Source organism: Paenibacillus sp. 32O-W (assembly GCF_007679495.1).
Classification (GTDB): Bacteria; Bacillota; Bacilli; order Paenibacillales; family NBRC-103111; genus Paenibacillus_L; species Paenibacillus_L residui.
Genome location: NZ_VEGP01000039.1, coordinates 1 through 51,778, shown reverse-complemented (window position 1 = coordinate 51,778; position 51,778 = coordinate 1). Strand labels below are relative to the sequence as shown.

Genomic DNA, 51,778 nt, shown 5'->3' with positions numbered 1-51,778 from the left:
TGGCGACGTGGTTGGCGTCTTTCCAAGCAGGGTTCACACCTGCTACCTCACTCGACCTAGGCTTGGTCGCTCCAAAAATGCATGCTTTTTTCCCGTTAATGGCCTCGGACGCAGGTTTGAAATTGAAATTCGTGCACTTTCGCAGGCTTTTCCTTCTGACAACCGGATTTCGTTGAAAAAAACTGCACTTTCGCAGGAATTTAAGTCACTGAAGCACTAAGAGAAATTAGGAGGGACTATTGCCAAATCAAGTCATAAGCGTCCTAGGCCCCATTCCGGTAGTTTTAGTTCGCGTAGTTATTTTGAACGGCCTTTATCAAAGCTGTCCATAGAGAGAATCGGAGATCAAGCGAGAGAAAGGACACTTTTCGGGGTAAGTAAGCAGTAACCGGAGAGGAAGGGGAGCTGTACGAGAAATCAAAAAGTATATCAGACAGACAGACGTTGAGATAGTTAGGTAGAGATAGTTAGTTAGAGTTAGTCAGTTAGAGTTAGTCAGTTAGAGTTAGTCAGTTAGAGTTAGTCAGTTAGAGTTAGTCAGTTAGAGATGCTTAGTTAAAGATAGTCAGGTGGGAATAGTTAGTTGATAGTTAGTTGATAGTCAGTTGAAGAGCATCAGTTTGGGATAGCCAGTTGAAGATAGTCGGTTAGGGATTGTCAGCTAGAGATTGTCTGTTGAAGTTAGTCTGTTGGAGTGCGTCAGGCGGAGATATAATTTGAAGGTAGTTAGTTGGTGAAAAATAGAGTCAATTTAAGATAAATTAAAAAGGGGAGCGAGATGAGAAGAATTACGTGGAAGGTTTAGGATAGGATAACGAGTATCCATTCGAAGACCGTGAATTCAACAGCTTTCTCCAAATGGATACCTTACCTATACCATAGCAGCTTTTGGTCGAAAGGATTAATCTGTTATCCTCTCCATTGTACGACATCCCGGTAAGGAATCTTGCCGCCGAAAATATCGAGGGCGCTGCCGATCGTCAAATCAATTTTCCCCTGTCCCAGTTCCTTAACCAGATTCAGGTCCGAGTATTGAGAAGCCCCTCCCGCATAGGTCGTCGGAATAGTGACCCATTCCCCCAGCTTCTCGACGAGCTCCGTTTCGATTCCGCGGCATAGCCCTTCCACATCGACGGCATGAATCAAAAACTCGTCGCAGTAAGCCGACAGCTCGTCCAGATTATGTTTGGTGATTTCATAAGAAGTGAACTTCTGCCAACGATCCGTGACTACATAGTAAGTGTCGCCGCGTTTTCGGCAGCTTAGATCCAGTACCAGCCTTTCCTTGCCAATAAGCTTCACAAGTCCGGACAACCGCTCGAAGTCGATTTGCCCGTTCTGGAACACATAAGAGGTTACTATAACGTGGCTAGCTCCCGCTTCGATATATTTCTTCGCATTGTCCGCGTTGATGCCGCCGCCCAGCTGCAGCCCTCCCGGATAAGCCTGCAGCGCGGACAAAGCCGCTTCTTCATTGCCGGGTCCCAGCATGATGACATGCCCTCCGGTAAGGCCATCCTTCGCGTACAGACGCGCATAATCGGCCGCGGACATCTCGGCTTCAAAATTGGTGACCAGGGAGTCACTACTATCATCATTAAGGCTGGAGCCGACAATCTGCTTTACTTTTCCATCGTGAAGATCGATACAAGGTCTGAACTTCATCCGGTACATCCTTTCACCTAGAAGTATTCTTATCTTATTCGTGCAAGCGCGCATCCCGCATGCCGTTACTATTGCTATTGTTTTGCTATTGCTATTGCTTTTGCTATTGCTATTGCTTTATCATATCAGATTTTACACCTTTATATAATATCAAATCCTTCCCCGATTTCATCCCCAGCCAAGAGTTCCGGGCTTTGATTAGGGCACCAAGGATTAACGGCTATCACCGTCCTTTGGAAAGGCCCGTTTACCGATGAAATATAAAAAAAGCTCCTAACGGAGCCACTTCGAAGACGAATAACCCGGTTTTAAAGGTAGCTTTTTATGCCAATTAGAAAGTTTGTTCCACTTTAATGCTTTAATGAACTTAAACTTTCTAATGTGGTAAGAACAGATATAAGGTGAAACTTATACTTTCTTATTTTTTCAAAAAGAACAGCCCCCGAACAGCATAGAGGACTGAACTATCGATAGCTATTCGCACCTTCATTCCAATATGGGCGGGATACGGGCGTTGACCCTCTGCTCGAAAGAATAGGCAATGCGAATCAGCGTCGACTCGCTGTAGGCCGTGCCGGTGAAGGCCACGCCGAAGGGCTTGCCGGTCTCCGTAAAGCCGGCCGGAACGATTATCGACGGATAGCCCGACACCGCAGGAGAATCCGTCACTCCCGGGCAGAACAGGGCATCCAGTGAATACTCCTGCAGCAAACGATCAATTCCCTCCTCCCGTGACCTCCTCCAATCCTGCAGCCGGTCGCGGATATATTGTGCTTCCGTAAGGGTGCCCGAGGTGTCATGCTCTGCGCGCAGAAGCAGCGATTGGCCGTATTTCAGAGCCTCCTCGGCATGATAGTTGTTGAATTCAATGATATCCCTCAGGCTCTTGACCGGCAATCTCGGGTCGAGCGCCGCCAGATATCGGTTGAGAGCCGACTTGAATTCGTATAGCAGCACACAGGAATGATCCGCTATGTGAGGAAGATCGATATGTTCGACGATTTCGGCCCCGGCTTCCTCCATCCTTCTTATGCATTGGTCAATCAGTGCCTTCTCTTCCGCCGTAAACTCTTCCTCATACCCTCGATTGATGCAGATTCGCGCTCCGGCAAGACCGGACGGGTCGAGACAAGACCTGTAATCGGAAGGTTCTCTGCCCCGGCTTGCCCAAGTCTCAGGATCCTCCGGATCTATCCCCGTCATCGCTTCCAGAAGGATCGCCGCATCCTCCACCGTCCTGGCCAAGTGGCCTGCGGTGTCCTGGGTATAGGTGATAGGACATATCCCTGTCCGGCTAATTAAACCAAGTGTCGGCTTAATCCCGACAATGCTGTTGCAGCAAGCGGGATCCAGAATCGATCCCGATGTCTCCGTGCCGACGGCTACCGTACACAGATTCGCCGCCACGGCAACCGCCGAACCGGTACTGGACCCTCCCGGGTCGAATTTTCCGGGGCCATAGGGATTCAGTACCTGCCCGCCCCGGGAACTGTACCCGCTGGGCATGACATCGGACATGAAATTGGCCAGCTCCGTCATATTTGCTTTGCCGATAATGACGGCGCCCTGTTCCCGCAGCCTCTTGACCAGGAATGCATCCTCCGGAGCGAACGAGTCCGCAAGGGCGAGTGTACCGGCGCTTGTATGCATTTTGTCCGCCGTGTTGATATTATCCTTCAGCAGAACAGGGATACCGTGAAGCGGACCTCTGATCCGGCCCTCTGCCCTTTCCAGATCCAAGGCTTCCGCAATGTACAGGGCGTCCGGGTTCAGCTCCAGCACCGAATTAAGTGAAGAACCGGCTTTATCGAATTCCGCTATCCGTTCGAGGTACATAAGGGTAAGCCGTCTGGAAGTCAACTCCCCTGACGCGAACGCTTGCCGGATTTCTTGAATGGTCGCTTCTTGCAAATGAAAACCCATTAGGATCCCCGCCTTTCCATGTTAAGGTTACTTTATAGTGTGTTTCCCTATTCATCGCGTTTCTCTTGTATATTCTACGCATAGCGGCCCTACCCCTTTTTTTAACGTGGCGATCCGGGAGCCACACTGCCTTACATCGGGATCATCGCAGCATTCACTCTCGGGCTAGTCCTCATGGCCAGCCTCACTTTCCGTTGGGATGCCGGGCAGCCGCTTTTTTCCAGAAGCCGCAGATCCTGACAGGCATTTATTTTTCGACCAAATAGTCAACATTGACTATACATCATTAACTATTCTCCCCTTTCTGCTGTTAGAGCAGGGAGGGGCTTTTTGACAGATCGCAGCAATCATGGGAGTCCGGCCACCCGCCATGCAGCGCTGCAACGCCCGCGGGAGCAGCGCGCGCGTTGCAGGTTGATTTCATCGCAAAATACGACTTCCGGGCAAGCCCTCCATCCATTAATATCCCTATATTTCCAAACTGCTCCCCCTTCAGCATTCATAGATCAGCTAGAATCTCCTCTTGCAGAGGATACACTTTCTCCCACGACAGACTAGCCGACTTGCGAGACAGGGATGCCCGCCTAAAGATGGGTTCGGATAGCTTCATAAAGCCGGTCACAAAGCTCCCCGGCCGTCCATTCCTCCATCTTCGGGAAGATGGCGTTAAGGCTTTCATCCCCTTCTTCGTGTATAGCAGCGATTAATTCCACCATCTGACCGATAGAAAGCAGCGGTATACATTCCTTTTTTTCAACTAACAGGGCCCGCCATTTCTTGTCTATCGTCTCTACAAAAAAGGTTCCTCCCGCATTCAAACTGTCTATTCCCGTAATGACTCCTTCCTTGGAGCGATACAGAACCCGGTCTCCGTTATCCGGGGTCCATAGCTGCCGTACCCTCCCCCTCTGCTCTTCACTTAATTGAAGGACTTGCTCCACCGTGATTCTCTGCTTCATAACCGGCTGACTCTCCCTTCGCCCCGTTATGTTTACTCCTATCATCTATATGGGCATCGACAGGCATTAAGACTTCGTAAAGGGCAATAGGACATGCTGATCCGCCTGCGGTCAGGCCTGCCGAACTTTATTTAAAATGATGGCTGAGTTATTTTTATAATTCTGTGGCCTTTTCCTCCTCTGCGAAGTCTAATTATGTGTAAGGTCGAAGGAGGTTAATCCATGTCAGGAGCTCATGACAAAAAAAACCTTGGTTATCCGGATAATCAAGGGAAGCAGGAAACTTTAGAACTTATCTACCATCAATTTCATTCCAAAATTCGCAAATATCTCTCTATGAAGGTTGAATCCGATAGGGCGGACGATTTAACACAGCAGGTATTTTTGAAAGCTACGGAGAAGTGGCCTTCTTTCCGAAAGGAATGCAGCCTATTTACTTGGCTTTTCAAAATCGCCCAAAACACGCTAAAGTCCATCTCTGAAGCCATTCGGCAGGGAAGCGTCCCTTCCTTTCAGGAATTGAATAATGACTCGTGGGATTTTGAAACGATGAAGGGATTTCAATTCTCTTATAAAATTATCGAATTCATCTCGAAGGAATACGGATTGATTAAACTGAATCAACTCATTAGGAATCCGGCCGGTTACCGGGAAATCTTTCACTGCACAGAATCGGAATTTCATAACCGATGGGTACACTATTTAAAGCAGCAACTGTCCCCTTAGTACTTGTAAAAAAGATCCTAACGAAGTCTTTTCAAAGATGTCAAAAACACTAGTCCGCATGAAATGACGGGCTAGTGTTTTTTTGTAGGGTGGTCGCTGCCGCCTAATCCCCTATGCTTCATGATTCGATATGTATATCCGGTCATTCTCGTCAAACTCTTCCTTCGTGATCCCAAACAACAAATTGTCATAGTAACGGCCGTTCATATAGATGACCCTTCTCCTTAATCCTTCTTCCCTAAAGCCAAGTTTCCTGTGCAGCTTAATCGATGGCTCATTAATGTCTACGCAACTGGAGTTGCATTTTTGCAGCCTTAATTCATGGAATCCGTACCTTAAAATAATTCTAACCGCTTCTGAAGCATATCCTTGATTTCTGTACGCCCGGTTCGTTCCCAATCCAAAGCTGAAGGTGCCGTTCTTGTAGTCAATGGTATTCAGGTTGATCAGACCTGCGAGTTGGTTGGAATAAGTTTCTATCGCGAACATCTTTCTATAATCATCTTTAAAATGGTCGTATTTCTCCGACATTTCGCGCACATTGAAATCGTCCACCGGAAGCTGAATTCCCCACTCCATCAGCCTTATGCCGTCGCTGTCGGAGCTTTCCCTTCTCCAGTCCTCCCAATCGCTCGGCTGGGTAGGTCTAAGCCTGACCTTATAGCCTTGCCAAAAGTAACCGGTCACGGCAATCCCTCTTTCTTATGCATTTTCTCTAGTCCAGCTAAACCACAACGGAACAAGTGCCTGTGTTTCTTCCATTTTCAACTGCTTTAATATAGCCTTCGAAGTAGAACGGAATATGATCCTCTTTGCCATTGACTAATCTTCCCTTAACTTTGTCAAAAGCATAGATGGATACGGAAAACGACGGTTCGCCTGTAACCAGAACGGGCTGCTCTTTTTCTTTCATCCAATAGTATTTACCGCCGAAATTTCTTCTTGCTACCTCGAAAATATAGCATCCAACCATGGAAGACACGGAATTGAGAGTGTCCTCATCCAACTCATAATCACATACTTCTTCTAAAATTTGTTCTACTCCATGCAAGCTTTCCACACTATAATCAAAGTGACCTTTATCCGAAAAGTTGTTAGTAAAGCTTTCCGCAGTAGCCATAATATCATCTAACAAACTTGTTCCCATTCCTTGTCCTCCTATATTCTAAGCACTTACCATGCACAATTGGCTCGCCGGAGCACACTTTATGGGTCCTCATAAAAATTACAATCATATAGAATGCGCACTATCCATTAAGCGTTCTGAAAGCTGAAAATCATCTTATATCCGTCAAAAGTCGTCCCCACCGTTTCTTCGTATTGACCCTTGGTATAGTTAGATACCGTCTTTCGCCAAAACTTTTGACCTGCAATATTTTTTTCCGATGGATTCGTAAATAACTGCCAGCTTCCTCTGAATTTTTCAAACACTTGGACGGCAGCCTGTTCCGCCATACCCTTCCCTCTGGCTTCCTCTTTAGTCGTCAGCTTGACTTCAATTTTCATAGGACCCCTCTTATTAATCATAATAATCCTGTCCCCGGAAACCGTTAAAGGCAGACACGAGGCCGCACAGGCGGAGCCGGGCATCATCCACTCGATCTCTGCCGTAGGCGTCTAGGAAGCGTTCGGAATACCGGCCGCTTTGCAAATTAAATTGCAAAGACCAGAGCGCCCAGAAAAGATCATAGTGCCGATCACCGCTCCCTCCATAGCCAACATCCACATATCCGCTGAATTCAAACTCGTTTAATATCACATTAGGCAGGGAGTAATCGCCATGAATGACAACCCTGTCGTCACTTATGGAGTGATCTTCGAGCAAAAGCAGCTCCCTGTAGGCCTCGTCCCTGCTTTCATAGCCCATATAGCGAAGGAGACTCCGGTCTGCTTTCCCGTCCCGGTAATTTTCTTTGGCACGCTCGACCATCCTCTCCAAACCGTTATCCCGCGGGCAATCTTCTACCCCCATTGTATGTAATCGGACAAGACTTTCGGCAAAAACCTCACATAGCCGTTCCGGCTGCCCGAGATATTCCTCATCTGCGGCATCCTTCCCTTTAACCTGTTCAGTAACCAGATAATCGTGCCGGTCATCCTGAACATAGAGAAGCACCTTGGCACATAGACCAAGGCCGCTTAAATATCTCGTCATCACAGCCTCATGATGTAGCTCTCCCTTAGGTGTTATTTTCAGATATAAAACATCCTCCTGGTCCATTCGATAGACGGAGGCTCTTGATTTCTCCTTAATAACGGACACCTTGGAATCTACTGATAGATAGTGCCGTAACTCAACAGGCATCCTGTCGAACGTATGCAGCAAGTTTGGCATCCTCTCATCTCCTCTTGCTTTCTTCCATGCAAATTGAGGCTCATGGGATCAGACTGCAGTTTCTGAAAACGCTAACCATTCTTTACACAGGCATGGTATACTTCGACGGTCTGCTTCACAATGGCGGCATGTTCACGTTCGTGTTCAACGAAGCGGCGCAGCATTTTCCGGGGAGTCCATATCTCTCTGGGCTTCTCTGCCTGAAATTCCCCTTGTCTCAGCTCTGCAGGCAAAGACAGCAGTGTATCAACCGCCCGCTCCATCACCCAGCGCATGCTCTCCCACGTTTCCTCCGGCCAAGGCTCGGGAAGGATTTCGGCAACCTTGTCCCAGCCCAGAACCCGGGTCAAATACCAGCCATGACAATTCCTGACGTGGTGCAAATTTTGTCGGATCGTTCTTTTTCCAGAGGGCGGCTGCCAATCCAAAGCCGTCTCCGGCAGCCCCTCCACCGTCTCCAGCAGCTCTCTTCTGGCATAACCGAGACGGCGAACGACCGTGGCGATATCTTGGTCCGTGACAGGAGTATAATCCGCTTCGAACATACCGACGGCCGCTCCGGAAATTCGAAAATCAGAGATTTCATACTGCTCTCCTAATTGAACCGTCATTTCATTAATGTCCACAGGCAGAGTTACAGGTTCGCCATGACGGCTCAGCCATTGCTGGAATTTAACAATTTCGGACGCGGCTTTATCCAGCACATCTTGCGGGGTGTCCGCCAGCCAAATGCATCCCGTTTCCGAAAGGCAGTGGCCCATCCAGGGTCCGCCCCTCCTCCCATCCATATCGATTCGGAAATGATTCATTCTCCCGGCACCCTCCTTCACTCAACGACCTTGAAATCAATTTCCGCCTTTATCCGATATTCTTCATTGTCCTGACCAACCTTGTCCAATTCTATCCAAAATTCGGCAACACCGTCAACTACATAGTACCCGGCAGGAAACCCGCTGTCCCACAATTTCTTTATGAAGGCGATGTATTGGGGATCATCCTCTTGACTATATCCGCCGCTCTTCGAGTAGTCCTCACGAATGGGCTCCCCCTGCTTGAGAGTTGTGCTGACAAGCGGCTGCGGCATACTGTATTCAATGCTGTAGCCCCGGGTTTTCTCCGTCATCGGAAAATAGAATGGCGATGCCGCGTGATAAATCGTGACCTCTTTCTTATCGCCTACGTATTCCAGCTCCGCGTACAGAACGACCGGTTCCTCCCCGCGATATTCCGATTTTTCCGTAACAAGACGATAGACGAAATCCCCTTCCTTCACCTCGTCCTTCTGCCGATTGAGCTCTTCATAAGGATTCGGGGCCGACGACGGCCTGTGCTCTGTTTCTTCCGAAGACCGACACCCCGTTATGACCAGAAGCACAATAACAAATCCTGACAAAAATAGTCTTGTCATCCAACATCACCTCACCTATTACAACGTAACTTTTCCTCGATAGGTTGCGGTGTAAATATAAGCTGGCGGCGGGTCCTACTCCGGAGCTTATCCTAAACGCGGTATGCTCGCCATTTTATACTCTCAAAGATGTGAGCTATTTTTTGAAATCCAAAGCCTTTGAAGAAGGGCAGCGCCATATTTGGAAATATTTAATGGAAGAATTTGATCTTCCGGCTCTGGGCACCCAATATCAAGCGCCTGTATTTTATATTCATGGCGAACGGGATTGGCAAACGCCCTATTCATTGGCGAAACAATTTTTCCTCCATATTGAAGCGCCGCTCAAGCGGTTTTGCTCCGTTCCGGACGCCGGACATGTGACGATGCTGGATCAGAAGGAGAAATTTAACGACGTGATATTGGATATCTTGGAACAAATCTAATCCCTGTAAGCTTTCAGCACGATAACCGCATTATGCCCGCCGAATCCGAAGGAATTGGACAGGCCGACCGTGAGATCGGCCTTCCGTGCCGCATTGGGGACGTAATCCAAATCGCAATCCGGATCTCGGGATTCCTGATTAATGGTAGGAGGGATAATCCCCTCCTGCAGAGTCTTCACCAGGGCTACGGCCGCAGCGCCCCCGGCTGCCCCCAGCATATGGCCGAGCATCGATTTGTTCGCCGTTACCGGAACGCGGGAAGCTTGTTCACCCAGCAGCTTGCGAATCGCCATCGTTTCCGCCTTGTCTCCCACTTCCGTGCTGGTAGCGTGTGCGCTGATGACATCCACCTCTTCCGGACTTATTCCCGCCTCCCGAATCGCCTGCTTCATGGCCCGGTAAGCTCCCCGGCCTTCCGGATCGGAGGCTACGATATGATAGGCATCCGAGGTGGCTCCATATCCGATGACCTCGGCATAAATTCGAGCCCCCCGACGCAGCGCATGCTCCAGGGACTCGAGGACAAGCACCCCCGCTCCTTCGGCGATCACAAATCCGTCGCGTTCGGCGTCGAACGGGCGGCTGGCTCGCGCCGGTTCGTCGTTCCGCCGGGACAACGCTGTGGCATTGGCAAAGCTCGCCAAGGAGATTTCCGTAACCGCCGCCTCCGTACCCCCGGCAATGATGACATCGGCCCCGCCGCCGCGGATCAGTCGGAAGGCCTCCCCGATCGCCGTATTGCCGATGGAGCAGGCTGTGACGGGAGATAATGCCGGGCCCAATGCCCCGTACTTGATACTGATCTGAGCAGCCGCCATATTGGCTATCATCATGGGCACCAACGTCGGGCTGATCCGCTCCGGCCCACGTTCCAGCAGCAGCGCATCCTGCTCCATTAAGGTCTGAAGTCCGCCGATTCCGGACCCTACATATACTCCAAGCCGCTCCGGATCAAGCTGCTCCGGCGAAAGAGAGGCATCATTCCAGGCCTGCTCGGCGGCAGCCAAGGCATATTGGCAGAAGCGGTCCAGCCGGCGCGCTTCCCTGCGGCCAAACCGCGCATCCGCATCAAACCCCCGGACCAGCCCGGCAATTTTAACCTTATGCCCGGTCGTATCAAAAGTATCAATGACGCTTATCCCCGATTCGCCCCGGATGAGACGGGACCAGTACGTATCCACATCATTCCCGAGCGGCGAAATGATTCCCATTCCCGTAATGACCACTCTGTTCATCGTGTTTCCCCTCCAACGTTAGATTTGCTGATTAAATTACTAATATCTTTCCACAGCCTTTATCCTATTACAAGTTATAGATTATCCTAGTATAATAACTACTATAATATTGGGATGGCCTAGGAAAGGAGGACGATTCGTGAATCGTCAGACAAGACTGCAAGCCCTGTCCGCATTTCTTAAATCACAGCGTGCCAAGATCCTTCCGCAAGCCGCAGGCCTTCCTGCGGGTACCCGCAGAAGAACTCCCGGCCTTAGAAGAGAAGAGGTCGCTCAATTGGCCGGAGTCAGCACGACCTGGTATACCTGGCTGGAGCAGGGCCGCGATATTAAAGTGTCGGCATCGGTGCTGGACTGCATTGCGGCCGCTCTGCAATTGACCGTGGATGAACGCAAATATCTGTTTGCGCTAGCCTTGGAGACGGGACCGGGGGCTTCCGCCCGGTTGAAGGAAGAACTGCCTCAAATCAATGCGTCACTGAGACGAATTTTGCAGGAGCTGCGCTTCTGTCCGACCATTATTTCCGACCGGCGGTGCCAGATTGTCGGCTGGAATCCGGCCGCTTCCCATGTCTTTCTGGATTTTGAACAAATAGCTCCGGAAGAACGGAATATGATCCGATTGTTATTCACCAGGAAAGAATTCAGGAGACTGGCCGTCAATTGGGTGCATTTTGTGAGAGGCTTTCTGGCAATATTCCGCGCCTACTACGGTCAATATGTGGAGGATGAATGGTACGAACAATTTCTGGAGGAAATGAGGGGAGTCCATCCCGATTTCGACGGGTTATGGAGACAGAGCGAGGTGAGCTCGGCCCCGGAAGTAGTGATTGAATTCCGGCATGCGAAAGCGGGCAAGATGCTGTTCCATCTCACCTCTTTGCAGGTTCAGGGCAATGCCGATTTGCGCTGCAGCATCTATACGCCCGATCCTGAATCTCCGACAGAATACAAGCTGAAGAAACTGATGGATAGTCAATGAAAATTTTAGAAGCCCTCCGCTTCCATTTTGAGTCGTTCGAGCCCGTGTCCGAATCGGATAACAAAGTGTTGCAGAAATCTCAACAGCGAACAAAATGTTCCTTTGGTCGAAAGCGGAATCGGCGGGCAGGACCGTAAAAGTCGCCCGGGCCGAACGGCTGGACAGGGTCCGCGGCAAGAAGACCGGCCTTTTCCAACGGCACCACATGCCCTGGCAAAGCCAATGCTGCAACTATCTGTTGAGGAAAAATCAACAAATTTGCTAAAATTGCAATCATTTTTGATGAGACAAGATGACTTTTCGACACATTCCCATATGATGTATTAAAAAAAGCTCCCAACGAAGCATCTTCGAAGATGAATAACCCGGTTTTAGAGGTAGCTTTTTATGCCAACAGGAATCTTTGTTTACATCATATTAACGCTGTAAAGAACTTCAAGATTCCTATGTGGAAAAAAAACTTAAAGGAGTTTGTTGAAATGACATCATGGCTTATCATTGCGGCTTTAACCTTTTCGTCAAGCATTGATAATTTGGGTGTGGGACTGTCTTATGGCATACGCAATATTCGGATCAGCCTGCTGTCGAACCTGCTGATTGCCGTCATTTGTTTTCTCTTCAGCGTATGCGGCATTTATTTCGGACTGTGGATATCCCAAATTCTGCCCGGGATTCTTCCCGTAGTCCTCGGATCCTTCATCCTGGTCGTTATTGGAATCCGGATCATGCTGTTGGCCGTCCCCCGGAAAAATCAAAGCTCCAAGCACAAAGCGGAGGCCAAGGACCACGCCGCAGCCGTCCCTTCCCAAAGCATCGGCTTGGTTGAATCCATAGTGCTGGGCGTTGCCCTCTCCGCCAATGCCTTGACCAACGGAGTCGGCGCAGGCCTGCTCGGCTTCTCTCCGATTCTTATTTCTATATTGGCCGCAGTGGGCAGCTTCGTGACGGTCTGGGCCGGAGTCGCTTTTGGCGTAAAGCTGACTCACGTTCGCATCGGCCGGTTTACGATAGGACAGTTTGGAACGCTGATCAGCGGTTTTCTGCTGCTGCTGGTGGCATTCACCGCTCTTTTCAACTGACTAAGGGAGCTCTGGCTTACTGGGCTAAGCCGGCCTCTCACTCTGCTCATCATCCGTACCCCCCACGTGATTTCTATTGCCGACGATCTAACTGTATTTTATACAGGTAGATTCAAGGGAATGATAGAAAGTGATTAAAGTAAATGGAAAAACTACACTTAGAATCGGGGTTTTTGGCTGAAATCGCCCTTTTTCCACTAACTAGCTGTAGTTTTTCCAGTTAGTTTCCGGCTATCGCCCTTGATAGAGCAAACTAACTGTAGGAAATCCAGTTAGTTCCGGCTATCACCCTAGTTTTTCCAGTTAGTTTCCGGCTATCGCCCTTGATGGAGCAAACTAACTGTAGGAAATCCAGTTAGTTTCCATCTACCGCCCTTGATCACCCTAGTTTTTTCCAGTTAGACCCCCATGTCTCGGACCGCGGCAACAGCAGATGATAAAAATAGACGGATTTTCAAGGCCGGACGTCCATGCCGCGTTCGCGGCATACACGCCTTATACCAAAAAAAACAGGCTTCCGCCATAAGCGAAGCCTGTTTTTTTGAATGTACTTTTTCATATCTTCTCTAATCTTTATCGAGGCAGTTCAATCGGAAGCTCCAGGTTCAGCGGAAGATAATCATCGACCCGATTCATCCCGATGTCATAGACATCTTGCTTGGGAGAAATGATGAGCGCTTCGTAGAAGTCGTCATCCAGTTCTCTGGCATACCCCGCATCGATCGGATTGCCGGCGGCACTCCATTTCCTCAGCTCGGGGTCATCCCATATAGCGACTTCCGCCGCGCTGAACCGAATGCCTAACCCGCTGCCGCCGGACGGCTCCTTCTTGATTTTCAAATGCAAATAGACGTCTTCATAATAGGCATCCGTTATGGTCAATGTTTTCCCCTTGAAAGAGACCTCCTTCGGGAAGGAATCGTTTGGAGAAATCGTAAACCTGGCGCTCGGCTCCCTTTCGGTCAGCAGGACTCCATTCAAATGAAGGGTAAGGCTCGTGACCGACTCGTCGAAATACGGTGAGGATGTGAAGACCAGCAGGTTTCCGTCCCCTCCCTGCCTATTTCTGGTGATATCGTGCGGGCTGTCATAGGACAGCGGATAAATGCCGCCTTTATTATCGGTCAGATACGGTTCGGACCTGCCAAATGCCAGGTAATAATTCGAGAAGTCCGGAATTTTCACATCGAGATACGTATCGGTCGGCGTAATCTTGATCCTCTCCAGCACAAGCTCCTGCAGATCCGGATCGTCGTTCACAGCGATCGGTTGATTCAGCGGAATGATCCGGTCCTCCAGCCAGTCCGTATGTCTAAAAGGAACCTTGATCTCCAAAGTATCCACCAAATTGGAGCGATTTCCCAAAACACCGATATGAAAAGCAAGCTCCTCCGGCTTCCGGTCCAGAAACTTCTTAACGTCCTCCGGCTTCAAATCTATCGTATTGAAAATAATCTGCGTCGGCTCCTTCGCCTCATCGTCGGACGGAATCACCACGCCGCCTCCTCTGCTCTGGTCAGAAAGATCGGGAGCGGTGACGAAATAGGAATAAGCGTTCTCATCCACAGCATAAGTGCCGTCTTCTCTGGCGGAAGAATGTTCTGTAAGATTGTTCGACTTGATAAACACTTTATAAGTAAGCTTGTCATTGCTTAAATACACGTCGGTGATGCTGACGGTTATATCGTCGAACTGCTTCACGACCGGTTCGAACGGGCTGTAATGATGGGCTTTCGCATTCCGGACTCCATCTTCCCCGGGAATGAGATCCAGCCATTTCGCCGCAATGGAAAACCCGGGGATATCTTTGATCCATTCGGCAAAGGTCGGCGAAGCGTGCATGGCCCCCAGTGAGGTAACCACCAATATCGCACAGGCGGCGGCCGCTTTGGGAAGCACCCTCCTTCTGGTCCGATGTGCCCGCGGTGCCCATTCCTTGCTTCTCTGCTCGTACTTCGCGGGAACTTCTTTGGCAAATTGAAGGAGAGAGTCAGGAACCGGAACTTCATCTATAGAATTTTGCAATTGTTGCTTAAATTGCTGTTCTTCCTTCCTGTCTAACATCCGATCACCTGCTTGGGATTTAATGGTGTGGCCAGGCGGCTCAGCTTCAATCTCGCATTATGCAGCCGTGATTTGACAGTCCCTTTCTTGATGCCCAGGGCATCCGCTATTTCGTCTATAGACAGCTCCTGGTAATAGTACAAGACGATGACGGAGCGGTGGTGAATATCCAAGGACATGATCGTATTCCACAGCTCGGACCCCAGTTCCTTCTGCAGAACCTCCTCCATTGGAGATGCCTGTTCGTCAGGAAGCTGGACCTCGTCAATATCTCCCGATCGGCTGGCCAGCCTGGACCTTTGCCTGGCCAGATCAAGGGAACGGCATGCCGCCAAATGATTGAACCAGCTTGTAAAATTTCTTATCTTCTTTCCATTCATAATGGCTTGATAAGCTTCCATAAGAGCATTTTGCATAGCATCCTCCGCCAAATGGCTGGAACGCAAAATAGCGGACGCCGTCCGGTAAGCACGCCCCAACAGCGGCTCTACCAGCTGGAAGAAGGCCTCCTTATCTCCATCGCGGCATTGCCCTACCAATCGCTCTATATTATCCATTTGCTTCACCTTCCAATTAGACCTGCTCTATATAGGCGAACCAAACGAAAGATCGGTTCATTCATTTTTCAAGTTTGGCTATATTTTTGCAAAATTTGAATCAAAGCTTCGGCAGTCATATAAGGCTCCCCCGCATTAATTCGGTATACAAGCTTATCTGTGGAGGAATTAATCCCTTCCCGGGTTGTAAAAAAGATGGGAATCCCGGCCTCCTCGGCTAATTCTACCGTCAAATCGGTATATTCGCCATAGGGAAAAGCTAACAGAGGCGTCTGCTCCCCGAGCTCATCGGCAATCCGCCGGTTCATAAACTCCAGATCACTCTTAATCCTTCGCTTGAACTCGTCATCGGTTTCCAACCTCTCTTTCTGTTCCAGGAACAGTTTATGAGTTAATGCCGATTCCGCCCGATCGGTTCCCGTATTCGCCGTACGATGCAGGTTGTAGGTGTGGCTGTAAATTCCCATCCCATTCTGTTTCAGCTCCTTCATCTGTTCCCAAGTTAGATGGGGCTCCGCGTCCGGATAATAAGTGTCCGAATAAATTCCGATAATGAAATTGCTCGCCGTCACTCCGTGTTTTTGCAGAATGGGATATGCGTGAGTATAGAAATTTTCGTACCCGTCATCGAAAGTAATGACGACGGCATTGGCGGGGATCGGTTTCTGATTCAGGATGAACTCTACAAAATCCTCCATGGAGATAATCCGGTAGCCGTTATCTCTCATAGCCAGCAAATGAGCCTCAAACTGATCGGAACGGATCGTTGAGACTTCGTCCGCCGCTCCCCCTTCACCGGAATCGACCACATCATGATACAGCAGGACGATGGCCTGGTTTTCATACCAAATCGGGCCGACTTGCCGCATGGTCTCCGCCCTGCTCGCACAGGCTGTCACCGATAGTAAGACTAAAGTCAAGATCAGGATAACTATTCTTCGCATAATGGCCCCCTATAGATTTCTGGCTGTCAGAGTTTGATAATCTATAGGCGAACAGCACCCTCTGTCGGTTCAAAGCTTTAATAGGAATAAACGCATCCCGCCCCCATATCTTGTGAAAATAATCACGAATCCACGGGCGGTTTCGTAAAAATTCTCTCGCTGTGCTCCTTCACATTTTCCTTCGTCGTATAATGGCCAAGCTGTGGCGGGACGTAAACCGTTTCGTCTTGGAACATATAAGCCAGCATCATCCGGCCGACGCTGTTTCTATAATGCATGGAGTCGTAGAAATTTCTGGGGTCGGAGCTGATCGGCGTATAGCCCGAGAAATCCCAGAAGTCCGTTACTTCGGCGAGTGCGATCCAGTACTTCTTTAAATCCTCCAAAGAGTAGCTTGCCATCTCGGTATCGGAGGCGGCACCGGCCACGAAGGTGAAGCTGATCCCTCTTGCCTCGCAGTATTCCTTCATCCGCCTTAATGCCTTCACATTTTGATGCATGGCAGAGGCGTCAAGCCTCCCTATGGGAAGGGCATAATCGGGATGATTGGCCAGGAAGTCTTCGATGCTCCCCAGCTCTTCCGCATCCCTCTTCACTTTGTTATAAACTCCGTCCTCGGGCTTGATTTGGGTAAACTCGTCCGGATCTACGGCCCTTCTGGCCAAGCCCTCCAGCTTGGAGAGGCTGTATTTCGGATGAAGCGTTAAATAACGGAAATAAAATCCGGCGAGCGATTGTCCGGATACTTTGGCATGCAGGTTCTTCTTCGGATCGAAGCTCTCGGAATTGACGTTATAGTGGCTGATTTCCTGCAAGCTCATATGAAGAACGATGTGCTTGACTTCGTAATGCTCCACGAGATAATAGAGGGTTTTCTCATAATCGTGGAAGTCCCCTCCGTACATCAGCATGCTGTAAAATTTCGCATCCCCGTAGTATTGATTCAGCAGTGCCGGGTCCAGCGAGCTTGATTTCGAGCCCCCGATAATATAAGAATCATAACGTTCATGATACTGATCCAGGTAGGCAATCTTGGCGATACGGGGATTATTCACCATATTATAAGAATGCCATCTCAACAGCTTGTCCCCGAACACGCCAAACGGGTCCACAGCATAATTGAAGAGACCGAGCAAGACGGCGGCAGCCAGCATAGCGCCGCTGAAGAGAACTGCCCACTTACGGAATGTCATGATCCCCACCTCAAAATTGGAAGTATAGAAAATCGGATACCTCTGTCATATGGAACAAAGCGAGCGTAAACAAAACCGCCGCCCAGACCGCATGCTTACGGCTCGGAACGAAGTTTTCCGTCATTTCTCTCGTATTTTTGGCAAACAAGGCGATGCCTATGGCTATGATCAGCAGAAGGATGGGATACAAGTTAAAGGCGGCAAAAGAAGCCAGCCGCATCCCCCCATCCGCAGCGTCCAAAATGTCCCGGAAGGAAAACAGCTTGCGGAAGATTTCCATGCTCTGAGTCAACCCGGTCGAGACGAATAATATTCTCGTTCCCACAACCCCGGCGAAGGTCAGCCCCCAGGCCAGCAGAAAAGGAAGGCGCAGCTTATTTCGGGTCATACAATGGGCGGCGCAAACGAAAATGCCGTTGATGAGCCCCCATAGGACAAAATGCCACCCCGCCCCATGCCAAATCCCCGAAACAAGGAAAGTCACGAGCACAGCCGTATAGAACCTTCCGCTTCCGGCCTCTTTCCGGTAGAGGCTGCGGAAGATGTAGTCGCCAAGAAATCTGGACAGCGTCATATGCCATTTCTGCCAATACTCCCGGAAATTTCTCGCTTTGTAGGGCGAGTCAAAGTTGTGCGGCAGCCGGATTCCGAATAACCATCCCAGGCCGATTGCCATATCCGCATAGCCCGATAAGTCGAAATAATACGACAGAGTGTAGCTGAGAACCGCCGTCCATCCCGTCGGCGCATCCGCTCCCGGCAGGTCGGCCAGGAAGTCTTCCGCATAGGCGGTTAACGGATCGGCCAGCACCAGCTTCTTGGCGCAGCCGATAGAGAACAGAAACATGCCCAGCATAACTTCAGCCTGGTTAAAGAACCGCCTCCTGTGCTGATTCAGTTGGGGAATAATTTCACCGTGATGAACGATCGGCCCGACGATCAATTGCGGGAAGAAAGTAATAAATACCAAATAATCGATGACCGAATGCTCCTCCACCTTGCCTCTATAGCAGTCCGCCAGATAAGCAATCAGTTGAAAAGTGAAGAAGGAAATGCCGAGCGGCAGAACTATGGACTTCAAGGCGAGCGATTCGCCGGTGAGTGCGTTAACATTTTCGATAAAAAAATTGGTGTATTTATAGTAGCCTAACAACGCCAGATTTTGAGCCAGCCCGATGGCGAGCAGAATTCGCTTGGACCGGTGCTGCTTATTGTCCGATACGTGCAGCCTGCGAATTCTGCTGCCCAGAACATAGTTGAAGAGAATGACCCCCGCAAACGACAGCACGAACTCGGGGCTTCCCTGGGCATAAAAGTAGAGGGAGACTGCCACCAGCCATAATTTGGACAAGGCATCCTTCTTCCAGAAGAGCAGCAGCCGGTAAACGAGCAAAGTCACGGGGAGAAATACAAATATGAAGCTGTAGGATGAAAAAATCATAGGAAAGACCCCTTAAACAAGGATAAACAGCTATCGCCGTCCTTTGGACAGGCGCGATGTAATAACCCCGGGTGTTGCCCGGAGACGTCTCTCATTATAGACGAGCAGCAGTTATGGCTGGTTCATCTGCGTTTCTTACGGTGACGGGTATTTTCATAGAATTTATGGAAGGAGATTAGGAATAAATGCCGATAGATGATAGATTTCCGGGGAGGGCCGATGGCCGGGAACGCTAGTAGTTGAAAATAATAGAAATTGAGAAATGCGCTTAGTGCGAAGGTCGTGCCAGATACGTATACATACAGCAAATACTTATTACAGACAAGTATAAAGGAGGGAGATGAAATACTAGATGATTAGCGGAACCTCTTAAACTATCGGCAGAAATGAGGTTAAACCTAATGAACGATTTAACGGTGCCCCTTACGATCATATCTTTTTTGCTAACGATCGCCTTTATCTTCTGGCGCCCTCAAGTGAACGAAGCCATTCCCGCGATGATCGGTGCGGTTCTTGTCTTCCTCAGCGGAAGCGTCTCTCTATCGGATCTGGGGACCATTACCGAAACTATAGGGGGAGCCGCCATCACCATCATGGCCACCATCGTGATGGCCATCGTGCTGGAAAGCTTCGGATTTTTCCATTGGGCGGCCGAAAACTTGGCTATCAAAGCCAAAGGATCAGGCATCCGGCTTTTTTGGTATACCAATCTGCTATGCTTCTTGATGACCTTGTTCGTCAACAACGACGGGAGCATTTTGATTACGACTCCCATTCTGTTAATGCTGCTCCATAACCTGGGTCTGAAAAACCACCAGAAAATTCCTTATCTCATCTCCGGAGCATTAATTGCAACAGCCTCCAGCGCACCTATAGGAGTCAGCAACATCGTCAATCTGATTGCCCTGAAAATCGTTGACATGGACCTCTACATGCATACCGCCATGATGTTCATTCCGGCTACGCTCGGACTTCTCCTGCTGACGACCCTGCTTTTTCTCAGCTTCTATCGGGTTCTTCCGCGCAGGCTGCCGAGGCCGGCTCCCGGATACTGGAGTTATGCCGGTTCCCCCGGTATGCACCCGCTCAAAGACGATAAACTCCTTATTCCGAAGGAAAAACGCACCCTGTTCATGCGTAACATTCTAATCTTCGTCTTTCTGGTAAGAATCGGCCTCTTTGTCGCCTCCTACTTCCACTTTCCGGTATCGTTAACGGCGGTCATCGGTTCGATTCTATTGCTGGGCTGGCGCTGGTACTTTCTTAAAGTGGCGCCCGTCGACATGATCAAGAAGACGCCCTGGTACATTTTGATCTTCGCATTCGGGATGTATGTCATTATTTATGGACTGCATAATATCGGATTGACCGATATGCTGATCCGGATTCTGCAGCCGCTTGTTTCCGGCAGCCTGCTTCACGCAAGCATTCTGATGGGAGGCTTGTTATCCGTTCTGTCCAATCTGTTCAACAACCACCCTGCCCTAATGGTAGGAACTCTGGCGCTGACCAATATGGATCTTGATCCTATTACTCTGAAAATCTCGTATTTGGCCAGTGTCATAGGCAGCGATATGGGTTCGCTGCTTCTGCCAATCGGGACGCTGGCTACACTCATGTGGATGCATATTTTGAGGAAAGGAAAAGTGAAAATAACGTGGGGGCAGTACTTGAAGGTGACTTATGCGGTTATCCCGTTCACCGTCCTGTTCACCCTGGTCCTTCTTGCTTACTGGGTGATCTGGTTATTTTAACTTTGCTGCCCGCGGTTCAATAAGGATAAAAAAGAAAAGCAGGCTCCCGCTAAGCGATAGCCTGCCTTTTTCATCTATTTTATCTATCTCTTCTTTTACTTTGTCGGGATAAATCTGGCTTGAGCGCTCGGCTCTTCAGCATGACAGCCGCCATCCCGGCCTCTATGTTCTATAATAAGGAACCGGGCTTCATAACCGCTTAACGAGCTCAGCCGTAAACTGCTCCAGAAGCCGCTCGTCCTCTTCGTCGAAACGGTTCTTAAGCGGGCTGTCAATATCCAGCACCCCGAGCAATTCCCCATCCTTGATCATAGGAATGACGATTTCCGAGCGGGAAGCGGCGTCGCAGGCGATGTGTCCAGGGAATTGTTCGACATCATCCACACGAACCGTCCGTCTCTGAAGAGCGGCCGTTCCACAGACCCCGCGCCCGAGAGGGATTCGCACACAAGCAGGCAGACCCTGAAAAGGGCCCAGCACCAGTTGATCTCCCTCCATAAGGTAAAATCCCACCCAGTTGATATCCTTAAGAAACTGCCCGAGCAAAGCCGAAGCGTTCGCCAGATTGGCGATCCGGCTGCTCTCGCCTTCTACAAGCGCAATAAGCTGAGCCGTTGCCAGTGCAAACTGCTCCTCCTTGCTTCCTTTATATTCCTGAAGCTGAAACATCACTGCCACCTGCTTTTTCGATAATGTCCATATATTATATCATTATTTCACCTCCTCCAATCAATTATGGGAGGAGGCTTGTTCTCCAATTTTTATCAAAAAAAGGGCTGCAGGAGATTCGTTCGGTTCGGGTGCGTGGTTGCAGCGCTCGGGCGGGACAATTCTCTTAGTATTATTACCTATCTTTCGGAGAAAATAGATTCCAGTCTACTACTTCGGGGGATAGAAGTCCAACCATAAGATAGAGTCACACCATACGATAAATCATAACTTTAGGGAGGTGTTTATATTGCTTATTCGTAAGCCAAAAAAAATATGCGGCAGAAGCAGTCTCTGCCGACCGAAGAAAACCGTTCATTGCTCAAGCAAAAAGAAGGCCGTGATTTGCCACTCGAAAAAAGAAAAGCGAATCGATCTTTGTCATCCGAAGAAGAGAATCGATCTCTGCCATCTGAAGAAAGAGAAGAAAATAGATCTTTGCCCTCCGAAGAAGCGTAAAAAAGTCGTCATCGTCAAGAAGGTAATTAAACGCGGGGTACCGGGGCCGCGGGGGCCGCAAGGACCGCAAGGAATTCCGGGACCCCAAGGAGTACCGGGGCCTCAGGGGCCGCAAGGACCCCAGGGACCTGCGGGAGGGATCGCTTCTTCCGCTTTCCTGTGCAGCACGGTGTCCCAAACCGTGGCACCTGCGCCGGCCCCCACAACTCAAGGCGGAGCCGTAACGTTCAATAACTCCGTTATCAATGGCCCGGCAATTACGTTCGCTGCTCCCTCCACTATTAACATCAATGAAACGGGTCTATACAACATCAGCTGGGAAGTCTTCCCGACCGCCGGTAACTCCGCATTCGGCTTGTTCTTCGATCCGGACGCGGCCGGCCCGACACCTGCCGCTCTAGTCCCTTGCAGCAACTACGGTGCAGGCTCCGGAAATCAGCCGTACCAAGGGCAGGTCGTTGCACAATTGACAGCCGGCGGCGTATTGACCTTGAACCGGATCGACAATATGGGAGTCCAGACTTTACAGGGTGCTATAGGTGGAGGAACGGCCACCGTAAGCGCGTCTATCGTTATCGAGAAAATAGCATAGATTCAAGAGTCTATCTGCTATCAAATCTTACAATCACTATACTATAGAAAATGCTAGCCGGTATTGTTTTGCTTGGACAAAATACTAATTTTTTCGCGGAACTAGACTATATTCGGAATAAAGAATACGAGAAACCCCGTCAATAATAATGAGACGGGGTTTTCTTTTATTTCAGGGAAGAGAATATTTGGTGAAATGCCTGCGTTAAATCGGTCATCTGACAGCGGTACTCCTCCATCCTCTTTTGAAGCTGAATCAGACCCTGTTTATTATTCCATAAAGTGATCATTTGATGTTCAATCCCCTCGCGTTCCCAGTCGGCCAAAGGTATAACCAGCTGCTGCCCGAGCAGATGCTGCAAATTGATTTCTTCCTGCCCCGGCAGGGTATGATAAACAAATATCGGTATTTGTTTGACCAGGCATTCGCTGACCGTTACCCCTCCCGGCTTCGTACAGACCGCATCGATTTGGTCATATAGAGAATTCATTTCTTCGCGGGATTCGATATAGGGCATCGCCACGATTTGAGGCCGCTTGAGGCCCCGGATGGCTTGATACAGCTCCCGGTTTTTGCCGCAAAGAACGATATAGTTCACCTTGTCCGATGTTCCGGCCGAAGCGAGAACGGAACGGATGACATCGGCCCCCGCTCCGAGATTGCCTCCGGTAACCAGTATCGTTAATCCAGAACCGGAATGATGCTTGCTGCGGGGAGTCATAAGCCGGGGGTGAACGGGAATGCCGGTAACGATAATTCGTTCGCTTGGCACTCCTCTGGCTTCCAGCCATTGCTTCGCCGGGAAGTCCGGAGCGAAATGATAGTCGATTTCCTCCCTCCCCCAAATATTATTGATAAAGTAATCCGTGTATACATTGGCTATCGGTATCGACAGCCTATTTCTTCGCTTCAGCTGTCCCAAAAGATAGGAAGGCAGCGAATGAGTGCAAACAATGAAATCGGGCCGACTGTCCTGTATTAATCTCTGCATAAAATGTAAAAATAATTGTTCGTACAAAAAATATCTTCTAAGCATCCTGTTGCCTTTCATACAGGTTTTGCGGTAAATCCAACTGTAAATATAGGGAGCGGAATGAATCCATTTCAGGTATATGGCGGAGACCAACTGCTCCACTTTGCCGTAGCTGTAACTTAGAATATCGACCTTCTCGCAGACGATCGACGGGTCGATTTGCCGAATATGCTCGATCATGGCATCGGCGGCTTGATGATGACCGGACGACAGGCTTAAAAAGGGAAGGAATAAAATTTTCTTAACCATCTGACAGCCCCCGTTGTCGAACTAACCCTGATTTTCATTAATATATACGGGATAACTGGCAATAATACAGGAAGTAAATTGAAGATTATGCGGAGTAAAAAAATGGAAATTACCGTGCTGACTTTTAATATTCATCATGGCATTGGAACGGATCGAAAACTGGATCTGGAAAGGATCGCCCGCATCATTGAACACTGCCAAGCGGATGTGGTTGCGCTGAATGAAGTGGACAAGCATTTTTCCCGGAGAAGCGGCTATGTCGATCAGTTGGGATGGCTGGCAGAACGGTTGGGAATGAACTCGGTTTTTGGCTATGCAATGAGCAGCAAGCCGGCTAGAAAAACAAGTCTCCTTCACTCCCGTCAATATGGCAATGCGCTTCTGTCCCGTTTTCCGATTATTGGGCATAAAAACTATATTTTTGCAAGCTCTGCCCTGAAATTGGAGGACCGGGCTCTGTTGGAAGCGAGCATTCTAATAAATGGGAAGCCGATCGCTTTGTATGTCACTCACCTAAGCCTTATTCCTTTTGTCCAATGGAAACAAGCCCATATGATTCTTCAGCGGATGAAACAAGCGAACCTCCCCGCGATTTTATTGGGGGATTTCAATGCCAAGCCGCACTCCAGACTATGGAGGAAAATGACGAAGAGGCTGACCGATGCTTGTTATCAAGCTTCCGCCGTCCCATGTCCCACCTATCCGTCCGTTAGGCCGAAGGTTCAATTGGATTACATCTTCGTCAGCCATCATTTACATATTGTGTCAGCCGAAGTTATCCGCATGATGCCTGTCGCTTCGGACCACCTGCCGGTCAAGGCCGTTTTGAAAGTGCAGAACAGCATCGAAGAGGCAAATCATTCGGAGGGGGATAGAAGCTGAAGGCAGGGGGATTATCCGATTTCCGGGGATAGCAAACATAATATTTTTCTGTATTACACGGAGAAAAGCAGATTAATAGGAAGGGTGGGGGTGCCGTTTGAAAAAAGTGATCGTCCTGTTAGTGGATTCTCTGATGCCGGATACATTGGAGGATTGTATCCGGCATAGAACCGCGCCGGCACTTCAGTTTCTAATATCTAGGGGAAGGTACTGGCCGAATTGCGTAACGGTCTTCCCGACCATGACCGCATCGGTCGACAGTTCCCTGCTTACCGGAGTCTACCCCGATGTTCACCGGGTACCCGGACTGATCTGGTACAGCCCGGAGGAAGAAGCGATCGTCAATTACATCAACGGTTGGAAGTGTGTCCGCAAGCTGGGAATTACCCGCTGTGCACAGAATGTTCTGTACAGCTTGAACGAGAAGCATCTGAGCAAGCAAACCACCACTTTGTTCGAAGAACTGGATAAATTGGGCGTATCTTCCGCCTCCATTAACGCCATGGTTCACCGGGGAAGCCGGAAGCACAAGATCCGGCTTCCGTTTCTGGTTCATCTCGCTACCGGATTCCGCTTCCGCCAGGACATATCCGGACCCGATATCCTCACTCTCGGCGCCATGGCCGATACGAAGATCGAACGGCATATTCCGGCCCGTTTGAGAAGAGGCGGACAATTATACGGAATCAACGATTCGTATGCGGTAAGCGTTCTTAAGCATTTGATCCAATCGGGGGAGCAGCCGGATTTTACGCTTGCCTATCTCCCGGATAACGATCATAGGGTCCATAAATCCAATCCTGCCCATGCCGAAAGCTCGTTGATTCAGGTGGATAAGCATATCCAAAGTCTTCTGGATACTTTCGGCCCCTGGGATCGGGCATTGGAGCAGAATATTATTATTATCATCAGTGATCACGGACAGACGCGCATCGGCCGCGGCAAGCAGTTCAACATCGATCTGGATCGGCTGCTTCATTCCTTTCGTGTTCTTCAACTGGGGGAACATGTGGCCGGCCATGAGTTAATTGTCTGCAATAATGAACGAATGGCCTATATTTATCCTTTAAAACCAGCCATCGAACCCGAAGTGATAGAGAAGCTGGTCGGGGAGGCCCGTATCGATCTTATTGCCTGGAAAGAAGCCGATGGAGTCCGGGTCAAGGAAGGAGGGTCCGGAAGAGAGGTTTATTTCGCCAGAAGCGGGCCTTACATGGACATGTATCAATCGGCCTGGGACATTATTGGCGAATGGGAGGTGCTGGATTTACGTACGGAGGGCAGCCGGATCCATTATGGGGATTATCCGGATGTGCTCTCCAGACTATACGGAGCCTTATATTCCCAAGACATCCCGATGATCGTCATTACGGCACGGCCGCGGTATGAATTTAAGAGCCGCCATCATCCTACTCATTTAAACGGAGGAAGCCACGGCTCTCTGCATAAATATGATTCATTCATCCCCCTGATCGTGGCGGGTACGCAGCATCCGGTCAAGGAGCCTCCACGGCTGGTGGATCTGAAGCATTTTGTAATGGAGCTGTTCGTGCACAAAGTTGCGGCACCATGAATTACCGCTGTCCATCTCCTTCTTCCCATTCTATACTTGATATATAGAAAGGGGTTAGTATAATGGGACAATTCTTAATTATAGGAGGGGTTGTGCTCGCCCTGGGTTGGCTTCTGTACAAAGCTAATGTAAACACGCGGCAGGTAGCCGTCAACCGGGTTGACCTGAACAAGACATTGAACAATAATCGGAGCGGGAACGGTCTGGATATCCATGTGCTGCATATATCCGACATGCATCTGGAGAATATCTCCATTTCCCCGGAACAATTATACGATAAGCTGAAAGATGAACCTATCGATCTTATTGCCCTCACCGGGGATTTTCTCGATCGGAAACGAACGATTCCCAGATTGATTCCCTACCTCAAGATTTTAAATAAATTAAAGGCCCCTTATGGAATGTACGCTGTATTCGGCAATCACGATTACGTTCTTAAAGGGGAGCATTTCGACGCGTTGCAAAGAACATTGGAGCAATACGGCTGCAGAACGCTGCAAAACGAGAGCGAAACCCTGGATATCAACGGCGAATTGGTGAATATTATCGGAATTGATGACTTCAGCACGAAGCGGAGTCAAATAGCCGAATCCTACAGAGGAATAAGCAGCGGCTATCGGCTCGTTCTCACCCACGATCCGAATATCGTTCTGCATATGAAAAATTTCCATTTCGATTATTTGCTTTCCGGACATTTTCACGGGGGGCAAATTCATTGGCCCAAGCCTTATCATCTGGTCAAAATGGGTGAGCTGGTCCGGATGAACATGATTAAAGGTCTGCATGTTTACGATGGCAAGCCCTTTTATATTAGTGAAGGATTAGGTCAGACCGGAGTTAATATCCGGGTGGGGAGCCGGCCGGAAATTACGCTTCACCGGCTGTCTCTGCCCGAATCAGACCTTTCCCTTACGCAGGAGAAAGCCCGGGCTATTTAGAGGTTCGCTTGCAAGGATCAACGGCTATCGCCGTCCTTTGGACAGGCGCGTTTACCAATGAAATATAAGAACAGGTTTTTGGAAAAAAAATCACCTGAAGCTTGACCGGCTTCAGGTGACAGGCTTTCCATATCGGGACAACAAAGCCTCTTTGGACAAAAATAAATAGGCGGGCACTTGTTTTTTCAAATTCCTCAGCGGTCGATGGGAAGATAGAAAGTAAATGGGCAGCATTGATAAAAATTTTACACATTTGTAAAATGAATTTGGAATTTGCACCGTTTCAAAGCCCAAGCCGCCGCACCCTCTGTTCAATCCCGTTATCCCGATCAGGCCTTTGATTTCGTCAAATTTGGGATGATTACTGACATAGGCGGCGAGATCGGTCAGCGATTGCTCGACCATTCGATACAAATATCTCGCCCGGGCTACATCGTTGCGCATGGTAATCATGCTTTTGAAAAGATGGACATTATACAGATGAATCTTCAGCAACGTATCTCCCTTATGGATGGCCACTCCATCCGATAAGGTAACACTTCCCCCTCTGTACGATGTCAGCCTCACCCGGAAGATGCGGCCTCCCCCTTCCTGCCCTACATACCGCAGCCTCGTGCAGGCAAAATAGATCGGATCCATGATTGTCCAAACAGATACCGCAAACCATCTAATCCACATGAACATATTCCCCTTTTAGAAATGATCATGCTGTTATTTTTTCTTGGAGAATGAAGATTCATGGGTGGAAATTTCAGTGCAAATTTCGCCCCGACTTCCTTTATAAATTCAACACGATAATCCGCTCTTCCGTCATTTCCTGTATGGCATATTTGGGCCCTTCCTTGCCCCATCCGCTTTCCTTGACGCCTCCATAAGGCATGAGGTCTGCCCGGAACTGGGAAGCATCGTTTATCATGACGCCGCCGACATGAATTTCGCGCGCCGCCTTGAACGCCGTATGGATGTTCGTGGTGAAAATACCGGCCTGCAGTCCGTAACGCGAAGTATTTATTCTGCAAATGCAATCTTCCAGGTCATCATATACGGCAATGCCTACGACAGGAGCGAACAATTCCTCGCAGGAAACCTTCATGTCATCATGCACACCGGTTAATACCGTTGGCTGGAACAGCGCGCCCTCACGGGTTCCGCCGCAGGCCAGGTAAGCGCCTTGCATGACGGCCTCCTGAACCCATGCTTCCGCCCGGGCAGCCTCCTTCTCGCTGATCATCGGACCGATGTCCGTCTCACTGTCATAAGGATCGCCCACCCTCAGGCGCTTGGTCTCTTCTACAAAGCGGCGGACAAACTCGTCATGAATGTCACTATGAGCATAGATCCGCTGCACCGAAATGCAGACTTGGCCGGCATTGCCGAAGCTCTTGCCGACGCACATCGACACCGCAAGGTCCAGATCGGCATCCCGGTGAACAATGACCGCGGAATTGCTCCCGAGCTCCAACAGCACCTTGCGCAGGCCTGTCTCCGCCTTGAGCTTCCTGCCAACGGCCGGGCTGCCCGTGAAGGTGTACAGACTGATTCTTTCGTCCTTGGCCAGCCAATCTCCAACCGTCGACCCGGAACCGACGACTACGTTCAGGTAGCCTTGGGGCAATCCGGCTTCGATCATCAGCTCGGCCAATTTGACCGCCACAATCGGCGTTACGCTGGCCGGCTTAAGCACCACCGTGTTGCCTGCGGCAAGAGCCGGTCCGATCTTGTGCGCAACCAGGTTTAACGGTACGTTAAAAGGTGCGATGGCACAAACGACGCCGACCGGAACGCGCACGGTGAAGGCCAGCCGGTTTTCCGCCCCGGGGGATGCTTCTACAGGAATCCCTTCGCCCTGTATCCGCTTGGCCTCCTCCGCCGAGACCTCCAAGGTCTGGGAAGTCCGTTCCACTTCTACCAGAGCTTCCTTCAGCGTTTTGCCCACTTCACCCGCCAGAATTCCGGCGATTTCCTCCTTGTGCTCCAGCAGCAGTTCGCTAGTTCTCTTTAATATTTGATAACGACGATAAGGAGATAACGGGTTCGTACGGAATGCCTCCAATGCCGCGGAAACGGCTTGATCGACGTGTTCCTTGCCGGCAACGGAGACCGTTCCCATCACCTCTCCCGTATATTTGTTGCGAACCTCCAGTTTTTCCCCGGTTTCCGTCCACTGCCCGTTAATCCAAAGCGGATAATGCTTCGGCATAGTTCCCCCACTCCTTCGGTTCTTTTGTTGTATGAATTTCGTTGGATGTGCAGATGGCTGTCCAATGGCTGTCTCGGTCAGGCTTTGCCTGCACTGCCGAACAAACGGATTTTATATTTGACGACCTCTTTCATCCGCTCCGTTCCAGCACGGCCTAGCGGATAGACATCATGCTGCGGCCCATAGGTCTCCAGAGCTTCCCGCACCCCGTCGGTATAAGCCGCGCGCAGCTCGGTATCCACGTTAATTTTGCATATGCCGTTGGCAATGGCAAGCTTGATCTGATCATCCGGAATCCCTGATCCTCCATGCAGAACAATAGGGATGCCCAACTGATCGGCAATCGTCTTCAAGCGCGGTATATCCAGCTTCGGCTCGGTCTTGTATAGTCCATGGGCCGAGCCGATGGCCGCCGCCAGCGAGTCAATTCCCGTCGCCTGATAGAACTCCAGAGCTTCGGCGGGATCGGTAAGGAACGCGTCCTTCTCGTCCACGGACAGGTCGTCCTCGACCCCGGCAATTTTGCCCAGCTCCGCCTCCACCGAAACGTTCACGGCGTGGGCGGCGGCCACCACCTGCCTCGTAATGGCGGCATTTTCTGCCAGAGGCAGATGCGATCCGTCGAACATGACGGAGGTACAGCCGGCCTGTATCGCCTGAATGGCCTGCTCATAGCTTTTGCCATGATCCAGGTGGATGATGACCGGCACATCGGTTCGCTGCCCGTAGTAGCGAATCGCTTCCACCAGGGGAGCAAACCCGCAGTATTTGATCGCTCTCTGTCCAATTTGGATTAGCACCGGGGCCTTCTCTTCCTCGGCAGCCTCGAGGATCCCCTGAATCATATCCGCATTATGGGCACTGAACGCACCTATGGCATAATTGCGGATTCGGGCATCCTCCAACCACTCTTTGCCTGATACGCATCTCATATGTGACAACCCCGTTTCATTGTTAAAAATTAGCGACTCCTTCCATCCGCCTTCCCCCGGATTAGCGGTGCAGGTGAACCCGATAGGTATAGCGGTCGGATCGGTAATCGGTGAAAGTATATTCAATCGGCATTCCGTTCAAGGCATACGTGATCCGCTCCATACGAAGGAGTGGATCACGCTCCTTGATGTTAAGCAGCTGGGCATCCTTCTTGCTGGCTGCCGTCGAACTGATTCCTTCATCGGCATCGCGCAGTTGGATTCCATGCTGCTCCAGCACCGAGTAAAATGCGATATTCTCCAGGTCCTCCTGTAGAAACCAGCGACCGATTTCAAGCGGCCAGTAGGTTCTTTCAATCGCAATCGGCTCTTCATTGGCCAGGCGGATGCGCTGGATGTGCAGCACCTTTTCCTCCTTGCCGCACAGCAGGCGCTCCCTTACGACCGGAGGCGGATCGATCTCGCCGACCTCCAGCACCTTGGCACCCGGCACGAAGCCTTTGGCAATCATCTCTTCTGTGAAGCCCGTCAGTCTTCCGAGCCTCTCGACGAGCTTCGGATTGCATACGAGCGTGCCTTTTCCCTGTTTCTTCTCCAGCTTTCCTTCGTTGACCAGCGCCGTCACCGCTTCGCGCACTGTGGTACGGCTTACTTTATATTGAGCGATCAGTTCATTTTCCGTCGGAATGAGCTGACCCGGTTTCCATTCTCCATTTGCAATCTTGGCATCAAAGATTTCCTTCAGCTGATGATACAGCGGTACCGGCAGCTTCGGATTCAACATCGGTTCCATCATGCAACCCCTCTCCAGAGCTTGAATATACGAATTCAGACCGAGCTGATATTTAACCGCCTGTAAGCTTCCTTCCGGCCTACAAAAGGCTTCAGCCACGCTTTGTACCGTTCGCTGATCCATCCGCCCGGGGACAAATCCGCCGGATCGAAGGCCCGCTCTATTCCGGCAACATCCCGAAAAGGCGCCGAGCCGACATTCCAGTCATAAGGCTTATCCGCCTGCCGGACAATCGTGACCATTCGTCCGCTGACACCCTCCAGCAAATAACGAGCGGCTTGCCTTCCGACAGCCTCGGCCTCGAGCTGATCCTGGGCGGAAACGGCGAAGGAGGCGCATCGCTGCAGAATCCCCAGATTTTCGTAGCGGCAGGCCAATCCCAGCTCTTGACTAATCGTTTCTGCAATGACGGACCCGATTCCTCCCAGTGCTTGCAATCCTTGCCCATTTTTTTTCCCGTTGGCAATTCCTTGAGCGCGAATCGGCTGCCCGGAGCCATCCTTGAGTCCTTCGCTGGCCACTACCAGACAGTAGCCCAGCTGCGAGTACACCTCCTTGACTTCTTCCAGCATCCGCACGAACTGGAAGGGCTGCTCGGGAATGTAGATCAAATGAGGGGCATCTTCCTCGCTCTCTTTAAAATATCCGGAAGCGGCACTTAACCAGCCGACATTGCGGCCCATCGTCTCGATAACGCGGACCTGCTCGAAGTTCCGCATGGATTGCAGATCGGCCGATATATCTCTGACGGCATGAGCAACGAATTTCGCAGCGCTGGGAAATCCGGGTGTATGATCCGTTACTTGAATATCATTGTCTACCGTCTTCGGAATGCCGATCACCTGCAGTTCATATCCGCTGTCTCTCGCCGCCTGCTCAATGCTTTGACACGCCCACATCGTTCCGTTGCCTCCGGCAAGGGCCAATGCGCGAATGTCGTAACGCCTGAGCGTGTCTAAGCAATCTTCAAGGTCGTCCTGCACAAGCGCCTTGCGTCCCGCGCCTAGGGCGGCCCCGGGTTGGCTCTTAAGCCACTCGAACGAGTGCCTCGTATTCAACCTGAACAGACGCCCTTCGCATAACCCTGACATGCCGTCAGCGACGCCGAACAGCTCCAGCTTCTTCTCTTCTCCTTTATATATCTCGCGCAACTCATTCATGAAGCCGAACAGGCTGCAGTTGATCACAGCCGTGGGACCACCCACCTGGGCAATGGCCACACGAAGGCCTCGGTTAGTTATAGCAGCAGGTTTCCCTATCCGTTCTATCATCTATGTCAACGCCTCTCCGAGCACGATCGGACGAATGTCCAGCCAATCGCACAGTATGTTCATTTCCTCGCTGATATCGGCGTACACTATCGAATAGTGCGGTTCGAAGCCCTGTTTCATCAACTGCTTCATGAGCGGCAATATCGGTTGGCGGAAGCCGACCTCTACGCTCGTCCCCCAGAATTTCTGCGGCTCATCAAGCGCTTCGCCCTTCATCATAAGCATCCTGTATTCTCCGGGACGGGAAGGATCCGGCCCCAGACGGTGAACGGATACCGCCCCTGCTTTCAGACCAAACTCAAGAGTGAAGCCGAGCTTGCGGTTCGGATGCAGCCCGGCTACCGCTCCCGTATCGGGACGTGCCAGGGAGAAAGCTCCGGCTCCGCAATGCCAGAACACGCCGGAATCCTTCGTTTCGTCGATATGGACCAAATCTCCCAGATACGGTGCGCTTCCGGCCAGCCGGCTTTGAATATGCATCGTGAGCGCCCCATGAATATCGGCCTCGCAAGAGGCCATGATCCCCTGGTCGATCAGACTGGATACCGTCGAGCAGGCGGCCGCCCCGTAATCCGTATAAAACTCCGGCCAGCAGCGGACAGCCACCATGGAAATGCCCAGCTCTTGAATTTGCCGCTGCAGCGCGGTCTGGAAGCGGGCGAATTTCATGACGCTCTCCTGCGGAATCAGCCCCAGCCCGCGCACTTGGCCGGACACGGCCTCTACAGCGGCTTGAGCCTCGGTTTCGCTTAATTCATTGGCGCGATGGAACGCCTCCTGCAGATCCAGCTCGATCATCTGCGGCCCCAGCTTCGCCAGCATACCCGCATCGGCTGCGGAGAAGAAGAAGCCGTCCGGCTGTTGGCCAATCACCCCGATTTTCAACCGGGACAGCTCCCGGATAAGCGATGCCACTTTCAAATGGGCACGCAACTCGCGAGCCAGCGCGTCTTCGGTGGGATTGCCGAAGAGCAGCGAAAATTTTCTTCCCTTCGTAACCAGCGTATTCGCCAGATTATTGATGCCTGTCATCGAGTTCAGCGAAAGGCGCGTCCCGTTCACCCTTGGCTCACGAACACCCCACAATAAAATCGGTGCATCCGTAGCTTCCATAATCTCGATAATGAATCTGGCATCAATAAAGGTAGTAGCCTGCACAACAATCGCGTCCAGCTCTGTCCCGTCCGCCGTCCGGCGCACGAATGCGCCGGCTTCCTCGGGGGACATGAGCAGGCCTTGCGGAAACCGGCAGCCATCCGCCAGTTTGCCCAGCAGCTCGCAGGATTGAGAGAAATAAGCTTTTGCCGTTTCAATATCGAACGTCGGCCTGGCCAGAGGGACAAAAGCCAAATTCATAGTTAGCATTTTTTATCGCTCCTTCTTAATGTGACCTTGTCGGCGGCACATGTATTATCCTTTGATCGCTCCGGCGGTCATTCCGGCTACGAAATACCGCTGCAGAAGGACATAAGCAATTACCATCGGCCCGGATGCGATTACGACTCCGGCGAAGATGGCGGGGAAGTTGGTCACGTATTCCCCCTGGAATTGCAATAGCGCCAGCGGAATGGTCTTCTTCGTCTTCTCTGTAATGAACAACAGCGGATAGAGCAGATCATTCCACACCATAACGAACAGGAAAATGGCGGTGGCCGCTACCGAAGGCATAGAAATCGGCAGCACCACTCTCCGGTAAATCCCCCACTCACTGGCTCCGTCCAAGCTGCTGGCTTCCAGCAGCTCCTTGGACATCGAGCTCATGAAGCCCGAGATGATGAAAACGGCGATGGGCAGATAAACCGCGATCGAAACAATAATAAGCCCGGTCAGACTGTTCGTCATCTTCAGCTTATAGACCAGCGCATAGAGCGGGATCATGTTGACCTGCGCCGGAACCATCATGCCGGCTGCGAACAGGCCATAGAACAATAAGCCCTTCTTGCCGCCGATCCGCATAATGGCATAAGCAATCATCGTCGCGAAGAAAAGAATGAAGAACACGGTGGACACCGTAACGACCACACTGTTCATAAAATACAGGCCCATCGATTGCTGCTGAAACATCTCCAGGAAATTATTCCAAGTAAACTGTTTCGGCCATCCGACCGGATTGAGATAGAATTCCGTGGATGGTTTGAACGAGGTAATGAATACAAGCGACACCGGTACGATAATCATAATGGCAAACAGCAGCAGGATCAGTCGTTTTCCCCATTTAAGCACCATCGGAAACCCCTCCTAGTAAGAAACCTTGCTGCCCCTCAAAATACGGAACTGCAGCAGCGTAATGAGGGCAATAATGAACATGAAAATGACGGAGCCGGCGGAAGCATAGCCGAATTTATAATTTTGGAACGCCGTATGATATAGAAACGTCGACAATATCTCCGTCGAATATGCGGGACCACCGCCGGTCATGGCAAAGATCAGGTCGAATGCCTTGAAGGACTGGATGGTCGTATAAGCAACGACAATGGTCGCCGACGGAGCAATGAGCGGCCAGGTAATCTTCCGGAAGGTTTGCCAGCGGCCGGCCCCTTCGATTCGGGCTACCTCATACAGATCCTCCGGGATTGCCTGCAGTCCGGCAATGAAGACAACCATCATCTGTCCGGTATGCGCCCATACCTGGACGAACGCAATCGAGTATATGGCGATGTCCATATTTCCGATCCAGTTCATGGCCAACGAATCCAAACCGACAGCGCTTAAAGCGCGGTTGATAAGTCCCATGGTCGGATCGTACATAAACGACCAGATAAAAGCGACGGAAATAGACGCAATAATCGCAGGGAAGAAATAAAGAGCCCGTAAAAACACGCTTCCTTTGGAATTTTTGACTAACAGAACCGCCAACAGGAGCGAAAGCATCGTCTGGCAAATAACCACGGTAAACATAAACCTCAGGTTATTGCCGAGAGACCTGGTAAATACCAGATCGTTCGTGATCATGTTAATATAGTTGTCCACACCGACAAAGCCGTACTCCGGGGACAGTCCGTCCCAATCGGTAAAGGAATAGTACAAGCCGCTAAGCGTCGGATAAATAAAGAAGATCAAATACAGCAGCATGCCAGGTACAAGAAACAAATAAATCGCTTTGCTAGTTTTCATCGGTGACCTCCTGCGGGTTTGACAGCGCCCCCCTTCTTTATCGCTTTAGCTTGCGAGGCGAAGCGATAATCCTCCGCGGCGGAAAGATAGAGGCCCGGCTGCTGCCTGGGCCCGCTCCTCCCAACCCAAAGTCAGGGTTGCCAATTACTTATTGCCCAGCTTTAACTGCTGGTCGACGACAGCCTGGGCCTCCTCTGCGGCTTTCTCCGGGGCAAAGCCCGCCAGAACCGCCTGTATCGAATTGGTCACGGCTTTCTGAATTTCGCCGTTCATGATAAAATATCTCGGCTGAAAGCGTGTTTTCTTATTCATCCATACAGCGGTGTTCTGCAGTTCCTCCGAAGTGTACTCGACTCCTTCCACGGTAACGTGCTGCCCGGTTTCATTCGCATACTCCCCGGCGATATCCTTGCGGCTCAGAAACTCAATGAACTTCTTGGCTTCCTCCGGATGCTTCGACTTGCTGTTCAGGGCCAACATGAAGGTTGTCGTATGGATGCCTTCGTACTGCGCCTGATCTGCAGGCACGGTAATCGGCGCCAGCAATTGCTGCTTCAGGTTCGGATTCTGCTCCTTGTTCGTTGCAAGCATATACGAGCCGGTAGCCAGCATTGCGGCTTTCTCCTGGGCAAACAGCGCGCCCGCGGCATCCTTCTTCGTGCCCAGCGAATCCTTCTGCAGGTAGCCTTTATCGTTCAGTTCCTTGAACTGGGTCAGTGTCTTGACCCACCATTCCTCTGTCAGCTTGGCTTCCCCGGCCTCCAGCTTCTCGAAAATATCTTCATCCGGTGCGTTATTCATCATCATCGGGTTCATGAACTGCCCGGGACCAATATCGGAGCCCGGAAACGCAATCGGAGTAATTCCGTTCTGTTTCAGCGTTTCACAAACCTGGAGAAATTCCTCCCAATCCTTCGGTTCTTCCAGGCCGTACTTCTCGAACAAGCCTACGTTGTAAATCGGCATATTATAGACCAGCTGCAGCGGTATGGCAAGCTGCTTGCCGTCCTTCACACCGACTTGGATCAGGTTCTGGCTGAAGTTGCCGACGAAGGGCTCGTTGGTCAGATCCGTGAACAAGCCCGCCTTGGCAATCGCTTCGAACTGGGCGCCGGGCATTGCGGCGAACACATCACCGGTCGTTCCGTCCAACAGCTTGGCTTGGGCCGTCGATTGATATTGCTCGGACGGATAAATATCCATCTTGACCTTGATTCCCGGATTTTCCTGCTCAAACTTCTCAATCAGCGTGTTGAAAACTTTCGCATCCTCTCCGCGCCAATGAATGAAGCTGATCGATACATCCTTGCCCTTGGCGTCCCCCTTCTCGCTGTTAGAACCGCCCTCAGCACCGTTCCCGCTGCCGCACGCAGTTCCAAGCATCATCACTCCCGCCAGCGTCAGGGCAAATGCCGTCTTTCTGTTCTTTGTCATCTGGGAAAACCCTCCTTTTTCTTCAAAACCGTCCTCTTTCTCTTCAGCGGTATCTTTCTATGCAGACCGTATCTTTCCCCGCCGCCTCATCATGCAACTTGCGTAACGCAACCCCGTCTTGCTTGCTCGACATGTGACTTTCTTAAATTCATAATAACATCATGATGTTTACGCTTTCAGTATAGTGAGGTCCTTCCAAGTTTGTCAATACTTTTTTTGAGTCTTTTTTCTTATTTGCTTGCGGCCCCCCATTTTAATCCGGCCAATGAAGGGATTGCCTAAGTTCTCGGACTTCTCAATGTAGTCAGCATTAATGTAATAAGGAAGTGTCGTTCTCCTGAGAATGGGACCAACAAAACTTCCATTGAATCCAATTTGCACCGATCAGAAAGAAAGGTCTGCCCGCCTAACAAGGGAGCTCACCTTCCCCGCCACCTGGCTTGGGCCTCTTCAAGCTGTCGTGGACGAAGACGGTGCGGAGGATAGCTCCGATCGCTTGCTGCGTGAGAACAGGAGATGCACGATCAGCGCCGCCGGATGCTGCAGCAGCATAGCGATCATGACCGGAATAGCCGCATGCGGGGTAAAGTACAGCTGGGCAATGACGATCCCGGCGGTATAATTGCGGACCCCTCCCGTATAGGTCAGCGCAATTTCCGCTCCTCTGCCAAGCTTCATCGCCCGCATGGCCGCCCAGCACAGCAAATACCCCATGACCATCAGACCGCCAACGGTCAGGATCAGTTTAAGCACTTCGCCCGCCACATCGCTCAAGGCGGACGCCATAGCCGCTGCGTTGAGCAGGACGATCACATAGAGCGTCAGCTTCGAGGACAATGCAAGGCACTGGCGTACAGTCTGCCTGTTTCCCCGGCGCAGCCAGACTCCTGCAGTCATCCCCGCCAGGCACGGCAGAACAACCAGCTTGACGACCCCCCAAATCAGTCCTGCGGCATCGACCGAAACGAAGGTGCCCAGCATCAGCCACAGCGTAAGAGGGAGCAGCAGAGGACTCAGCAGCGTATCCAAAGCGACCATGCCGATTGCAATTCCGGTGCTTCCCCTGCTCATGGTTACCCACACTATAGACGTCACGCCAATCGGCAAGACCATCGCCAATAAAGCTCCCAGCATGAGATCCTGCTGATGGCCATAAAGCACACTCAGCGCGCTGTAGCTTAGCCACGGAGTGATCCCATGTACCAAAAGCAACAGTACGAGAAGAGCCCAAGGCTTGCTGCGCAGCTCCGTGAATTGCTCTTTGGACACGTTGATTGACGAAACGAAGGTCAAATACATGAACAAGTACGGAACCGCCTCAACATAAGGCTCCAGGTAGCCGGCCGCCTGGAAGCCGGCAAACAGAACCAGCGGCAGGATCACAATGATCCAGCGCTCCAGCAGCCGGTTCGAGGCCGCCCAAACCGTTGTCTTCATCGCACCAAAATGCCCGGACGGCTCCAGCTGTGGCCGCCGACAGCAATATTTATCGTCGGAAAATGCGCCGATCCCGTCAAAATTTCATTCCCGTCATCGCCCACGAGAATGGTGTCCTCCAATTTGACACCGGCGATCGAAGGATTCCAGGCATAGATGGTCGAAGCCTCCACCCTGTAAGTATCCCCTGGGGTCGCAATCCGCTCCCGGCTGACATAGCCGGTCAAGCCCCCTTGATGGTGATGGCGGATCTCCTGTGCATAGCCCGCTTCACGATAAAAACACTCCAAATCCGCATACATCTCCCCCAAGCTGCGGCCGGGCCGGGTGGCATGGATGATGCGGGCGTCGATTTCTGCGACCGCTTGATGCTTCCGCATAATCTCGGGAGCAGGCTCCCCGAAATGGACCAAACGGGTAGCAGAGGCGATCCGTCCGTTCTGTCGGGCACAGACGACCAGCATCGCATAGGCATCCAGTGTCTTCGCAGTCGGCAGAGGGTGCCTTCTTGTGAATATGCGTTCGTCTGCCGCAATCAAGTTGACGATCGGCTCCAGACCGCGCTCCCAGCATTCCTGAGCGAGCAGACCGGCGATCGCAAATTCCGACTGTCCCCGCCGCAGCTTATGTGCCGCTTCCCCAATCGCTTCTCCCGTCAAGCGGCCCAGTGTCCGCCAAGCCTCGAGCTCCTCCGGGCGAACTTCGGTCCGAAGCCTAAGAAAAACAGCTTCCAGCTCGGTGTCCGTCCGAACGAACTCCATTCCTTCCGTCAGGCGGACCATAAGGCGCCCGCGCTCCTGCGGCGAATTCCACGGCCAAATCTGCAGCTCCACCAGCCGTTCAAAGCCAGGGGCCGCTACTTCTTCCTCCAATAGCCTTCTGGCCTCAATATTATTGGCAAGAAAATAACAGTGTTCTCTCGTAACAACAAAAGCGCAACAGGCCAATATATCCGCCGTATTGACATGGCTGCGGCCGCCCGTCAGCCAGGAAACATTCTTCTGCAAGGCGACCGTAACCGCGTCTATGCCCTCTTCCAGCATAACTTTACGGAGCATCTCCAATCGCAGCACAAATCCATCATCGGACATCTCTTTCATTTTCTTTCATCCCCTATCTCTTCCGCATCTGCTGCGCCCTGCTTATTGTCCATTCTTAGTCCAGAGAGCGCAGAGATTCGAAAAGCGAAGCATAATGAGAGGCCGCTCGGTAAAATACCGGAGGTTGTCCCAATGGCGCATCCATCTGAATGTCGCCGCCCCGATAAGTCCTGCCGGTCCATAGATGAATCCACTTATCCTCCGGCAGATAGACGCTGACGGTCCTCTGTCCTTCCTCGATCACCGGAGCGGCCAGCAAATCCCGCCCCAGCAAGTATTGATACTGGATCGAATAAGCACGCTCGTCCCGCTCGTAATGGAGAAACAGCGGGCGCATGACAGGAACACCAGTATCTGCATTTTCCTTAACGGCCGCCTTCAGATATGGCTTGAGAGCGGTATATACGCGGCTCATCCTGGCAAAATGCAGCAGCGTCTCGTCATCCGAATCAAACTGCCAGTTATCATCCGGGCGGTTCCCCTCATGAGTCCGCATGATCGGGGTGAACGCGCTGTGCTCGGCCCAGCGCATGAACAGTTCCTTCGTTCTGTTCATGCCAAACAGAGTCGTATACCCGCCGATATCGCTGTGATGCAGCCCGAAGCCGGACATGGCCAGCGATAGCGCCGCCGGGATGACCGAAGCCAGCCCATCGTCGAGACTCCAGTCGACATTCTGGTCGCCGGCCCACATCATAGTACAGTAACGTTGACTGCCGGTATAACCGGCCCGCATGAAGAAGGTGACGTCATCGAGCTTGTCCTCTTCCTCCACCGCCTCGCGGTTCAACCGGGCCCACATGGCAGGCCATGCGTTGTGCATCCATTCCGCGGATGCCCCGTTATGTAGCACGACATCGGTCGGCAAATATTCCCCGAAATCAGCCATCCAGCCGGACAATCCGAACCGGATCATATTTTCTTTGATTACATTTTTGTACCATTCGCAAGCTTCCGGATTCGTGAAATCGACGATTCCGGCATCGAATTCGCCGAAATCGACCAAATAATCCTCGCCCCGGTCATTCTTCGCCAAGAAGCCCGCGGCGCTGGCTTCCTTGAACAAATGTCCTTCCACCGCCACATAAGGGTTGATATAGCCAAGAAAGCGGATTCCCTTCTCCCTGAGCTTCTCGATCTCCTTATCCAGGCCGGGATACAGCTCGCGGTTCCAAATCCAGTTCCACATCAGCCTTTTGCCGAAGGAGGTATGCCTCACTCCTTGCCAATCCTGCGCCCAGACGCCGCTCACCTGCAGACCCATGGCCAATGCGCGGTTCAGCTTGTCGAGCACGACTTCGGTTCCGCCCTGTACGCCGATCCAGACTCCATCGTACACCCAATCCGGGAGTTCCGGCTGACGGCCGAGATAAGCGGTCAGCTTCCCGAGCAGTTCTACATAAGTATCGGCCGCCTCCAGCACAAGCTTCTCCGGAATATTCCAGAGCTGCAGCTCATGATAACTCTGATGGCGAAAATCAAAATCCATGTAGGCGCTGTCATCCACATGACAATAATATTTCCGGCTGGAAATGAAGGTAGGCTGCGGGAAGAAGGTCCAGTAATAATCGCCGCCCGCCCGATCCTCCTTATCTGCCAGAAAGGTGATGTACGTATCTTTATTCCGGCCGACACCCTGCTCCGATGTCCATAGCGGAAAATTCCTGCCCCGCAAATCAAAGTGGGAAAATTGCTCTCCGCAGCCATATACGTGCTCCTGCTCCTCTGCAGCCAGCCGCAGCCATAGACGGTTAATTCCTTCCTTGTTCCCTACGAAGCGAATAACCGCCCGATCGTCCTCTACCCTGAACACTACAGTAAGCGGTAACAATCCGGATTTAGAGAAGGTTACCCTGACATCTCCAGCATCGGACGATTCCACGGCATAGTCTACCAAAGCCAGCTTCTCTCCGAGTCTGTCGCTGACCTTGAAGTTACCCCGGTACATATCATACTGTCCTTGTCCATGGCCCGCGTAAATCCATGGCTCCGTCCGGGAATGCCGGATAATCACTCGCCCGTCCAGCTCGACAGTCAGTACTCCTTCGTAATCGCGAACCTGTAAGCCCATGCTTGTGGTTCCCCCCTGTATCTCTTAATATTTTGATTCAAACCGCTTTCAAAATGATTTTGGATTCTGTTGAATAGGTAATAACATCATGATGTTTTAAATGTTAGTACAACCTTTTGCGGCTGTCAATAGCTCTCTTCGGGATGTATTCAAAATTCGCTTTTTGCACATGTTCCTTTTCTCAACAAAAAATACAGTCATGACGCCGGGGCAACACCATGAAATACAGGCCGCAAATTTTTCCGGAAAACGCACTAAGCTATCAGAGTACCACAAAAAGTCATCAAACTCCCTGTTGACCGGAACGCTTTATCATTAAAATAGTATTTAGCGCGTTTCAATTAAGGGGGAGGTTTTATAATGAAAGAGATGAATGCGGATATAGTCATTATTGGGGGCAGCACCGGCGGCTGCGCAGCGGCATTGGCTGCTGCAAAGATGGGGAAGCGGGTCATTATGACCGAAGAAACCGTGTGGATTGGCGGCCAACTGACCAGTCAGGCTGTACCGCCCGATGAGCATCCGTGGATCGAAAGCTTCGGCTGTACCAGAAGCTATCGCCAATTTCGTGACGGAGTCCGTCAATACTACCGGGATCACTTCCCGCTTACGGCCGAGGCTCGGGCCACCCGCCATTGGAATCCGGGCAGTGCCAACGTCAGCCGAATCAGCCATGAGCCCCGGGCCGCTCTGGCCGTTATCGAGCAGATGCTGGCCCCTTATATTCACAGCGGCCGGTTGACTGTGCTGACCCGCACACAGCCGGAAAGCGCCCGAACTGACGGCGACGAAGTACGGTCCGTTACCGTCCGTCATCTCGATACGGGAGATCGTATGGAACTTACAGCCCCGTATTATCTCGATGCTACGGAATGCGGGGACGTTCTGCCTCTTGCCGGGGTTGAATATGTCACCGGGTCGGAATCGAAACAGGATACCGGCGAGCCCCACGCCTTGGACGGCCCGGCGGATCCGATGGATATGCAGGCATTTACATACTGCTTTGCCATGGACTACTTGGAAGGGGAAGACCATACGATCGACAAGCCCCGGGATTACGATTTCTGGAATTCCTACAAGGCCGACTTCTGGCCGGACAAACAGCTCAGCTTCGCAGGAGTTCGGCCCGCCACGCTGGAGCCCGTTACCTACGGATTATTTCCGGGCGGGGGCAAATTCCCGCTCTGGACCTATCGAAGGGTGATTGACAAAAATCATTTCGTTCCGGGAACCTTCCCCGGCGATATTTCGATAGTCAACTGGCCGGCCAACGATTACTGGCTCGGACCGATCATCGATGTCAGCCCCGAAGAGAGACAACAGCATCTGGAAGCCGCGAAGCAGCTCAGTCTGTCTCTTCTGTACTGGCTGCAGACCGAAGCCCCACGCCCGGACGGCAAGCAGGGCTATCCCGGGTTGAGGCTTCGCGGAGACGTAACTAACAGCGAGGACGGCCTCGCCTTATATCCTTACATTCGTGAATCGCGGCGAATCAAGGCGGAATTTACCGTGCTGGAACAGCATGTCAGCGCCGCATGCAGAGAAGACGGCAGAGCTGCCGAATTCACCGATTCCGTCGGGATCGGCTGCTATCGCATCGATCTTCATCCGAGCACGGCGCTGCGGCATTATATCGATATTTCCAGCCTGCCTTTCCAGATTCCACTGGGAAGCCTGCTGCCGATCCGGGTCAACAACCTGCTGCCCGCCTGTAAGAACCTTGGGGTCACCCATATTACGAACGGCTGTTACCGCCTGCATCCGGTCGAATGGAATATCGGGGAAGCCGCAGGCTACCTGGCCGCTTTCAGCCTGGACCGCAAAGTTCAGCCAAGACAGGTACGCAGCGACTCTACACTGCTCGAGGATTACCAGCGTCTGCTGACAGCCGAGGGAATTGAATTGGCATGGCCTGTCATACGCGCGGTCTAATCGGCGGGAATAAACAACGGAAAATCGTTCCAGAAATAGGCCTATAAAGCTGTAAAATATGGTACAATCTTGAATGTAATTGCGCAAATATCAAAGCGTTGTTAGCCATTCTAGGAGGCGTATTCATGGAAATTCGTTGTTTATTGACACAACAACAATTGGATGAAGCGGCGAAGCTCTCGGATTCCATCTTCCGGGACTCTGAGCAGGTATCTATGCAGGCCGCTTTTCCGGGGGTGTTCTCAGAGGCGCTCGGCCAATCCTATGGCGCTTTTGACAATGGCAAGCTCGTATCGTTCATGGGGCTTGTTCCGGCCGTCTTGAGAATAGGAGAAGCAAGACTCCCTATCTATTCTCTTGGTTCCGTCTGCACACACCCTGACTATCGGGGCCAAGGCAAAGCCAGCGAGATTCTGACGAAGATTCTGGAGCATATCGATAGGGCGGGCGCTTCCCTCCTCCTTGTCTCAGGGGGAAGGTCGCTATATACGCGAGCGGGCTGCTGTACATACGGTCAAGTTCACCGTTACCTGTGGGAAGAAGGCCAGCCTCTCCCCTCCAGACCTGTTCCGGAAGGAACTGTGCTTCGAGAGCTCGCCCCGACGGACTGGTTCCGTCTATATGAATTGGCGAGCAGCCGCCGCAGCCGCTATGAGCAGAGCGTATGGGATTTGGCCGGGCTGATTCATGCCGAAGCGCTCAGCACCTGCTACAAGCTGCAGCACAAAGTGCTCGTAGCCGAGAACGCAGAAGGCGATTTGCTGACCTTCGCCGTCATCGGAGTCCCTTATTCGGATACTCCGAAACGCGAGCCCCACCTGATTGAATGGGGCGGTGCCGCCGAAGGAATGCCCGCACTGCTGTCCTATGCGATCCGGACCTACGGATTGAAGAAGCTTAACATTCCCGTGCCATGGCACGAAGATAAGCTGGCAGCGGAGCTTGCAGGACTCCCCTGCAATACGGGCAAAGCCACCGGCACGGTCTACATCGTGAATCCTGAGAGATTGCTCGGTCATATGTACCCTTACCTGAAATCGGTTGATGCGGGAGCGGCCGACAGCCTCAGGATCACCCGCTTGGAAGACGGCAGAACCAGCGTTGCACTGGACGGTTGGACCGCCGAGCTTACGGTGCAGGAGACCGTCTCTATGTTCTTCGATCCGGCTCCTGAATTCCAAGCCCCTGAGGAGTTAAAGAAGCGGCTGTCCGCCTTGTTCCCGATTCCGTTTCCTTACGATGCCGGGCTGAATTACGTGTAATGGTTTTCTAGACGGAAACGGCTAATGCCAACGACTTTGCATTTATAGTTAACATGATCTGCCACCGAATGGTTGAGGAGCTCCCGCCGGGAGTTCCTTTCATTTTTCAGGGCAATTACCGGACTTATCCCGGCTGACTATTCTTTTAAGGCCGTTTTTTGTCTGATAGCCTGTTTTGCGATACAATGAGGTTGTCGGCTGAACTTCATGCTACGGAATGGTTAGCCGTACTGAAAACCATGCTTTCGATTTCGGAGGGGGATATTCTCATGAAATTTATAGATAATCAAGGAATCACGGACCCGCGCATGAATCTAGCGATCGAAGAATATGCGCTTAAAGAGCTTCCGCAAGACGAGGACTATCTTCTTTTTTATATCAACGAGCCATCGATCATCATTGGAAAAAATCAAAATACGGCGGAGGAAATCAACGCCGATTACGTCAATGCCAACTCTATTCATGTCGTGCGCAGACTGTCCGGAGGAGGTGCGGTTTACCACGATTTGGGGAATTTGAATTTCAGCTTTATTATGAACGATGACGGACAGTCCTTTCATAATTTCCGCAAATTTACGGAGCCTGTCGTACAAGCTCTGCGAAGCATGGGAGTAGAGGCTGAATTGACGGGACGCAACGACATTCAAGTCGGCGAACGGAAAATATCCGGCAACGCCCAATATTCAACCAAGGGAAGAATGTTCAGCCACGGCACGCTGCTTTTTGACTCCGAGATGGAGAATGTCGTGTCCGCGCTTAAGGTGAATAGCGACAAGATCCAGTCGAAAGGAATCAAGTCGATTCGCAGCCGGGTGGCGAATATTTCGGAATTTCTGCCGGAGAAGATAACGATCGAGCAGTTCAAGCAGTCCTTGCTGCGTTCTATCTTCGGAGGAGAGAACATTCCGGAGTATAAGCTGACTGAGGATGACTGGAAACGAATCCGAGAGCTGTCCGAGGCCCGCTACCAAAGCTGGGATTGGAACTACGGCAAATCCCCTAAGTCCAACTTCCGCCAGTCCAAGCGATTTGACCAGGTAGGAACGGTGGATGTCCGGCTTGATATTGAGAAAGGAAAAATTAAGGAGGCCAAAATATACGGAGACTTCTTCGGGCTTGAGGACGTATCGGAGCTGGAGAGCAAGCTGATCGGCCTTCCTTACGATAAGACGGCTGTCCGGGAAGCTCTGGCGGAAGCGGATGCCGGGAAATATATCGGCAAGCTGGATAACGAATCTCTGCTTTCCCTGTTTTTCTAGATCGCGTGGTCAGCCGATGGTCTGTCTGGCGAGTGACGGTTTTGACATGTTTTGACATGTTTTGACATGTTCTGACGTATAGAAGAAGTGACATATTGAAGCCCGCTCCGAAAAAGTGGAACGGGCTCTTTCATCATTGTCGGCATGGTATATCCGAGTTCTCGTACCTTCCGGCCGCCTCTCGGCGCCGCTCATTGAAGCCTGAAGATCGAGGCGGATGCGGTCTATCCACCCTTGATTTCTCCAGGAGTAACTCCCCAATATTTACGAAACACTCTTGTGAAGTAGCTGACATCGCGGTATCCGACCATCCGGGCCACATCATATACCTTGGCCCCCTCCAGCAAATATTGCTTGGCAAACTCCATCTTGCGCTCCAATACATAGGCCGAGAAGGATTTGCCCGTTTCCTGCTTGAACAACCTGCTCAAGTAGGAAGAATTGACAAACAAACGGTCGGCAACGGTATGGAGGGACAGCTCCTGATCCATCTCCTTGTCGACAATAGTCAGAATATCTCTGACCATCTTGTGGCTGGTCGTCTTCCTCTGCTTCTGTTGGTAAGCTATAAAGCTTCTGACAAAGCGGTTCATCCATTGGCGAATCTGATCCTTGGAGGCCAGGCTCTGCAAATTGTGATAGTAGCCGAAATCGGCGCCTACAACTTCCTGCAGGGACCATCCTTGCTTATGAACGAAGCGGATGAACAAGCTGCTCAAATAAAGGACATTCTCCTGCATTTCTTCGACGGAACCCGCCTTAAGCATTCCCTGCTGCCAAATAGCATCGAGCGCCTCCAGCGCCTGATCGGTATCTGCAAGCTCCAGTGCGATTTCCAGCTTCTTCTCAATGTTCGTTTCGGAAGGCAGAACCGGATCCGCGGCATTCTCCTCACGATAAGGTACGGCCAAATCGTTGCCGTACACAATTCTTTCCTGCAGCGCCTTGCGCGCCTGCATATACAGCTTGCCTACCGCTTCCTTGTCGGAGGAAGGCTTGCTGATTCCGGCGCTGGCCGTCAGCTTCAGGCATTCCTTAATGACGAACAGCAGCTTGACGATCAGTGTATTCACGTGCAGTAAGAAATCCTGCCCATCCTCTTCCGGAGCGGCTGTAAAAATAATGGCGGTGGAACCTGCGGAATCCGAGCAGATCCAACAGGGTGTGCGCTCCAAATACTCAAGCGCCACACTTTTGACCGAAAAATCAAGCAACGGACCGTCACTTTCATTGAAACGGGTCTCTCCTTCGGGCAGCGGGTCCATATCGACTACGGCCACAATGTACTGCTGGTCCTTCTGCAAGCCGGGCAGCAGGTCGCGTCCCTTTTCGCTAACCTCCCACTCCTCAAATTTCCCCGCCAACCAATATTGGAGGAACATTTCTTTGACATAGGGCAGATGCTGGGCCCATTTTAATTGCAGCTTCCTTTCATTATGGCGCTTCTCCATCTCTGCGCGGACCTTCTCCGCGGCTTCCAGGACCGCCTCCACGATATCGGTATCCCCGGCCGGCTTGAGCAAATACTTGCTGATCCCGAGCTCCACCGCGGATTGCGCAAATGCAAAATTATCATGTCCGCTTAGAATAATAAATTGAAGATACGGATCTTTTTCACGGACCTGTCTGGCCAAGGTCAAACCGTCCATTTCCGGCATTTGGATATCCATCAGCACAATATCCGGTTTTTTGCGTTCGATTAACTCCAAAGCTTCTTTACCGTTTGCCGCGAGCCCGACTACCTCTATCCCATGATCTTCCCAAGGTATGTTATTGGCCAGGCTGTTGCGAAGCCGGGCTTCGTCCTCAACAATCATTAAGTTCATCTCTCTCTCCCCCTTATCCGAACGAAAGGCTAATGTTAACAGCTTATCGTTTAACCGGCAGACTCCTATCCTGGAAAAACAAGCGGGGGTCTTCTTCGAGACCAGTATGGACTTCCTTTTCGCTATGTCTGCATGATGTTCGGCAATTCTGTGCTGCTTCGAGACTTTCGCTGTTTCTACGTGATGTTAAGGATGCTTGCGGCACTTCGAGTACAGTTTGGACTTCCAATCGCTGTTATCCTCGAATTTCTATTGAATGGATTCTATAAAGGTTGAAATCCGAGGATAACGATGCGACCGCTCACGCTTTTCCAGTTCCAAACTGTCTTCTCCGTGACTTTTTTACCAATCATCTTGCTTACAGTGAGACGCTCCATCAAACTGAGTCAATGGGATACTGCTCAAAGACACTAACTGCTCACGCTCTTCCAGTTCCAACTCCTCCGTGACTTTTTTGCCAAACATATTGCTTTACAGCGATATGCTCCGTCAAACTGAGTCAATGGGATACTGCTCAAAGACACTAACTGCTCACGCTCTTCCAGTTCAAAGCGGTAACAGCTTGGAGCCAGCCTCTCATTCAATGAAGAGGCCATGGGTCTCCCCACGGCCTCCGTACGATTTACGGAACTTCCGAAGTCTTCCGCTTATCCCTGGCACTCTCTTTCTTAATTATAAGCGGTGAATCTATAAATGCCATGGCTGCAGACAATTCGACGTCCTGATCATTCTACCTCGGCTTGGAAGATGTTATCGCGTGCATTGCAGTCCGTCAGCAAGAGCAACGATGACTCTTGCATGCTGCGTCCCAGTTGTTTACGAGTTATGGCCTTTTCCTTTATTCCGGCCGGGAACGTCGTGGTGGAACACTTTGATTTTAGCATGGGCTTGCTTGCCTTCGTATTCTACCGTAACCGTTGCGTTCCCCGGCTTCACTGCAGTAGCGAGGCCGCTGCCGGACACCTCGATCACCTTGCTGTGGGAAGAGGAGAACGAAGCGCCGGTAACTCGCTCCCGGGTGCCATCGGAGTATACTGCTGTCACTTCGATTTGATGAGTCTCCCCGACTACGAGACTGTAATTGTAAGAATCCAGCTCTAATGATACCACATGAGCAGGCTGCCCTTCCCGGGTAATACGGATTCCCTTCTCATTCGTCTTGTAGCCGTCTACATAGACGGTTATCAATACCTGATTCTCTCCGAGCTCCAGAGGGATCGTTGCGGTGAAGTCGCCGTCAGGCTTCATCGTAGCCGGAACCCCGTTCACTAGAACCGAGGCAGTTCCCGGCCCCAATACCTCAACGTTTCCTTGAATGGAAGCCGTCGGCCGATTGACAACCGTACCGTCATATTGGGAATAGCCCCTTAATACCGCAGACCTGACCTGATCGCCCGCGCTGTATGTGTTGGCCACCAACTGTCTTCGGGTTCTCTGGCCGGAAGTATCCGCTGCGGAGATCACGAAGCCGCCATCCGGTATCAGGCTGTTATTCGGCTCCTTGTTCGTCCAGTTCCAGGTCATCGCCTGTGTTTTGTTAACTACACGGGTTACTTGACCGGACGCATCGACAATAGCCTCCACTCCCCAAGTATTCGTCCCTGTCGATAGACCGAAGCGGTTCGTATATACATTCAGATTATCCTCATTCCGATTGACGTTATAGTAATCCCCTTCAATAAAGCGGTCCGGCTGCCCGGGATGACTGATGCCCAATTGATAGTCCTTCACATATTCCCGATCTTCAATAGACGCTTTAATAATCGGCCAATTGACCTGTGAATAATCAAACAGCATCAAGCCATTAGTCTTGTGCAGCCCGGCCTGGAACACTTCCCTCTGCAGGGCGGGATCCTGGAGATTGGACAGTGCCATCCCCGCATAGAGCGGTATATCGCCATTCGTCAAAATATTTCCGAGCGTAATATATTTCTCGATCTGCTTGGCTGTCGTCTGATACGTGCCGATAATCAGAAAATCCAGGTTATCCGTATATCCGGTCTCATAATAAGTATCTGTGTACAAGTAGTCTTCGGGGAAACCAAGCCGCGGATCGTAGCGGAAATTCGGGCTGGCCCAATTGACCCCGTTTAAATAGTACGATTCGTACCAGGAGCCGACATAGGCAGAGGCCTGGATGTCTTTTCCTTTCATTTCGCTATAGCGGTCCACAAGCCCTCTTACTTCGGCAGTGAAAGATTCGATCGTTGCCGAGCGGAACTCCCACCAATCTGCGATAAGCGGGCCGTTAATCCGTGACCCGTCAGCGGCGTATTGGAAAATATCCTGAGGCCATTGCTTCAATGTTTTGCCTCTTGCGGCCAGGAACGCTTCAAATTTGGTGCGGGATTCCTCGCTGAAATCGGCGAAGAAGTTGTCGTAGCGGCCCCGATCCAGCAGAACGCCGTCTACGTCATAGTTCTTCAGCACCTCCTCGAAGCCCAGCAGTTGGTAACGGCGGGCATCGTCATTAGCCGGATTGATGAAGGCGACCAATGCCCCGCTCTGTCCGTATTTACTTTCGCGAAGACGCTTGATCTCCCCATTGTCCTCCGCCCGGTAAATGTGCTCTTCCCAATCCAGATGATCGTTCAGCACCGCAAATTCGTTATGCGCGAACGATCCTTCCGCGAAGACATTGAATGCGGCGTGCACTGTTAATCCAAGATCGTGCCCATGCCGGACAAATTCATCCAGCAAATCGAGATCAGGATTGGCTCCCGCTCGGGTCGGCGCAGTCATTTCGCTGACATATGGACGGCCGGTCAGATCGTTGCGCTTGTAGGAAGCGAAGCCTTCCACCCCTTTGACATCGAAGAGGACCGAGGTCACTCCGGCATCCTTCGCTTTGACAAGCATATCTCTTACGCTCTCGCTTGTTTGGAAGCTGACCGCGTTAGAGCCTTGATCGACCCACAGGTAAACCTCTTTAGGGAGATTCTGTGAAGCCTTGTAATAGATGATGAGTGTCTGCTCAGCCTGCGGGCTGCCATTCTTGCTAACCTGGACATCAATGTAATTCACACCGGTGGCCAAAGAGTATACATGGCGGAACGAATCATCAGCCTGAATGCCTGCCTGCTGTCCGTTGATGGTCAGAGAGTAACTTGCATCCTCGCTCCGGTTGGTCACTTTCCCGGTAATTTCCACAGAAGGAACGGTAACCGTGTAAATGGAGTCGTTGTCAATTACAAGCCTTGCCTTCGGGCCCTGTCCGGTCATCAGCTCGGTTACGGGCACCACCTCGCCGTTCTTGCGAAGCTTAATGATATCGCCCGGCCTGAAATTTTTGGCCAAATATTGCTTGTACGTCTTATTCGCCCAGCTATCGTCATTCGCTACCAGGACGTATCCGCCTGGCGGAATGGGAAGATCGGTCGGTCCCGTCCAGTTCGGAACTCCTCCATTAATGGACTGGTTAATGACTTGAAGCACCTGATTGTTCTGGTCCACCTGTACGCCGACAGCAGTGCGGGGGACCGTAATCTGATCACCGAAATCATTCGTGTAGAGTGCGATATAATCGGTTATGCCTTCCAAAGACTCGTCTATATAGTTGATTTGCTTGCGCGGTCCTTCAACGATAATCGAGATATCTTCAGGGGCGGCTTCCACTTCTATGTAGTCACCGTCGTCAGCAAGCCCCGCGCGAACTCCTTCCGGGCTGTATACTGACTCGGTTACCGTATTTCCCGCTCTATCCTCTACGCCGGAAGACGGACCCGTACCCGGTTCGCTCTGTGGCAGAGTTAACGGGATTTCTTCACTCTGCTGCATATAACCGAAATCCCCCCCCTCCATAGGTCTCTCCGCCGCCGGAATTCCGGTTTCCGCCGATGCGGCCATCCCGGTACCCGGCCCCGACCATAGAGTAAACAGGAGACAGCAGAGAAACAGTAATTTAAGCTTTTTGAACATTATTTCACCTTCCCTCACAGGAGTATTAAACATGAAATCGGAATGTGGATAACTCAATCCTGTGGATAACCCGCCATCGCACCACGGAATGCCTGTTTCAATGAG

The 51,778-nt window shown here is 51.2% G+C and carries 44 protein-coding genes; 13 read left to right on the top strand and 31 right to left on the bottom strand.

Annotation, left to right across the window (positions count from 1 at the left end; all coding sequences use genetic code 11):
• On the top strand, positions 1-220 hold a 220-nt coding region (locus FS806_RS26220; protein ID WP_222126680.1), incomplete at its 5' end, for a hypothetical protein.
• A gap of 689 nt (positions 221-909) precedes the next feature.
• On the opposite strand, the gene hisA is transcribed toward FS806_RS26220, so the two are convergent.
• From hisA to FS806_RS15920, 3 genes are all read right to left on the bottom strand, one after another.
• Positions 910-1,665: a phosphoribosylformimino-5-aminoimidazole carboxamide ribotide isomerase gene (gene hisA, locus FS806_RS15930; protein ID WP_144938510.1), complete on the bottom strand. Its 756-nt coding sequence runs from the start codon at positions 1,663-1,665 to the stop codon at positions 910-912.
• A gap of 486 nt (positions 1,666-2,151) precedes the next feature.
• The gene (locus FS806_RS15925; protein ID WP_144938507.1) at positions 2,152-3,588 is read right to left on the bottom strand and encodes an amidase family protein; all 1,437 of its coding nucleotides are present in this window, start codon (positions 3,586-3,588) and stop codon (positions 2,152-2,154) included.
• A gap of 584 nt (positions 3,589-4,172) precedes the next feature.
• Positions 4,173-4,547 (bottom strand): hypothetical protein, encoded by a 375-nt coding sequence (locus tag FS806_RS15920; RefSeq protein WP_144938504.1) that lies wholly within the window; start codon positions 4,545-4,547, stop codon positions 4,173-4,175.
• 222 nt (positions 4,548-4,769) lie between these two features.
• Here FS806_RS15920 and FS806_RS15915 point away from each other — a divergent pair, with 222 nt between their 5' ends.
• Positions 4,770-5,273, top strand: a complete 504-nt coding sequence (locus tag FS806_RS15915; RefSeq protein WP_144938501.1) for a sigma factor — start codon at positions 4,770-4,772, stop codon at positions 5,271-5,273.
• 111 nt (positions 5,274-5,384) lie between these two features.
• On the opposite strand, the gene FS806_RS15910 is transcribed toward FS806_RS15915, so the two are convergent.
• The 6 genes from FS806_RS15910 to FS806_RS15885 all read right to left on the bottom strand — a co-directional run bounded on the left by FS806_RS15910 (position 5,385) and on the right by FS806_RS15885 (position 9,016).
• Positions 5,385-5,960, bottom strand: a complete 576-nt coding sequence (locus FS806_RS15910) for a GNAT family N-acetyltransferase (RefSeq protein ID WP_186328387.1) — start codon at positions 5,958-5,960, stop codon at positions 5,385-5,387.
• Positions 5,961-5,997: 37 nt separating this feature from the next.
• Positions 5,998-6,420, bottom strand: a complete 423-nt coding sequence (locus tag FS806_RS15905) for a hypothetical protein (protein WP_144938495.1) — start codon at positions 6,418-6,420, stop codon at positions 5,998-6,000.
• A gap of 107 nt (positions 6,421-6,527) precedes the next feature.
• Positions 6,528-6,779: a hypothetical protein gene (locus FS806_RS15900; protein WP_144938492.1), complete on the bottom strand. Its 252-nt coding sequence runs from the start codon at positions 6,777-6,779 to the stop codon at positions 6,528-6,530.
• 13 nt (positions 6,780-6,792) lie between these two features.
• Positions 6,793-7,608, bottom strand: a complete 816-nt coding sequence (locus FS806_RS15895) for an aminoglycoside 3'-phosphotransferase (protein WP_144938489.1) — start codon at positions 7,606-7,608, stop codon at positions 6,793-6,795.
• Between the two features lie 71 nt (positions 7,609-7,679).
• On the bottom strand, positions 7,680-8,417 hold the full coding sequence (locus tag FS806_RS15890; RefSeq protein WP_144938487.1) for a DinB family protein: 738 nt from the start codon (positions 8,415-8,417) through the stop codon (positions 7,680-7,682).
• Positions 8,418-8,434: 17 nt separating this feature from the next.
• Positions 8,435-9,016 carry a hypothetical protein gene (locus tag FS806_RS15885; RefSeq protein WP_186328386.1) on the bottom strand — a complete coding sequence of 194 codons (582 nt, stop codon included), beginning with the start codon at positions 9,014-9,016 and terminating at the stop codon, positions 8,435-8,437.
• 194 nt (positions 9,017-9,210) lie between these two features.
• Between FS806_RS15885 and FS806_RS15880 the strand changes: the two genes are divergently transcribed.
• Complete coding sequence (locus FS806_RS15880) at positions 9,211-9,441, top strand: alpha/beta fold hydrolase (RefSeq protein ID WP_222126679.1); 231 nt, start codon at positions 9,211-9,213, stop codon at positions 9,439-9,441.
• Here the strand turns inward: FS806_RS15880 and fabF are convergent.
• A complete protein-coding gene (gene fabF / locus FS806_RS15875; protein WP_144938482.1) occupies positions 9,438-10,676 on the bottom strand; it encodes a beta-ketoacyl-ACP synthase II in 1,239 nt (412 codons plus the stop codon). The genes FS806_RS15880 and fabF overlap by 4 nt on opposite strands.
• 139 nt (positions 10,677-10,815) lie before the next feature.
• Here fabF and FS806_RS15870 point away from each other — a divergent pair, with 139 nt between their 5' ends.
• Both FS806_RS15870 and ytaF read left to right on the top strand, forming a co-directional pair.
• Positions 10,816-11,658 (top strand): helix-turn-helix transcriptional regulator, encoded by an 843-nt coding sequence (locus FS806_RS15870; RefSeq protein WP_144938479.1) that lies wholly within the window; start codon positions 10,816-10,818, stop codon positions 11,656-11,658.
• Positions 11,659-12,137: 479 nt separating this feature from the next.
• Positions 12,138-12,737, top strand: a complete 600-nt coding sequence (ytaF, locus tag FS806_RS15865; protein WP_144938476.1) for a sporulation membrane protein YtaF — start codon at positions 12,138-12,140, stop codon at positions 12,735-12,737.
• A gap of 573 nt (positions 12,738-13,310) precedes the next feature.
• Here ytaF and FS806_RS15860 read toward each other — a convergent pair.
• The 5 genes from FS806_RS15860 to FS806_RS15840 all read right to left on the bottom strand — a co-directional run bounded on the left by FS806_RS15860 (position 13,311) and on the right by FS806_RS15840 (position 18,936).
• Positions 13,311-14,801 (bottom strand): DUF4179 domain-containing protein, encoded by a 1,491-nt coding sequence (locus FS806_RS15860; protein WP_144938473.1) that lies wholly within the window; start codon positions 14,799-14,801, stop codon positions 13,311-13,313.
• Complete coding sequence (locus FS806_RS15855) at positions 14,795-15,358, bottom strand: RNA polymerase sigma factor (RefSeq protein WP_144938470.1); 564 nt, start codon at positions 15,356-15,358, stop codon at positions 14,795-14,797. Before FS806_RS15855 ends, FS806_RS15860 begins: the two co-directional genes overlap by 7 nt.
• A 68-nt stretch (positions 15,359-15,426) precedes the next feature.
• Entirely contained in the window at positions 15,427-16,302 is an 876-nt protein-coding gene (locus tag FS806_RS15850; RefSeq protein ID WP_144938467.1) for a polysaccharide deacetylase family protein, read from the bottom strand.
• Between the two features lie 122 nt (positions 16,303-16,424).
• Complete coding sequence (locus tag FS806_RS15845) at positions 16,425-17,495, bottom strand: hypothetical protein (RefSeq protein WP_144938464.1); 1,071 nt, start codon at positions 17,493-17,495, stop codon at positions 16,425-16,427.
• A gap of 10 nt (positions 17,496-17,505) precedes the next feature.
• Positions 17,506-18,936 (bottom strand): MBOAT family O-acyltransferase, encoded by a 1,431-nt coding sequence (locus FS806_RS15840; protein ID WP_144938461.1) that lies wholly within the window; start codon positions 18,934-18,936, stop codon positions 17,506-17,508.
• A gap of 401 nt (positions 18,937-19,337) precedes the next feature.
• Between FS806_RS15840 and FS806_RS15835 the strand changes: the two genes are divergently transcribed.
• On the top strand, positions 19,338-20,690 hold the full coding sequence (locus tag FS806_RS15835; RefSeq protein WP_144938458.1) for an arsenic transporter: 1,353 nt from the start codon (positions 19,338-19,340) through the stop codon (positions 20,688-20,690).
• Between the two features lie 189 nt (positions 20,691-20,879).
• Here FS806_RS15835 and FS806_RS15830 read toward each other — a convergent pair whose 3' ends face one another.
• The gene (locus tag FS806_RS15830; protein WP_144938456.1) at positions 20,880-21,359 is read right to left on the bottom strand and encodes a GAF domain-containing protein; all 480 of its coding nucleotides are present in this window, start codon (positions 21,357-21,359) and stop codon (positions 20,880-20,882) included.
• A gap of 289 nt (positions 21,360-21,648) precedes the next feature.
• On the opposite strand from FS806_RS15830, the gene FS806_RS15825 reads away from it, so the two are divergent.
• Positions 21,649-22,449: a collagen-like protein gene (locus FS806_RS15825; RefSeq protein ID WP_225312494.1), complete on the top strand. Its 801-nt coding sequence runs from the start codon at positions 21,649-21,651 to the stop codon at positions 22,447-22,449.
• Between the two features lie 166 nt (positions 22,450-22,615).
• Here the strand turns inward: FS806_RS15825 and FS806_RS15820 are convergent, their stop codons facing one another.
• Positions 22,616-23,731, bottom strand: coding sequence for an MGDG synthase family glycosyltransferase (locus FS806_RS15820; protein ID WP_144938453.1), 1,116 nt, complete (start codon positions 23,729-23,731; stop codon positions 22,616-22,618).
• 87 nt (positions 23,732-23,818) lie between these two features.
• On the opposite strand from FS806_RS15820, the gene FS806_RS15815 reads away from it, so the two are divergent.
• From FS806_RS15815 to FS806_RS15805, 3 genes are all read left to right on the top strand, one after another.
• Positions 23,819-24,613 (top strand): endonuclease/exonuclease/phosphatase family protein, encoded by a 795-nt coding sequence (locus tag FS806_RS15815; protein WP_144938450.1) that lies wholly within the window; start codon positions 23,819-23,821, stop codon positions 24,611-24,613.
• A 106-nt stretch (positions 24,614-24,719) separates the two neighbouring features.
• Complete coding sequence (locus FS806_RS15810) at positions 24,720-26,186, top strand: alkaline phosphatase family protein (protein WP_225312506.1); 1,467 nt, start codon at positions 24,720-24,722, stop codon at positions 26,184-26,186.
• Positions 26,187-26,248: 62 nt separating this feature from the next.
• A complete protein-coding gene (locus FS806_RS15805; RefSeq protein ID WP_144938444.1) occupies positions 26,249-27,124 on the top strand; it encodes a metallophosphoesterase in 876 nt (291 codons plus the stop codon).
• 111 nt (positions 27,125-27,235) lie between these two features.
• Here FS806_RS15805 and FS806_RS15800 read toward each other — a convergent pair whose 3' ends face one another.
• The 12 genes from FS806_RS15800 to FS806_RS15745 all read right to left on the bottom strand — a co-directional run bounded on the left by FS806_RS15800 (position 27,236) and on the right by FS806_RS15745 (position 41,476).
• Positions 27,236-27,802 carry a YkoP family protein gene (locus FS806_RS15800; RefSeq protein ID WP_186328385.1) on the bottom strand — a complete coding sequence of 189 codons (567 nt, stop codon included), beginning with the start codon at positions 27,800-27,802 and terminating at the stop codon, positions 27,236-27,238.
• Between the two features lie 100 nt (positions 27,803-27,902).
• Positions 27,903-29,324, bottom strand: coding sequence for an aldehyde dehydrogenase family protein (locus tag FS806_RS15795; RefSeq protein WP_144938441.1), 1,422 nt, complete (start codon positions 29,322-29,324; stop codon positions 27,903-27,905).
• A 77-nt stretch (positions 29,325-29,401) separates the two neighbouring features.
• Positions 29,402-30,256, bottom strand: a complete 855-nt coding sequence (locus FS806_RS15790; protein ID WP_144938438.1) for a class II fructose-bisphosphate aldolase — start codon at positions 30,254-30,256, stop codon at positions 29,402-29,404.
• Positions 30,257-30,317: 61 nt separating this feature from the next.
• Complete coding sequence (locus FS806_RS15785; RefSeq protein WP_260982111.1) at positions 30,318-31,052, bottom strand: GntR family transcriptional regulator; 735 nt, start codon at positions 31,050-31,052, stop codon at positions 30,318-30,320.
• A 32-nt stretch (positions 31,053-31,084) separates the two neighbouring features.
• Positions 31,085-32,320 carry a diphosphate--fructose-6-phosphate 1-phosphotransferase gene (locus tag FS806_RS15780; protein WP_144938434.1) on the bottom strand — a complete coding sequence of 412 codons (1,236 nt, stop codon included), beginning with the start codon at positions 32,318-32,320 and terminating at the stop codon, positions 31,085-31,087.
• On the bottom strand, positions 32,321-33,685 hold the full coding sequence (locus FS806_RS15775; protein WP_144938431.1) for an L-fucose/L-arabinose isomerase family protein: 1,365 nt from the start codon (positions 33,683-33,685) through the stop codon (positions 32,321-32,323).
• Between the two features lie 45 nt (positions 33,686-33,730).
• Complete coding sequence (locus FS806_RS15770; protein ID WP_144938428.1) at positions 33,731-34,546, bottom strand: carbohydrate ABC transporter permease; 816 nt, start codon at positions 34,544-34,546, stop codon at positions 33,731-33,733.
• A gap of 12 nt (positions 34,547-34,558) precedes the next feature.
• Positions 34,559-35,434, bottom strand: a complete 876-nt coding sequence (locus FS806_RS15765) for a carbohydrate ABC transporter permease (RefSeq protein WP_186328384.1) — start codon at positions 35,432-35,434, stop codon at positions 34,559-34,561.
• Positions 35,435-35,578: 144 nt separating this feature from the next.
• A complete protein-coding gene (locus FS806_RS15760) occupies positions 35,579-36,868 on the bottom strand; it encodes an ABC transporter substrate-binding protein (protein ID WP_144938425.1) in 1,290 nt (429 codons plus the stop codon).
• A 450-nt stretch (positions 36,869-37,318) separates the two neighbouring features.
• Positions 37,319-38,305 carry a bile acid:sodium symporter family protein gene (locus tag FS806_RS15755; protein WP_144938422.1) on the bottom strand — a complete coding sequence of 329 codons (987 nt, stop codon included), beginning with the start codon at positions 38,303-38,305 and terminating at the stop codon, positions 37,319-37,321.
• The gene (locus FS806_RS15750) at positions 38,302-39,405 is read right to left on the bottom strand and encodes a M24 family metallopeptidase (protein WP_144938419.1); all 1,104 of its coding nucleotides are present in this window, start codon (positions 39,403-39,405) and stop codon (positions 38,302-38,304) included. The genes FS806_RS15755 and FS806_RS15750 overlap by 4 nt, the downstream gene beginning before the upstream one ends.
• A gap of 55 nt (positions 39,406-39,460) precedes the next feature.
• On the bottom strand, positions 39,461-41,476 hold the full coding sequence (locus tag FS806_RS15745) for an alpha-glucosidase (RefSeq protein WP_144938416.1): 2,016 nt from the start codon (positions 41,474-41,476) through the stop codon (positions 39,461-39,463).
• Between the two features lie 360 nt (positions 41,477-41,836).
• Between FS806_RS15745 and FS806_RS15740 the strand changes: the two genes are divergently transcribed.
• From FS806_RS15740 to lplA, 3 genes are all read left to right on the top strand, one after another.
• Entirely contained in the window at positions 41,837-43,408 is a 1,572-nt protein-coding gene (locus FS806_RS15740; RefSeq protein ID WP_144938413.1) for an FAD-dependent oxidoreductase, read from the top strand.
• 125 nt (positions 43,409-43,533) lie between these two features.
• The gene (locus FS806_RS15735; protein WP_144938410.1) at positions 43,534-44,670 is read left to right on the top strand and encodes a GNAT family N-acetyltransferase; all 1,137 of its coding nucleotides are present in this window, start codon (positions 43,534-43,536) and stop codon (positions 44,668-44,670) included.
• Between the two features lie 269 nt (positions 44,671-44,939).
• Entirely contained in the window at positions 44,940-45,929 is a 990-nt protein-coding gene (lplA, locus tag FS806_RS15730; protein ID WP_144938407.1) for a lipoate--protein ligase, read from the top strand.
• Between the two features lie 224 nt (positions 45,930-46,153).
• Here lplA and FS806_RS15725 read toward each other — a convergent pair whose 3' ends face one another.
• Together FS806_RS15725 and FS806_RS15720 are read right to left on the bottom strand one after the other, a co-directional pair.
• Positions 46,154-47,755, bottom strand: coding sequence for a response regulator (locus FS806_RS15725; RefSeq protein WP_144938404.1), 1,602 nt, complete (start codon positions 47,753-47,755; stop codon positions 46,154-46,156).
• 816 nt (positions 47,756-48,571) lie between these two features.
• A complete protein-coding gene (locus FS806_RS15720) occupies positions 48,572-51,673 on the bottom strand; it encodes an Ig-like domain-containing protein (protein WP_144938401.1) in 3,102 nt (1,033 codons plus the stop codon).
• Positions 51,674-51,778 lie beyond the last annotated feature (105 nt).

Excerpts from the sequence above, each read along its gene's own strand:
- hisA (WP_144938510.1), bottom strand. The coding sequence starts at position 1,665 with ATGAAGTTCAGACCTTGTATCGATCTTCACGATGGAAAAGTAAAGCAG.
- FS806_RS15925 (WP_144938507.1), bottom strand. The coding sequence starts at position 3,588 with ATGGGTTTTCATTTGCAAGAAGCGACCATTCAAGAAATCCGGCAAGCG.
- FS806_RS15920 (WP_144938504.1), bottom strand. The coding sequence starts at position 4,547 with ATGAAGCAGAGAATCACGGTGGAGCAAGTCCTTCAATTAAGTGAAGAG.
- FS806_RS15915 (WP_144938501.1), top strand. The coding sequence starts at position 4,770 with ATGTCAGGAGCTCATGACAAAAAAAACCTTGGTTATCCGGATAATCAA.
- FS806_RS15905 (WP_144938495.1), bottom strand. The coding sequence starts at position 6,420 with ATGGGAACAAGTTTGTTAGATGATATTATGGCTACTGCGGAAAGCTTT.
- FS806_RS15900 (WP_144938492.1), bottom strand. The coding sequence starts at position 6,779 with ATGAAAATTGAAGTCAAGCTGACGACTAAAGAGGAAGCCAGAGGGAAG.
- FS806_RS15895 (WP_144938489.1), bottom strand. The coding sequence starts at position 7,608 with ATGCCAAACTTGCTGCATACGTTCGACAGGATGCCTGTTGAGTTACGG.
- FS806_RS15890 (WP_144938487.1), bottom strand. The coding sequence starts at position 8,417 with ATGAATCATTTCCGAATCGATATGGATGGGAGGAGGGGCGGACCCTGG.
- FS806_RS15885 (WP_186328386.1), bottom strand. The coding sequence starts at position 9,016 with ATGACAAGACTATTTTTGTCAGGATTTGTTATTGTGCTTCTGGTCATA.
- FS806_RS15880 (WP_222126679.1), top strand. The coding sequence starts at position 9,211 with ATGGAAGAATTTGATCTTCCGGCTCTGGGCACCCAATATCAAGCGCCT.
- fabF (WP_144938482.1), bottom strand. The coding sequence starts at position 10,676 with ATGAACAGAGTGGTCATTACGGGAATGGGAATCATTTCGCCGCTCGGG.
- ytaF (WP_144938476.1), top strand. The coding sequence starts at position 12,138 with ATGACATCATGGCTTATCATTGCGGCTTTAACCTTTTCGTCAAGCATT.
- FS806_RS15860 (WP_144938473.1), bottom strand. The coding sequence starts at position 14,801 with ATGTTAGACAGGAAGGAAGAACAGCAATTTAAGCAACAATTGCAAAAT.
- FS806_RS15855 (WP_144938470.1), bottom strand. The coding sequence starts at position 15,358 with ATGGATAATATAGAGCGATTGGTAGGGCAATGCCGCGATGGAGATAAG.
- FS806_RS15850 (WP_144938467.1), bottom strand. The coding sequence starts at position 16,302 with ATGCGAAGAATAGTTATCCTGATCTTGACTTTAGTCTTACTATCGGTG.
- FS806_RS15845 (WP_144938464.1), bottom strand. The coding sequence starts at position 17,495 with ATGACATTCCGTAAGTGGGCAGTTCTCTTCAGCGGCGCTATGCTGGCT.
- FS806_RS15840 (WP_144938461.1), bottom strand. The coding sequence starts at position 18,936 with ATGATTTTTTCATCCTACAGCTTCATATTTGTATTTCTCCCCGTGACT.
- FS806_RS15835 (WP_144938458.1), top strand. The coding sequence starts at position 19,338 with ATGAACGATTTAACGGTGCCCCTTACGATCATATCTTTTTTGCTAACG.
- FS806_RS15830 (WP_144938456.1), bottom strand. The coding sequence starts at position 21,359 with ATGTTTCAGCTTCAGGAATATAAAGGAAGCAAGGAGGAGCAGTTTGCA.
- FS806_RS15820 (WP_144938453.1), bottom strand. The coding sequence starts at position 23,731 with ATGGTTAAGAAAATTTTATTCCTTCCCTTTTTAAGCCTGTCGTCCGGT.
- FS806_RS15815 (WP_144938450.1), top strand. The coding sequence starts at position 23,819 with ATGCGGAGTAAAAAAATGGAAATTACCGTGCTGACTTTTAATATTCAT.
- FS806_RS15805 (WP_144938444.1), top strand. The coding sequence starts at position 26,249 with ATGGGACAATTCTTAATTATAGGAGGGGTTGTGCTCGCCCTGGGTTGG.
- FS806_RS15800 (WP_186328385.1), bottom strand. The coding sequence starts at position 27,802 with ATGTGGATTAGATGGTTTGCGGTATCTGTTTGGACAATCATGGATCCG.
- FS806_RS15795 (WP_144938441.1), bottom strand. The coding sequence starts at position 29,324 with ATGCCGAAGCATTATCCGCTTTGGATTAACGGGCAGTGGACGGAAACC.
- FS806_RS15790 (WP_144938438.1), bottom strand. The coding sequence starts at position 30,256 with ATGAGATGCGTATCAGGCAAAGAGTGGTTGGAGGATGCCCGAATCCGC.
- FS806_RS15785 (WP_260982111.1), bottom strand. The coding sequence starts at position 31,052 with ATGATGGAACCGATGTTGAATCCGAAGCTGCCGGTACCGCTGTATCAT.
- FS806_RS15780 (WP_144938434.1), bottom strand. The coding sequence starts at position 32,320 with ATGATAGAACGGATAGGGAAACCTGCTGCTATAACTAACCGAGGCCTT.
- FS806_RS15775 (WP_144938431.1), bottom strand. The coding sequence starts at position 33,685 with ATGCTAACTATGAATTTGGCTTTTGTCCCTCTGGCCAGGCCGACGTTC.
- FS806_RS15770 (WP_144938428.1), bottom strand. The coding sequence starts at position 34,546 with ATGGTGCTTAAATGGGGAAAACGACTGATCCTGCTGCTGTTTGCCATT.
- FS806_RS15765 (WP_186328384.1), bottom strand. The coding sequence starts at position 35,434 with ATGAAAACTAGCAAAGCGATTTATTTGTTTCTTGTACCTGGCATGCTG.
- FS806_RS15760 (WP_144938425.1), bottom strand. The coding sequence starts at position 36,868 with ATGACAAAGAACAGAAAGACGGCATTTGCCCTGACGCTGGCGGGAGTG.
- FS806_RS15755 (WP_144938422.1), bottom strand. The coding sequence starts at position 38,305 with ATGAAGACAACGGTTTGGGCGGCCTCGAACCGGCTGCTGGAGCGCTGG.
- FS806_RS15750 (WP_144938419.1), bottom strand. The coding sequence starts at position 39,405 with ATGAAAGAGATGTCCGATGATGGATTTGTGCTGCGATTGGAGATGCTC.
- FS806_RS15745 (WP_144938416.1), bottom strand. The coding sequence starts at position 41,476 with ATGGGCTTACAGGTTCGCGATTACGAAGGAGTACTGACTGTCGAGCTG.
- FS806_RS15740 (WP_144938413.1), top strand. The coding sequence starts at position 41,837 with ATGAAAGAGATGAATGCGGATATAGTCATTATTGGGGGCAGCACCGGC.
- FS806_RS15735 (WP_144938410.1), top strand. The coding sequence starts at position 43,534 with ATGGAAATTCGTTGTTTATTGACACAACAACAATTGGATGAAGCGGCG.
- lplA (WP_144938407.1), top strand. The coding sequence starts at position 44,940 with ATGAAATTTATAGATAATCAAGGAATCACGGACCCGCGCATGAATCTA.
- FS806_RS15725 (WP_144938404.1), bottom strand. The coding sequence starts at position 47,755 with ATGAACTTAATGATTGTTGAGGACGAAGCCCGGCTTCGCAACAGCCTG.
- FS806_RS15720 (WP_144938401.1), bottom strand. The coding sequence starts at position 51,673 with ATGTTCAAAAAGCTTAAATTACTGTTTCTCTGCTGTCTCCTGTTTACT.